This is a genomic window from Bifidobacterium boum (assembly GCF_000741535.1).
Classification (GTDB): Bacteria; Actinomycetota; Actinomycetes; order Actinomycetales; family Bifidobacteriaceae; genus Bifidobacterium; species Bifidobacterium boum.
This window is the reverse complement of the sequence record NZ_JGYQ01000002.1, coordinates 57,672-115,342: the sequence shown is the minus strand read 5'-3', so window position 1 is coordinate 115,342 and position 57,671 is coordinate 57,672. Positions and strand designations below refer to the sequence as shown.

52 protein-coding genes and 1 tRNA gene (2 of these 53 cut by a window edge) are annotated in these 57,671 nt (G+C 56.6%); 31 read left to right on the top strand and 22 right to left on the bottom strand.

Annotated elements, in window-relative coordinates:
- From gltB to BBOU_RS09275, 4 genes are all read left to right on the top strand, one after another.
- Positions 1-4,552 carry the 3' portion of a glutamate synthase large subunit gene (gltB, locus tag BBOU_RS00530; protein ID WP_026502949.1) on the top strand. The gene continues 20 nt to the left of window position 1, outside the view, so only the last 4,552 of its 4,572 coding nucleotides appear in the window; its start codon lies off the left edge, out of view; its stop codon occupies positions 4,550-4,552.
- 1 nt (position 4,553) lies between these two features.
- Positions 4,554-6,080, top strand: coding sequence for a glutamate synthase subunit beta (locus BBOU_RS00525; RefSeq protein WP_026502948.1), 1,527 nt, complete (start codon positions 4,554-4,556; stop codon positions 6,078-6,080).
- Between the two features lie 151 nt (positions 6,081-6,231).
- Entirely contained in the window at positions 6,232-6,696 is a 465-nt protein-coding gene (locus tag BBOU_RS00520; protein WP_026502947.1) for a membrane protein, read from the top strand.
- Between the two features lie 379 nt (positions 6,697-7,075).
- Positions 7,076-7,471: a M23 family metallopeptidase gene (locus tag BBOU_RS09275; protein ID WP_161788248.1), complete on the top strand. Its 396-nt coding sequence runs from the start codon at positions 7,076-7,078 to the stop codon at positions 7,469-7,471.
- Between the two features lie 15 nt (positions 7,472-7,486).
- Here BBOU_RS09275 and BBOU_RS00510 read toward each other — a convergent pair whose 3' ends face one another.
- Both BBOU_RS00510 and BBOU_RS00505 read right to left on the bottom strand, forming a co-directional pair.
- Complete coding sequence (locus BBOU_RS00510) at positions 7,487-8,944, bottom strand: type 1 periplasmic-binding domain-containing protein (protein ID WP_033490385.1); 1,458 nt, start codon at positions 8,942-8,944, stop codon at positions 7,487-7,489.
- A gap of 117 nt (positions 8,945-9,061) precedes the next feature.
- Positions 9,062-10,279 carry an NADP-dependent isocitrate dehydrogenase gene (locus tag BBOU_RS00505; protein WP_026502944.1) on the bottom strand — a complete coding sequence of 406 codons (1,218 nt, stop codon included), beginning with the start codon at positions 10,277-10,279 and terminating at the stop codon, positions 9,062-9,064.
- A gap of 156 nt (positions 10,280-10,435) precedes the next feature.
- Here BBOU_RS00505 and BBOU_RS00500 point away from each other — a divergent pair, with 156 nt between their 5' ends.
- From BBOU_RS00500 to BBOU_RS00375, 26 genes are all read left to right on the top strand, one after another.
- Positions 10,436-11,557, top strand: a complete 1,122-nt coding sequence (locus tag BBOU_RS00500) for a GuaB3 family IMP dehydrogenase-related protein (RefSeq protein WP_026502943.1) — start codon at positions 10,436-10,438, stop codon at positions 11,555-11,557.
- 165 nt (positions 11,558-11,722) lie between these two features.
- Positions 11,723-12,232 (top strand): hypothetical protein, encoded by a 510-nt coding sequence (locus tag BBOU_RS00495; protein ID WP_026502942.1) that lies wholly within the window; start codon positions 11,723-11,725, stop codon positions 12,230-12,232.
- A 54-nt stretch (positions 12,233-12,286) separates the two neighbouring features.
- Positions 12,287-14,323 carry an AMP-dependent synthetase/ligase gene (locus tag BBOU_RS00490; RefSeq protein WP_026502941.1) on the top strand — a complete coding sequence of 679 codons (2,037 nt, stop codon included), beginning with the start codon at positions 12,287-12,289 and terminating at the stop codon, positions 14,321-14,323.
- Between the two features lies 1 nt (position 14,324).
- Positions 14,325-14,807 (top strand): peptide deformylase, encoded by a 483-nt coding sequence (gene def / locus BBOU_RS00485; protein WP_026502940.1) that lies wholly within the window; start codon positions 14,325-14,327, stop codon positions 14,805-14,807.
- A 240-nt stretch (positions 14,808-15,047) separates the two neighbouring features.
- Positions 15,048-15,857: a 30S ribosomal protein S2 gene (gene rpsB, locus BBOU_RS00480; RefSeq protein WP_026502939.1), complete on the top strand. Its 810-nt coding sequence runs from the start codon at positions 15,048-15,050 to the stop codon at positions 15,855-15,857.
- A gap of 85 nt (positions 15,858-15,942) precedes the next feature.
- Positions 15,943-16,821: a translation elongation factor Ts gene (tsf, locus tag BBOU_RS00475; protein WP_026502938.1), complete on the top strand. Its 879-nt coding sequence runs from the start codon at positions 15,943-15,945 to the stop codon at positions 16,819-16,821.
- Between the two features lie 275 nt (positions 16,822-17,096).
- A complete protein-coding gene (pyrH, locus tag BBOU_RS00470) occupies positions 17,097-17,834 on the top strand; it encodes a UMP kinase (protein WP_026502937.1) in 738 nt (245 codons plus the stop codon).
- Between the two features lie 75 nt (positions 17,835-17,909).
- Entirely contained in the window at positions 17,910-18,464 is a 555-nt protein-coding gene (frr, locus tag BBOU_RS00465; RefSeq protein WP_026502936.1) for a ribosome recycling factor, read from the top strand.
- Between the two features lie 86 nt (positions 18,465-18,550).
- Positions 18,551-19,534, top strand: a complete 984-nt coding sequence (locus BBOU_RS00460; RefSeq protein WP_026502935.1) for a phosphatidate cytidylyltransferase — start codon at positions 18,551-18,553, stop codon at positions 19,532-19,534.
- Between the two features lie 81 nt (positions 19,535-19,615).
- Positions 19,616-20,791 (top strand): dual-specificity RNA methyltransferase RlmN, encoded by a 1,176-nt coding sequence (gene rlmN / locus BBOU_RS00455; protein WP_026502934.1) that lies wholly within the window; start codon positions 19,616-19,618, stop codon positions 20,789-20,791.
- Positions 20,792-20,915: 124 nt separating this feature from the next.
- Positions 20,916-21,686 carry an imidazole glycerol phosphate synthase subunit HisF gene (gene hisF / locus BBOU_RS00450; RefSeq protein ID WP_026502933.1) on the top strand — a complete coding sequence of 257 codons (771 nt, stop codon included), beginning with the start codon at positions 20,916-20,918 and terminating at the stop codon, positions 21,684-21,686.
- 175 nt (positions 21,687-21,861) lie between these two features.
- The gene (hisI, locus tag BBOU_RS00445; RefSeq protein ID WP_026502932.1) at positions 21,862-22,287 is read left to right on the top strand and encodes a phosphoribosyl-AMP cyclohydrolase; all 426 of its coding nucleotides are present in this window, start codon (positions 21,862-21,864) and stop codon (positions 22,285-22,287) included.
- A complete protein-coding gene (locus BBOU_RS00440) occupies positions 22,284-23,873 on the top strand; it encodes a chorismate-binding protein (protein WP_026502931.1) in 1,590 nt (529 codons plus the stop codon). Before hisI ends, BBOU_RS00440 begins: the two co-directional genes overlap by 4 nt.
- A gap of 108 nt (positions 23,874-23,981) precedes the next feature.
- A complete protein-coding gene (locus BBOU_RS00435) occupies positions 23,982-26,075 on the top strand; it encodes a bifunctional indole-3-glycerol phosphate synthase/tryptophan synthase subunit beta (RefSeq protein WP_026502930.1) in 2,094 nt (697 codons plus the stop codon).
- Positions 26,076-26,079: 4 nt separating this feature from the next.
- Positions 26,080-26,952 (top strand): tryptophan synthase subunit alpha, encoded by an 873-nt coding sequence (gene trpA / locus BBOU_RS00430; protein WP_026502929.1) that lies wholly within the window; start codon positions 26,080-26,082, stop codon positions 26,950-26,952.
- 205 nt (positions 26,953-27,157) lie between these two features.
- Positions 27,158-28,066, top strand: a complete 909-nt coding sequence (lgt, locus tag BBOU_RS00425; protein ID WP_026502928.1) for a prolipoprotein diacylglyceryl transferase — start codon at positions 27,158-27,160, stop codon at positions 28,064-28,066.
- 61 nt (positions 28,067-28,127) lie between these two features.
- Positions 28,128-28,793, top strand: a complete 666-nt coding sequence (rpe, locus tag BBOU_RS00420; RefSeq protein WP_026502927.1) for a ribulose-phosphate 3-epimerase — start codon at positions 28,128-28,130, stop codon at positions 28,791-28,793.
- Positions 28,794-28,833: 40 nt separating this feature from the next.
- Complete coding sequence (locus BBOU_RS00415; RefSeq protein WP_026502926.1) at positions 28,834-29,097, top strand: phosphoribosyl-ATP diphosphatase; 264 nt, start codon at positions 28,834-28,836, stop codon at positions 29,095-29,097.
- Positions 29,098-29,138: 41 nt separating this feature from the next.
- Positions 29,139-29,990: an ATP phosphoribosyltransferase gene (gene hisG / locus BBOU_RS00410; RefSeq protein WP_026502925.1), complete on the top strand. Its 852-nt coding sequence runs from the start codon at positions 29,139-29,141 to the stop codon at positions 29,988-29,990.
- 15 nt (positions 29,991-30,005) lie between these two features.
- The gene (locus BBOU_RS00405) at positions 30,006-30,620 is read left to right on the top strand and encodes a CDP-alcohol phosphatidyltransferase family protein (protein ID WP_033490388.1); all 615 of its coding nucleotides are present in this window, start codon (positions 30,006-30,008) and stop codon (positions 30,618-30,620) included.
- Between the two features lie 38 nt (positions 30,621-30,658).
- The gene (locus tag BBOU_RS00400) at positions 30,659-31,618 is read left to right on the top strand and encodes a DUF881 domain-containing protein (RefSeq protein WP_026502923.1); all 960 of its coding nucleotides are present in this window, start codon (positions 30,659-30,661) and stop codon (positions 31,616-31,618) included.
- Positions 31,618-31,950 (top strand): DUF1290 domain-containing protein, encoded by a 333-nt coding sequence (locus BBOU_RS00395; protein WP_015450554.1) that lies wholly within the window; start codon positions 31,618-31,620, stop codon positions 31,948-31,950. Before BBOU_RS00400 ends, BBOU_RS00395 begins: the two co-directional genes overlap by 1 nt.
- A 3-nt stretch (positions 31,951-31,953) precedes the next feature.
- Complete coding sequence (locus BBOU_RS00390; RefSeq protein WP_026502922.1) at positions 31,954-32,775, top strand: DUF881 domain-containing protein; 822 nt, start codon at positions 31,954-31,956, stop codon at positions 32,773-32,775.
- Positions 32,776-32,780: 5 nt separating this feature from the next.
- On the top strand, positions 32,781-33,215 hold the full coding sequence (locus BBOU_RS00385) for an FHA domain-containing protein (RefSeq protein ID WP_026502921.1): 435 nt from the start codon (positions 32,781-32,783) through the stop codon (positions 33,213-33,215).
- A gap of 110 nt (positions 33,216-33,325) precedes the next feature.
- Positions 33,326-33,991, top strand: coding sequence for a MerR family transcriptional regulator (locus tag BBOU_RS00380; protein WP_081815515.1), 666 nt, complete (start codon positions 33,326-33,328; stop codon positions 33,989-33,991).
- 169 nt (positions 33,992-34,160) lie between these two features.
- A complete protein-coding gene (locus BBOU_RS00375) occupies positions 34,161-34,577 on the top strand; it encodes a hypothetical protein (protein WP_051616739.1) in 417 nt (138 codons plus the stop codon).
- 282 nt (positions 34,578-34,859) lie between these two features.
- Here the strand turns inward: BBOU_RS00375 and BBOU_RS00370 are convergent, their stop codons facing one another.
- The 9 genes from BBOU_RS00370 to BBOU_RS00325 form a co-directional block, all read right to left on the bottom strand.
- A complete protein-coding gene (locus BBOU_RS00370) occupies positions 34,860-35,585 on the bottom strand; it encodes an HAD hydrolase-like protein (protein ID WP_026502919.1) in 726 nt (241 codons plus the stop codon).
- 162 nt (positions 35,586-35,747) lie between these two features.
- Entirely contained in the window at positions 35,748-36,095 is a 348-nt protein-coding gene (locus BBOU_RS00365) for an RNA polymerase-binding protein RbpA (RefSeq protein WP_026502918.1), read from the bottom strand.
- A gap of 92 nt (positions 36,096-36,187) precedes the next feature.
- Positions 36,188-38,779: a DEAD/DEAH box helicase gene (locus BBOU_RS00360; RefSeq protein WP_033490390.1), complete on the bottom strand. Its 2,592-nt coding sequence runs from the start codon at positions 38,777-38,779 to the stop codon at positions 36,188-36,190.
- A gap of 36 nt (positions 38,780-38,815) precedes the next feature.
- Positions 38,816-38,986 carry a hypothetical protein gene (locus BBOU_RS09155; protein WP_155809243.1) on the bottom strand — a complete coding sequence of 57 codons (171 nt, stop codon included), beginning with the start codon at positions 38,984-38,986 and terminating at the stop codon, positions 38,816-38,818.
- 189 nt (positions 38,987-39,175) lie between these two features.
- Complete coding sequence (locus BBOU_RS00350) at positions 39,176-41,098, bottom strand: helix-turn-helix transcriptional regulator (RefSeq protein ID WP_026502915.1); 1,923 nt, start codon at positions 41,096-41,098, stop codon at positions 39,176-39,178.
- 125 nt (positions 41,099-41,223) lie between these two features.
- A complete protein-coding gene (locus BBOU_RS00345) occupies positions 41,224-42,660 on the bottom strand; it encodes a UTP--glucose-1-phosphate uridylyltransferase (protein ID WP_026502914.1) in 1,437 nt (478 codons plus the stop codon).
- Positions 42,661-43,065: 405 nt separating this feature from the next.
- Positions 43,066-43,139 (bottom strand) — tRNA-Pro (locus BBOU_RS00335).
- 98 nt (positions 43,140-43,237) lie between these two features.
- A complete protein-coding gene (der, locus tag BBOU_RS00330; protein WP_026502912.1) occupies positions 43,238-45,361 on the bottom strand; it encodes a bifunctional cytidylate kinase/GTPase Der in 2,124 nt (707 codons plus the stop codon).
- Positions 45,358-46,131: a pseudouridine synthase gene (locus tag BBOU_RS00325; protein ID WP_026502911.1), complete on the bottom strand. Its 774-nt coding sequence runs from the start codon at positions 46,129-46,131 to the stop codon at positions 45,358-45,360. Before BBOU_RS00325 ends, der begins: the two co-directional genes overlap by 4 nt.
- A gap of 218 nt (positions 46,132-46,349) precedes the next feature.
- Between BBOU_RS00325 and BBOU_RS00320 the strand changes: the two genes are divergently transcribed.
- Positions 46,350-47,336: an MIP/aquaporin family protein gene (locus tag BBOU_RS00320; protein WP_051616734.1), complete on the top strand. Its 987-nt coding sequence runs from the start codon at positions 46,350-46,352 to the stop codon at positions 47,334-47,336.
- Between the two features lie 438 nt (positions 47,337-47,774).
- Here the strand turns inward: BBOU_RS00320 and purH are convergent, their stop codons facing one another.
- The 11 genes in view from purH to BBOU_RS00265 are tightly spaced (at most 58 nt apart) and all read right to left on the bottom strand, a layout consistent with a single transcriptional unit that may run on beyond the window.
- Entirely contained in the window at positions 47,775-49,403 is a 1,629-nt protein-coding gene (gene purH, locus BBOU_RS00315) for a bifunctional phosphoribosylaminoimidazolecarboxamide formyltransferase/IMP cyclohydrolase (protein WP_026502909.1), read from the bottom strand.
- On the bottom strand, positions 49,381-50,745 hold the full coding sequence (locus tag BBOU_RS00310; protein ID WP_026502908.1) for a cell division protein PerM: 1,365 nt from the start codon (positions 50,743-50,745) through the stop codon (positions 49,381-49,383). The genes purH and BBOU_RS00310 overlap by 23 nt, the downstream gene beginning before the upstream one ends.
- Complete coding sequence (gene sucD, locus BBOU_RS00305; RefSeq protein ID WP_026502907.1) at positions 50,742-51,665, bottom strand: succinate--CoA ligase subunit alpha; 924 nt, start codon at positions 51,663-51,665, stop codon at positions 50,742-50,744. Before sucD ends, BBOU_RS00310 begins: the two co-directional genes overlap by 4 nt.
- Complete coding sequence (sucC, locus tag BBOU_RS00300; protein ID WP_026502906.1) at positions 51,662-52,870, bottom strand: ADP-forming succinate--CoA ligase subunit beta; 1,209 nt, start codon at positions 52,868-52,870, stop codon at positions 51,662-51,664. Before sucC ends, sucD begins: the two co-directional genes overlap by 4 nt.
- 22 nt (positions 52,871-52,892) lie before the next feature.
- Positions 52,893-53,471: an adenine phosphoribosyltransferase gene (locus BBOU_RS00295; RefSeq protein ID WP_026502905.1), complete on the bottom strand. Its 579-nt coding sequence runs from the start codon at positions 53,469-53,471 to the stop codon at positions 52,893-52,895.
- 58 nt (positions 53,472-53,529) lie between these two features.
- A complete protein-coding gene (locus BBOU_RS00290; protein WP_051616732.1) occupies positions 53,530-53,988 on the bottom strand; it encodes a preprotein translocase subunit YajC in 459 nt (152 codons plus the stop codon).
- 42 nt (positions 53,989-54,030) lie between these two features.
- Complete coding sequence (ruvB, locus tag BBOU_RS00285) at positions 54,031-55,128, bottom strand: Holliday junction branch migration DNA helicase RuvB (protein WP_169736210.1); 1,098 nt, start codon at positions 55,126-55,128, stop codon at positions 54,031-54,033.
- Positions 55,129-55,135: 7 nt separating this feature from the next.
- Positions 55,136-55,756, bottom strand: coding sequence for a Holliday junction branch migration protein RuvA (ruvA, locus tag BBOU_RS00280; RefSeq protein ID WP_026502903.1), 621 nt, complete (start codon positions 55,754-55,756; stop codon positions 55,136-55,138).
- A 49-nt stretch (positions 55,757-55,805) separates the two neighbouring features.
- Positions 55,806-56,387, bottom strand: a complete 582-nt coding sequence (gene ruvC, locus BBOU_RS00275; protein ID WP_026502902.1) for a crossover junction endodeoxyribonuclease RuvC — start codon at positions 56,385-56,387, stop codon at positions 55,806-55,808.
- Between the two features lie 4 nt (positions 56,388-56,391).
- Positions 56,392-57,150 carry a YebC/PmpR family DNA-binding transcriptional regulator gene (locus tag BBOU_RS00270; RefSeq protein ID WP_026502901.1) on the bottom strand — a complete coding sequence of 253 codons (759 nt, stop codon included), beginning with the start codon at positions 57,148-57,150 and terminating at the stop codon, positions 56,392-56,394.
- A 51-nt stretch (positions 57,151-57,201) separates the two neighbouring features.
- Positions 57,202-57,671, bottom strand: partial view of a glycosyltransferase family 4 protein gene (locus BBOU_RS00265; RefSeq protein ID WP_033490433.1) — the final stretch only. The gene runs 736 nt beyond the window's last position; 470 of the gene's 1,206 nt are visible here — the last part of the coding sequence; its start codon lies beyond the right edge, outside the window; its stop codon occupies positions 57,202-57,204.

Sequence of the window (57,671 nt, the reverse complement as noted above, 5' to 3'; positions counted from 1 at the left end):
AGATTTGACGGTTCATCGCCCGGAAGGCATGTATGACCCTTCCCAAGAACATGATGCCTGCGGTGTCGGCATGGTCACCACGTTGAACAAGCGTCCCGAGCGCAAAATCGTCGATGACGCCATCGAAGTGTTGGTGAACCTCAATCATCGCGGTGCGGTCGGTGCCGAGGAGAACACCGGTGACGGTGCCGGCATCCTCATGGCCATGCCTGACGAGTTCATGCGCGCGACCACCGGCGTGGAGCTGCCCGAAGCCGGGCATTATGCCGCGGGTATCGCGTTCCTGGATCGTGATATCGCGACATCCGGCCAGCAGGAGCAAGCCATCGCCAAAATCGTCAACGAAGAAGGCCTCGAAGTGCTTGCGTGGCGCGTCGTCCCGACGAACCCGGATGGTCTGGGATTGCAGGCTTTGGCATCGATGCCTTCGTTCAAGACGCTGGTGGTAGCCGACCCGGAGAACAAGCTTTCAGGAATCGACCTCGACCGCAAGACCTTCCGCATCCGCAAGCGCGTCGAGCATGAGGTCGGCATCTATTTCGCATCCCTGTCCGCCCGCACCATCACCTACAAGGGTATGCTCACCACCATGCAGTTGACGGGATTCTTCCCCGACCTGCTGGACGAGCGGATGAAGACGACCATCGCCATCGTGCATTCCCGCTTCTCCACGAACACGTTCCCGAGCTGGCCTCTTGCCCAGCCGTTCCGTCTGATCGCGCACAACGGTGAGATCAACACCATCCAAGGCAACCGCAACTGGCTGTCAGCCCGCGAAGGTCGTCTCAGCTCGGAGCTGCTCGGCGAGTTCAAGCCGCTGTTGCCGATCGCCACACCGGGATACTCGGATTCAGGCACTTTCGACGAATGCTTGGAACTGCTGCATCTCGCCGGGCGCAGCCTTCCGCACGCCCTGCTCATGATGCTGCCCCCCGCTTGGGAGAACGATGACACGCTCGACCCGGAAGTCAAAGCGTTCTACGAGTACAACAACACGCTGATCGAGCCTTGGGACGGGCCTGCGGACATCGTATTCACGGACGGCACGCTTGTTGGCGCCCAGCTTGACCGCAACGGGTTCCGCCCCGGCCGCTGGCAGCTCACAGACAACGGCTATCTGGTGCTCGCATCCGAAGCGGGCGTTCTGCCGGAAATCAGCCAGGATCATATCGTGGCCAAGGGCCGTCTCGAGCCTGGAAAGATGTTCCTTGTCGACACCAAGGCCGGACGCATCGTCCCGGATGACGAAATCAAGCATGACCTCGCCTCGCAGCATCCGTACCGCAAGTGGATCGAAGGCAACTCCGTCGAGATGAGCCAGTTGCCGGTTCGCGAACATGTCAGCCATTTCGGCCAGTCAGTCCAGCGCAGGCAGCGCGCCTTCGGGTATACCGAAGAGGATCTCAAACTGCTGCTCGCCCCGATGGCGAACACCGGCAAGGAACCGCTCGGATCCATGGGTTCGGATACTCCGCCTGCAGTCCTGTCCAAGCGCAGCCGCATGCTGTTCGACTACTTCACGCAGAAATTCGCCCAAGTCACCAATCCTCCGCTGGATTGGGAGCGTGAGCGCATTGTCACCAGCCTTGAATCGGCGATCGGCCCGGAAGCCAATCTTCTGCAAGACACCGAACTGCATGCTAAGAAGATCCTCATCCCGCTGCCGGTCATTGATTCCGATCAGATGGCCCAGCTGAAGCGTCTGGACAAAGCCAAGATCCTCGGCGGGTTCTACAAGCCCTTCGTCGTCCGCGGCCTGTACCAAGTCGCAGGCGGCGGCAAGGCACTGAAGGAACGACTCGAGGAAATCTTCCAAGAAGTCGATGACGCCATTGCTGACGGCAAGAACTTCATTGTGTTGTCCGACCGCGAATCCGACCATACTTGGGGTCCGATCCCGTCTCTGCTGCTGACGAGCGCCGTGCAGCATCACCTGTTGCGCCGTCATACCCGCACTCAGGTCTCCCTGGCTGTCGAAGCCGGCGATGTTCGTGAAATCCACCATGTCGCTCTGCTCATCGCCTATGGTGCCGCATGCGTCAACCCGTATCTTGCATTCGAATCCGTCGAGGAACTCGCCCGCACCGGATACCTCAAGGTCGATGCGCCGACAGCGGTCAAGAATCTGACCAATGCACTGTCCACCGGCGTATTGAAGATCATGAGCAAGATGGGTGTATCCACGATTATGAGCTATCGTGGCGCTCAGCTGTTCGAAGCTGTCGGCCTCAATCAGGAAGTCATTGACGAATACTTCACCGGTACGACATCCCGAGTCGGGGGAGCCGGCCTCGATGAAATCGCCGAAGAAGTGGCGATCAGGCACCGTGTGGCCTACCCGAACCAGTGGACGAGCCGACCGCACCGCAATCTGCGCACCGGCGGCGACTACAAGTGGCGTCGCACAGGCGAAGACCATCTCAACGACCCTGAAGCGATCTTCCTGCTGCAGCAGGCCACCCAACGTGGCGACTACAACCTGTTCAAGAAGTATTCCGCGCATATCAACGACACGTCGAACCGTCTCATGACGTTGCGTGGTCTGATGAAGTTCAAGCAGACCCGCAAGCCGATTGATATCTCCGAAGTCGAGCCCGCCAGTGAAATCGTCAAGCGGTTCTCAACCGGCGCCATGAGCTACGGCTCGATTTCGCAGGAAGCGCATGAGACTCTGGCTATCGCCATGAACACCATTGGCGCCAGGTCGAACTCCGGTGAAGGTGGCGAATCCGATGACCGTATCAACGATCCGTTGCGCTACAGCCGAATCAAGCAGATCGCTTCCGCTCGTTTCGGTGTGACCAGCGATTATCTGGTACACGCCACGGATCTGCAGATCAAACTCGCCCAGGGCGCTAAGCCGGGCGAGGGCGGACACCTGCCGGGCGCCAAGGTTCCGCCGTGGATTGCCAAGGTCCGCCACGCGACGCCTGGTGTTGAGCTTATCTCCCCGCCGCCGCATCACGATATCTACTCCATCGAAGATCTCAAGCAGTTGATCAACGATGCGAAGATGGCCAATCCGAAGGCGCGTGTCCATGTCAAGCTCGTTTCCGAGTTCGGCGTAGGCACCATTGCAGCCGGCGTAGCCAAATGCCATGCTGATGTCGTACTGATTTCCGGCAGCGATGGCGGCACTGGCGCAGCCCCGCTGAACGCCATCAAGCATGCGGGCACACCGTGGGAAATCGGTCTCGCTGAAACACAGCAGACTCTGATTCTCAACGGCTTGCGTTCTCGTATCGTGGTGCAGTGCGATGGCGAGTTGAAGACAGGACGCGACGTGGTCATCGCTGCGCTGCTTGGAGCTGAGGAATTCGGCTTCGCGACAGCTGCGCTGATTACCGAAGGTTGCGTCATGATGCGCGCATGCCAGAAGAACACCTGCCCACAGGGCATCGCCACGCAGGATCCCGAGCTGCGTGCCCGGTTCCGCGGCAAGCCGGAATACGTCATCAACTTCTTCATGTACATCGCGCAAGAGGTTCGCGAGCTTCTCGCGCAACTCGGCTTCCGTACGTTGGAAGAGGCGGTCGGCCACGTCGAATGCCTCGACCAGAATGATGCCGTCGCGCGCTGGAAGGCCGATGGCATCGACTTGAGCAACGTGCTCATGCAGCCCGGTCCGATTCCGGGGACGATTCTGCATCAGACCATCGAGCAGAACCATGAACTCGAAAAGGCGTTGGACAACAAGCTCATCGAGCTCGCTCAACCTGCGCTGGAACATAAGGAGCCGGTTCGTATCGAGATGCCGATTCGTAACGTCAATCGTACGCTCGGCACCATGGTCGGTTATGAAATCACCCGACGCTACGGTGCTCCAGGGCTGCCTGACGACACCATCGACATGACTTTCCACGGTTCAGGCGGCCAATCCATCGGCGCGTTCATCCCGCGCGGAGAAACCATCCGCGTATATGGCGAGGTCAACGATTATGCCGGCAAGGGATTGTCCGGCGGCCGCATGGTTGTCCGTCCTGAGCAAGACATCACCTTCGATCCGCATACTAATGTGATTGCAGGCAATGTCACCGGTTTCGGCGCGACTTCAGGCGAAATGTTCGTTGCGGGACGTGCAGGCGAACGATTCGCCGTGCGTAACGGCGGCGCAACGTTCGTCGTCGAAGGCGTCGGTGACCACGGCTGCGAATATATGACCGGCGGTGTGGTCGTGATTCTCGGCGCCATGGGACGCAACTTCGGCGCAGGTTTCTCCGGCGGAGACACGTATGTGCTTGACCTTGATATGCGACAGGTCAATCCTGACGCGTGCAAGAGCGGCGCCCTGCTGTTCGAACCTTTGGAAGGTGCCGACGAGCAGCTTGTCCACGACCTCATTAAGCGTCACGTCGAAGAAACCGGTTCCGTCTTCGCTCAGGGACTGCTGGACGATTGGGAGCATACCCGCACCCGAATCACCCATGTGACCCCCAAGCATTACGTCGCAATGACGAAGGCCATGGAACAGGCCAAGGAAAACAACGTCGACTTCAACGCGCCTGGCGCATGGGAGCACGTGTACGAGCAGGTCATGGAAGGAGCACACTGACATGGGAGATCCAAGAGGATTCCTGAAGGTCCGCACCCGTCGCGAACTTGCCGAGCGTCCGGTCGAGGAACGCATCAAGGATTGGCTTGACGTTCATGCCGAAAGCGGCTTGCAGCCTTGGACCACACAGCAGGCGGCACGTTGCATGGATTGCGGCACCCCGTTCTGCATGAGCGGATGCCCGCTGGGCAATATCATCCCTGAATTCAATGATCTGGTCCGTCAGGAGAAGTGGGAGGACGCCTACAACAGGCTGTCCATGACCAATAACTTCCCTGAGGTCACTGGTCGTATCTGCCCGGCATTGTGTGAGCAGGCGTGCGTGCTCGGCATCCACCAGCCGCCGACCATGATCAAGAATGATGAGGCCACCATTATCGACCAGGCTTGGGAACTTGACTATGTCAAGCCGCTGCCGCCTGAACGACTTACCGACATGACGGTCGCGGTCGTGGGATCCGGTCCGTCCGGTCTGGCGTGCGCACAGCAGCTGACCCGAGCCGGCCATACGGTCGTCGTCTATGAGCGTGACGACGCGATCGGCGGTTTGATGCGCTATGGCATCCCGAACTTCAAGCTTGACAAGCATCTGATTGATCGGCGTGTCAAGCAGATGGAGGCTGAAGGCACCAGGTTCCGCACCAACACGGAAATCGGCAAGGATATCAGCTGGGATGAGCTGCGTGACCGGTATGATGCCGTCGTCGTTGCCATCGGCTCCACCGTCCCGCGTGATATGAAGATTCCGGGGCGTGAACTCGACGGCATCCATTTCGCGATGGAATTCCTGCCTGATGCGACACGCAGGGTCTACGGCGTCGAACCAGTGCACGATATCACTGCCAAGGACAAGCATGTTGTCGTCATCGGCGGTGGCGACACCGGTTCGGATTGTTTGGGCACCGCTATCCGTCAGGGAGCCAAGGACGTCACTGTCCTCCAGATCATGCCGAAGGAACCGTCCAGCAGACCGGACAATGCGCCGTGGCCGACATTCGCACGTACATATCAGAAGACGTCTTCCATGGAAGAGGGCGGTACATACGTGTACAACGTCGATTCCGTGGAATTCGAGGGCGAAGGCGCTGAGCGTGTCACCATCGAGGATTCGGCGACCGCTTCGGGCTTCATCGCCGACGAGCATGGCCATGTCACCGGACTGAAAATCGTCGATGTCGCACCGGGGGAGAACGGGCCATTCACCCGCCAGCCTGGTACCGAACGGGTCATTCCAGCGGATCTGGTTCTCATTTCGGTTGGTTTCCTCCATCCGGATACGTCCACAATCATGGAGCAGATGCCTGTCGAGCTTGATCAGCGCGGCAATGTCGCCCGTGATGACGATTTCGCAACCTCACAGGATGGCGTGTTCGTCTGTGGCGATGCCGGTCGAGGCCAGAGCCTTGTCGTTTGGGCGATTTCAGAAGGCCGTAGCTGTGCCGCGGCCGTTGACCGGTACCTCACCGGATCCACTGAGTTGCCGGCTCCGATTGTGCCGACACAACGTCCGATGATGTTGCCTCGCTGAACCAACTGGGTGTGGCTGCATTTCGCCAGAGAGGGACAAGCCCCTTGCTCTGGCGAAATGCAGCCACACCCATATCCGTGTGCATGAGCGTCTCATCCTTGGGAATGCGAGTACACTGGGAACAGTTGTGATTCCATACGAAGGGAGCGATATGCCGAACCGCGCAGAACGCCGGGCAACAGCCAAGCGCAACAAGCAGAACAAGGGTGTCCCGCAACAGTATGATGAGACCAAAGGCCGCAACCGTGGCGGCATGATTGACGAGTATGCGTTGCAGGAACGGTCGCGTCGACTTGAAGAGCATGAACTGGACGGCGAATGGAAGCCGAGCTCAAGCGTTCAACAAGCGACATCAGAGGCGGAAGATATCAATCTGAGCAACCCGAATATCAGCGGTTCACCGCATTCGGTGCGCCAAGTATTCCGTATCATCACGTGGACACTGATTGTTCTGTGCGCCGTCGCGTTCTTGGTGATCATGTGGATTCCATCCGTCCCGATGTGGCTGATTATCACGATTGCCGCGGTATTCGGCGTCTCAGTGATCAGCCTGTTCTTTGTGGCAGGCAACTCAAAGGACAACCCGAATCTTGACACGAACGGGTGTGCGATCTGAACCTTTCGCATTTTGAATTGGGGCAGGGATTATGATCCCTGCCCCAATTCGTCTTCTGACCACATTGCCGGCGCCGGCTCGACACCATGCCTGTGCTGGCAACATACTCGAACCAGTAGTATATGGACAGGTTTCAGGGGGTCAGATGTCTAAACCGACGCGGCGATTCGCAACGATGCTCATCATAGGTTCACTGGTTTCATCATTCGCAGGTTTGTCATCGGCATATCAGCCGGCACCATATTCAGGTCATCCGGCTGTGAGAGTTGTTCCGTGCACCAAGACGGCGCACACCCGGCCATCACGCTCACATGCACCGGCCGTCAACGCCACTGCGGTACCCTCATCACAAGCTTGCGCTGCATTGATGGTGTGGCCGGTGACGCATCCTATGGTCATCAAACATTTTGAACAGCCTTCGCGTCTATGGTCTTCACGCCACCGGGGCGTAGACCTTGCGGCGCAACCGGGTGACGTCATTATGGCGCCGGCGAGCGGAACAGTACGATTCAGCGGCGATGTGGCGGAAAAATCCGTCGTCAGTATCGAGCATGACACCGGATTCATTTCGACATTCGAGCCGGCCATCACCCAGCTGCCTGTCGGCACGCCGGTGCAACGCCGGGAAATCATCGGCACAATACAAGGTATTTCAGACCATTGCGGGACTTCCTGCCTGCACTGGGGAGTGAAAACGCAAGCCGGGGAGGAGCGTTACGTCGATCCCGAATCATTGGTCGTCCAGCGGTCCATAGATCTCAAACCGGAATCTTGACGTCGGTTCTTTCGGTTACAACCCGGCATCGGCGAGCGTCACATAACCTGGATCAATGAGCTCGACTTTGAGATTCGATGCGCTGACGGCAACCAAATCCTCGGTGATGACCGGCAACGTTTTGCCGTTCACCGTGGTCTTGGAAACGGATTTCATCGAGGTCAGACTGTTACCTGACGCGAGGCGTTTCGTGGCTTGGGCGATGTCTTCTGCAATCGCCTTTCGGTCTTCCATAGCGGTCATCCACAGTTTGCCGTCAACGATGTCGGGAAGCATCGCCGTATAGGCGCCATACCCGGTGACAATCGGCCACGATGCTGCGTCATCATGGTGAGATGAGTCACCATCATACGGCGCATGGTTGGGCGCAGGAACGGCTGACTTCACCAGATCTTTATGCCCGGCAAGATTGCCCACAATACCCATGATGGTGATGGAAGGGTTGATATCCGCCGCCGATCCTTGATATCCCAAGGAAGCCAACTCGTCGATAACCACGGATGCCACATAATCGTTCATCGCGATAATGCCATCGATATGGGTGGGGGAGGACTTGTCGCAGTCCAATCGTCGTTCAAGCTCCTGCCTGATATCGGCATCATTATTGACGGTGAACGACACTGAGCTCCAACTGGATTGCGTCGTGTTCGCGTTCAACGAGCCGGATGCGCTGATTGCGGCACCTGACGCGAAATACTTGCCGAGCACGCTCCACATTCCTTTGAACGCTTCCTGGGCGAATTGCATTGATATATTGCTCTCTTCGGATGATGGACTCACCGGCAGCATGATTTCAAGGATTTTGGGATTGGATGCGCTGGCCGCTCCGAGCTGGAGTTTGCTGACAAGCTGTTTGGCCTGGAGACGCCCGATCATATTCGCTGTGGACATTCGCACCACAACATCAGGAGTCACTCCACTGATGTCATTGGACAGGACAATGACATGCATGCCGGATTTTTTCGCCAGTTCCAGCGCACTGGATAAACGCTCGGATGCGGCATCGTTCCCGGTGTCCGAGGAAGTGTCGGGTTTGGTGACATAATCACCGTACTGCGCTACAGTCTTGTCCGTGGATGCGCACGGTGCGACAATCAATGTGGTCTCGCCGACGGAAGCGGATGAAGAGTCGTCACCGGAAGCCACGTTCACGACATAGTCTTGAATGTCTTGGCTTTGTTTATCCAGATTGTTGTCTTTATGCGTGCTGATACTGCCGGACGGGAATCCGAGATGTTCCAATTGCTGGGTGATTTCCGGAACGAGTTTCGCCCATTTGTTCAACGGCGTGTACTGGGAGAGTGTGATGCCATCGGATGGCGTGAATATGGCGACCGAGCCGAGAGAAGGGCTCACTGATGCTGCCGGCTTGGTGGCGGTTTCGTTGCCACATGCGGCAGTGCATGCCAGCAAACCAATGCATGCCGTTGTGACGATGACGTTCCTCAGTATCGTGAAACTGCGTAATCCCATATTCATCCTTTGGTTCGGCTCGCTGACGATTGTAGTATACGGGTAGCAGAAAGCCCGGGGCGAATCCGTCCCCGGGCTATATCTCCACGAACCCGAAGGCCCGATATCGCTGATATGCTACTTGGCGAGCGCCTTGGCGAGCGCCTCGTCGAGCGCGTCCATGAATCCTTGCGTGTCAAGCCACGGCTGGTCGGGGCCGACCAGCATGGCGAGGTCCTTGGTCATGCGACCGGATTCCACGGTCTTGATGATCACGTGTTCAAGTGTTTCGGCAAAGTGGGCGACTTGGGGAGTGTTGTCCAGCTTCGCACGATGCTTGAGACCACCGGTCCATGCGAAGATTGAAGCAATCGGGTTGGTGGAGGTCTTCTCGCCTCGTTGCCAGCGGCGGTAATGTCGGGTGACTGTGCCGTGTGCCGCTTCCGCTTCGACAGTCTGGCCGTCGGGCGTCATGAGGACCGAGGTCATCAGGCCGAGCGAACCGAATCCTTGTGCCACGCTGTCGGATTGCACGTCGCCATCATAGTTCTTGCACGCCCAGATGTATCCGCCGTGCCATTTCAACGAGCTAGCGACCATATCGTCGATGAGACGGTGCTCGTATGTCAAGCCTGCCGCCTCGAACTGATCCTTGAATTCGGTTTCGAAAACCTCGGCGAAGATGTCTTTGAATTCACCATCATACGCTTTGAGGATGGTGTTTTTGGTTGATAAGTAGACCGGGAGGTGGCGTTGCAAACCATAGCGGAAGCAGGCGCGGGCGAAGCCGCGAATGGACTCGGCAACGTTGTACTGGACTTGGGCGACGCCGGCACCCGGATAATCGAAGACCACATGCTCGGTCGGTTCGCTGCCGTCATCGGGAGTGAAGGTGACGGTCAGGCGCCCTGGACGATCGACTTTGAAATCGGTTGCCTTGTACTGGTCGCCGAATGCGTGGCGTGCAACGACGATAGGCTTGGTCCATCCGGGAACCAGACGGGGGATATTGGAGATGACGATCGGCTCACGGAAAATAGTCCCGCCAAGAATATTACGGATAGTGCCGTTCGGGGATTTCCACATCTTCTTCAGTCCGAATTCCTTGACTCGGGCTTCATCGGGGGTAATGGTCGCGCATTTGACGCCGACGTGCTCGCGCTTGATGGCATTGGCCGCATCGATGGTCACCTGGTCATCGGTGGCGTCGCGGTTTTCAATGCCGAGGTCGTAATATTCCAAGTCGATATCGAGATACGGCAGAATCAGACGGTCCTTGATGTCTTTCCAGATCACGCGGGTCATCTCATCGCCGTCGAGTTCGACGACTTTACCTTCGACCTTAATCTTGGCCATGAATTCCCTCCTCACGGGGTTGTGAAGGTGCGATATGGTATCTATTCATAGTCCATCCCGGTAACATACGTGACTTTTCGTCCACGATGTTGGATGGCATATCATATTGCGGCAACCTTGAATGGTTCGTCACGTGCTCGCATTAGCCTTGAAGGCATGTCTCAGGAAATTGAAATCGGCTTGGGTAAAAAAGCCCGGCTCGCATACTCGCTTGACGATATCGCCATCGTCCCGTCTCGCCGTACTCGCGATCCCCAGGATGTCAGCACAGCGTGGCAGATCGATGCGTATGAATTCGATGTGCCGGTGATTGCCGCGCCGATGGATTCGGTGACCAGTCCGAAAACAGCCATTGAAATGGGCCGTCTGGGCGCCTTGGGCGTACTGGATTTGGAGGGGTTGTGGACGCGTTACGATGATCCGGAACCCTTGTTGGATGAGATCGCGTCGCTTCCTGAGGAAGAATCGACCCGTCGTATGCAGGAAATCTATGCTGAGCCTATCAAGCCCGAGCTCATCACGAAACGCTTGCACGAAATCCGTGAAGCCGGTGTCACTGTCGCCGGCGCACTGAGCCCACAGCGTACGCAAGAATTCTATTCGACGGTTATCGACGCCGGCGTGGACCTGTTTGTCATCCGTGGTACGGCAGTGTCGGCGGAGCATGTTTCGACGGACCATGAACCACTGAATCTCAAGCAGTTCATTTACGATCTTGATGTGCCGGTCATTGTCGGCGGAGCGACGAATTACACGGCGGCGCTGCATCTTATGCGCACGGGGGCGGCGGGCGTTCTGGTCGGGTTCGGCGGCGGTGCCGTGTCCGGCACGCTCAACACCATCGGTTTGCAAGCCCCGATGGCGACCGCCATTGCGGATGTAGCCGAGGCGCGACGCGATTACATGGATGAGTCGGGCGGCCGGTATGTCCAGCTTATCGCCGATGGCGGTATGGGCTCATCCGGCAACTTCATCAAAGCTTTTGCCATGGGCGCTGATGCTGTGATGCTCGGCTCCCCGTTGGCACGCGCGGTTGAAGCTCCCGGGCATGGCATGCATTGGGGCGCAGAGGCACGTCATCAGTCGTTGCCGCGTGGCAAGCGCACCAATGTCGGTACTGTCGCGCCGCTTCAGGAGATTCTGTACGGTCCGAGCCATCAAGCCGACGGCACGACCAATTTCATTGGAGCGTTGCGCCGGGCGATGGCTTCCACCGGGTATGTAGACGTGAAGAACTTCCAGCGCTGCTCAGTGGTCGTCACGTCCACTGTCAAGTAATCAGACCGTATTTGTGGATAAGTACGGCATCATGGCCATACTTATCCACATATAACGTTTGCCTTGCCGTGCTCCTTGACACGGCAAGGCTTTTTTGTTGTTCTTGATGCTATGACCGGTGCAGAAGCCGGACGATACGCGAAGCCGCCTACCGGAAGGGGAATCATGAACGACGAAAACACACTGTGGACATACCAATTGAACCCGTTTCATCTTCCGGGCATGCAGGGTCGCATCGCCTTGGGAACCTGCGGGCTGGTGGTCCCGGTCACCATCAACTGTTATTACCGGGAAGCTCCGGAAACATACGCTCCTGAATTTTGTAAACGGCATTCCTTCATCGTCTGTCGTCTGGCATGCATGCTCGTCGACGCTATTCGCGGTCGAGGCGTCACCGAGATGATGCGACGCCACTTGTCGCAAGAATGCATTGAACGGATTGAATTCATGTGGGAATTGATGCGATCCTACGAGTGCACGAGTCAGAGCGGAATCGTGGATGATCACATCAAGCGTTTCCCCACGGTTCCGCGATGGATGGAAGTCTCGTTGGTCTCCAACGACAGGATCGAGTACAACGTCAATGTTGACGTAGGCAAATCCGTCTTTCATTCGACCCTCGTGTTCCGCAAACGGGCAAGTAAGTGGGTTGCCGTACACGCCGACGTCGGCTGACCGTTCGCGGTGAATTCCACGGCGGGGACGAGGAATAGGGCTATAGTTGTATGCATGTTGCATGAATTTGCTGTTGACCCGGTCTACCAGACCACTGATGATGACACCGTCTATTCACTGTTGTCTAAACGCGCGCAACGCGATCCGCAAGGAGATATCGCGCAATGGCAGAGCGAGCCGGACCGCGTGTGGCATACCGTGACCGCGCAAGAGATGAATGACCGCGTCCGCGCTGTGGCGCGAGGCCTGCTGGGTATGGGAGTCAAGCATGGCAGTATGGTGGTGATCTATTCCGCCACATGCTATGACTGGGCGATTGTCGATTTCGCGTGTTCCGCGATTGGTGCCGTCACCGTGCCGATTTACGAGACGGATTCCGCCAAGCAAGCCGCCAGTATCGTCAAGGACGTCAAGCCGGCTATCGCGTTTGCGGGAGACGAGTCTCATGCGCATACGCTGGACACTATTCGCAAAGATCAGCCGGACCTCACCTACATCTTCAACTTCCAGACCGACGGTCTCAATGCGGTCGTGGATTTCGGCCAATCCGTGACCGACGATGAGCTTGAGCAGGCAATCGGTGCGGTGAAAGCGGACGACGTATCGACCATCGTGTTCACGTCCGGCTCGACAGGCAAGCCGAAGGGCGCCATGCTGACCAGCCGTAATTTCACACACATCGTGTATGCGGGTTATGACGTGCTCAACGAAATGTTGTACCAGCCGAGCCGCCTGCTGTTGTTCCTGCCTTTGGCCCATTGCTTCGCCAGGTACATCCAATACACGGCGATCGGAGCGCAAGGCGTGGTGGGATACATCCCCACGGCGAAGCATCTGCTCGCCGATTTGCGCAGCTTCAAACCGACCTATCTGCTCGGTGTGCCGCGTGTGTTCGAAAAGGTGTACAACGCGGCATCGCAAAAAGCCGGTGCAGGTTTCAAGGGACGGCTTTTTGCCAAAGCGTTCCGCCATTTTGCCCAGTGGTCGAAAGAGGAGAACGGCGAACGGGCCCATCACACTCTGTCCGAGCGCATCAGCCACTCGTTCTACATGGCGACAGTAGGTAAATCCGTACGTTCTGCGCTCGGCCCGAACCTTCGGTATCTTGCCTGCGGGGGTGCGCCCATCAATGCCGATCTCGCCCACTTCTTCAACGGCATGGACGATATCACCTTCATCCAAGGATACGGCATGACGGAAACCGCGGCGCCTTGCGTCGTCAATTTCGAGGACGCCAATGAGGTCGGTTCCGTAGGACGCCCCGGACCGGGTATCGCCATCCGTACCTTGGAGGACGGGGAAGTGGAAATCAAGGGGCCGAACGTCTTCAAAGGCTACTATCAGCAACCGCAATTGACCGCTGAAGTGCTTGAACCTGACGGATGGCTGCACAGCGGCGACCTCGGGTATATCGATGATCGTGGATTCCTGTTCATCACCGGACGAAAGAAAGACATCATCATCACTGCGGGCGGCAAGAATATCAGTCCGGCGCCGATTGAAGACACGATCAACACCTGTCCGATAGTCTCGCATGCCGTGGTGATCGGCGATGGAAGACCGTTCGTTGCGGCGCTGATCGCCCTGGACGAGGAGATGACCCGTGATTGGCTGCAACATCAGGGGCTGGACGCTCACATGCCGATGGAACAGATAGCGACCAATGATGCGGTCCGCGCCTATATCCAGCAGTACATCGATCAGGCGAACAGCTCGGTGTCACGCGCTGAGTCGGTGCGTAAGTTCGCGATTCTCCCTGATGATTTCAATCAGGCGGACGGTACGCTGACCCCGAGTATGAAGGTCGTACGCAACAAGGTGCTTCAACATTATGACGATGTCATCGAACACGTCATTTACACGCCGAAGGGCCCGTCGGCTCCGATCCCCGCGACTGTTAAACTGTTTGACAAGACGGCTGAAACAGTCTCTCAAGTTTCGGAGACCGTTTCACCCAAGGTGCGGCAAGCGCTCGACCAGGCAAAATTGAACGTGGCTGAGCTGCGCAGCAAGCGTCTGTCGGATGAAGAGGATCCGGCTGATCCGTCAGACAATGAACGGCAGGAAACAACCCAAGTAGAGGAGCAGTAATTTGGCAATCCGTGAGATTCGTGTCATTCCAGACCCCGTGTTACGCACACCATGCGAGACCATCGACACCATCACACCGGCAATCCGCCGGATGGTGCAGGACCTGCTCGATACCGTGGACGATCCCGGTCGTGCCGGACTGTCCGCAAACCAGATTGGTATCAGTCTTCGAGCGTTCTCCTATAACATCGAAGGCAAGCTCGGATATGTACTGAACCCGGTTCTTGAAGAGACCAGCGGCGAACAGTATGGCGACGAGGGGTGCCTGTCCGTGCCAGGATTGTGGTATAAGACGCGCCGCGCCGACTATGCACGCGTCCGCGGCATCGATGTTGAGGGCAAGACGGTGGTGCTCGAAGGACGAGGCATCATGGGCCGCATGCTTCAACATGAGACGGATCATCTCGATGGACATATCTATCTTGACCGGCTCGAAAAAGAAGAGCGCAGAGCGGCGATGAGAACGTTGCGTGGAGAACGCTGAGTTCGCGTCGCTCTCCCGGCACAGCCCATAGCACGGATCGGAAATCTTCGGTCCGTGCTATTATTTTGCCTGTGCGTCAATTCGAGTTATCCAATGTCGCGCAGCGGATAACTCATCGTATTCCCTAGCAGGCGCATAATTCGCGTCATGTCCGCGACGTCCCGTGTCGGTCGGTTTGGCAACAAGCTGCACGCGGTGACACATGACCAGGCAATAACCGACAAGAAAGGTAGTATTACCATGGCTCAGATCACTATGAGCGACATGCTGAAGGCTGGACTGCATTTCGGCCATCAGACCCGCCGTTGGAACCCGAAGATGAAGCAGTACATCCTCATGGAGCGCAACGGCATTCACATCATCAACCTGTTCAAGTCGCTTGACCTTATCGACAAGGCTTACGATTTCATCAAGGAAACCGTCGCCCACAACGGCACGATCCTGTTCGTCGGCACCAAGAAGCAGGCCCAGGAAGCAGTCAAGGCTCAGGCTACCCGCGTCGGCATGCCGTACGTGTCCGAGCGTTGGCTGGGCGGTATGCTCACCAACTTCCAGACCGTTTCCAAGCGCGTTGCCCGTCTCAAGGAACTCGAAGAGATGGACTTCACTGACGTGCGTGGCTCCGGTCTGACCAAGAAGGAACTGCTGCTGCTCGAGCGTGAAAAGGACAAGTTGGAGAAGCAGCTTGGTGGTATCCGCAACATGAACCGCACGCCTTCGGCGCTGTTCGTCGTGGACATCAACAAGGAAGCCCTGGCCGTTTCCGAAGCGCACAAGCTCGGTATTCCGGTTGTCGCCATCGTGGACACCAACACCGATCCCGATCAGGTGGATTACCCGATTCCGGCGAACGATGACGCCATTCGTGGCATCGAGCTGCTCACCAGCCTGATGGCCGACGCTGTGGCCGATGGTTTGCTTGAGCGTTCCGGCAAGGCAGCCAAGGCTGATGACAATTCCGAGCAGCCGATGGCAGCTTGGGAGAAGGATCTTCTGACTCAGGAAGCTCCGAAAGCCGAAGAAGCCAAGAGCGAAGAGCCCGAGGCCTGATTCACGGCATTTGTTATCCTTAGCGGCGGGAGATACACCATCTCCCGCCGCTGGGTATTACTTCAAAATCAAGAGGAGACAACACATGGCAGCTATCACTGCAGCTCTGATCAAGCAGGTGCGTGAAGAAACCGGCGCCGGCATGATGGACGTGAAGAAGGCTCTCACTGAGGCCGAAGGCGATGTCGCTCGCGCCAAGGAAATCATCCGCGCCAAGGGCATCGCGGCAGCGGGCAAGCGCGAAGGCCGTAAGGCTCAGGAAGGCACCATCGCTTCCAAGGTCGTGAAGACCGCTAACGGCGAAGTCGGATACGCCGTGGAAATCAATTCCGAGACCGATTTCGTGGCCAAGACCCCGAAGTTCGTCGAATTCGCTGATTCGGTGCTTGACGCCGCAATCGCCGCCGACGCCAACAATGTTGACGACGTGCTTGCAGCCAAGACCGCCGATGGCGATGTCAAGTTCGATATCGAGCAGGCGGCTGCGCTGTTCGGCGAGCACGTGAAGGTCGGCCAGTTCGCCAAGATCGCCGGTCCGCACGTTGAAATCTATGCGCACCGCAAGTCCGCTGAAATGCCGCCGTCCATCGTGGCCATGATCGCTACGGATGAAGCCGGCGAAAAAGTCGCTCATGAGGCTGCGTTGCAGATTTCCGCCATGAGCCCGCGTTGGCTGACCCGTGAGGATGTTGATCAGGCTGTGCTTGATTCCGAGCGTCGCATCGCCAATGAGAAGACTTCCGAAGAACTCGCTGCGAAGGGCAAGCCTCAGGCAGTTATCGAGAAGATCGCCCCGAAGATTGTGGAAGGCCGTCTCAACGCCTTCTACAAGGAAGCCGTTCTGCTCGATCAGGATTACGTCAAGGATCCGTCCAAGACCGTTGGCAAGCTGTTCGATGAGGCCGGCGCCAAGGCTCTCGCCTTCGCCCGCATCGAAGTCGGCAAGGGTGATGAGGAAGAGTGACGCTATCCGCGATCAGAGGATAGGCTGATTTTTCCCAATTCACGCCATTGAGCGTATTCCGTGTTCGCCGCTGTGCTGTTCAAAGCGCAGCGGCGAACATGTATTCAGGTCTTGCCGGTCATCCTTCCAACCGGTATCGGGGTCCGGCGTACCGATGACGTATGAACAGCATCGCAACGACGCGAACCGTACCAGTGGTGTGGCCGCTCGCTGTCGTTCACCGACGCTAATGTGGTACAACGGCAAAGATTGATTCGGCATAGAAAGGCCCAGATATGACTGGCACAAACAAGCCACGCAGGGTATTGCTCAAGCTTTCAGGCGAGGCGTTTGGCGGGGGAGCCGTCGGTATCGACACTCAGGTGGTCCGCCGTATTGCGCAGGAAATCGTGCCCGCGGTCCAGCAGGGTGTTCAAGTCGCTATCGTGACGGGTGGCGGCAATTTCTTCCGAGGCGCCGAACTTCAGCAAGCGGGTATCGATCGTAGCCGAGGCGATTATATGGGCATGCTCGGTACGGTCATGAACTGCTTGGCTCTGCAGGATTTCCTTGAGCAGGAAGGCCAAGCCACTCGCGTCCAGACGGCGATTGCCATGGGACAAGTGGCGGAGCCGTATATTCCTCTGAAAGCCATCCGTCACCTCGAAAAGGGCAGGGTCGTCATTTTCGGAGCAGGCGCCGGCATGCCGTATTTCTCGACCGATACCGTTTCGATTCAACGCTCGTTGGAAATCCATTGCGACGAAGTCCTCATGGGGAAGAACGGTGTGGATGGCGTGTATACCGCCGACCCTCGCAAGGTTGATTCCGCCCAGCGTTTCGCCACGTTGAGCTACGACCGTGCCCTCGTCGATAATCTTGCGGTTATGGATGCCGCGGCACTGTCCATGGCGCGTGACAACCGCAAACCCATCCGTGTATTCGGTCTGGAAGAGCCGGGCAATGTCACCCGCGCCCTGCTCGGCGAAGAAATCGGCACCTTGGTATCGGCTGCGGACTCAACGCTCGCATAACGTCTGTAGCGTCATTCGACGCTACAATGGAACCAAGCAAGTCGTTCAACGACGAATCCCGCCAAAGGAGAAACCATGGCTACAGTCATCGAACAGGCCAAAGAACAGATGAGCAAGTCTGTCGAAGCCACCAAAGAGAACTTCACCGGCATTCGTACCGGTCGTGCCAATCCAGCGCTGCTGAACGGCTTGACTGTCGAATATTATGGCGTTCCCACGCCGATTAAAGCAGTCGCCACCATCGGCGTGCCTGAACCCCGTACGCTTGCGGTGACTCCATATGATGCATCACAGGCGAATGCCGTGGAAAAAGCAATCCGCGATTCCGACCTCGGGGTCAGCCCGCGTCGCGAAGGCAGCGTCATTTACGCCACCATGCCTGAACTGACAGAGGAGCGCCGCAAGGAATACGTGAAGATCGCCAAGGCAAAGGCTGAAGACGGCAAAGTCGCGGTGCGTAACATCCGTCGTAAAGCCAAGGAAAGCATCGACAAGTCCGTCAAGGATGGCGATATGGGCGAGGATGACGGTGATCGTCAACTCAAGGAGCTTGACAAGCTCACCAAGCAATTCACTGACGAGCTGGATTCCTTGCTGGAAACCAAGCAGAAGGAGATCATGGAGGTCTGAAACCTCCTGACGGAACGCGGGCCTCGTCCATACCGTGCACCGGGTGGCGGGGCCCGCTTCGGTGATGTTGGCAAAGAAGGATGACGATGGACAACAGCAGCGCGCATGACGGCAGTGCCGAGGAAACCCTCGAAGAAATCAACAAGAAAACGGGGCGTAACATGCCTCAGGCGATCGCCACCGCAGTGATCCTCATCGCGATTATCGTCGCATGCCTGGCCATCAGCATGGATGTGTTCATGGTGTTGCTGATTGTGTTCATGATTCTCGCGCTTTGGGAGCTTCGCGTCGATTTTGCTATCGCGGGCATGCATATCCCGGTCATCATGCTCTGGATATGCTCCACCGTCACCTTGCTCGCAACCTACTACTCGCCATGGCATGTTTCCGCCATGGCCGTGTGCGTAATGCTGTCCATGGTACTTGTCGCCTTGAGCGCCACGGCGAACTTCAGTTTCGGCGACAGATTGAGCATGGAGATCGAGCACAAGCTCGCCCAGACCAACGCTGGTGCGCGTCTGGAATCGTCGTTCAACCATGGCACGGCCAATGCCCGGCACAGCAGGCTCACCAGCGTCGCCGTATCATTGTTCACCGTCTTGTATATTCCTCTTCTCGCGTCATTCATCGCTCTGTCGTTGACGTTCCACGGCCATGCGGTGGCCCACGCCATCATGATTGTGTTTCTTCCCGCTTTGAGCGATACCGGCGGGCTGTTTGCCGGCGCATGGTTCGGCAAGCATAAGCTGTCCCCACGAATCTCCCCGAAGAAGTCCGTGGAAGGATTGATCGGATCGATACTGTTCGCCATGGCAGGCGCATTCGTGATTTTCGCCTGCACGTATCCAACGCTGTGGGCAAGCCGCTGGTGGGTCCCGATCATCGCCGGCGTCCTGATTGGCGTGGTCGGAACATTCGGCGACTTGTGCGCCTCCATGCTGAAACGTGACATCGGAATCAAAGATATGGGACATTTGCTGCGAGGCCACGGGGGAGTGATGGATCGTGTCGACTCCATCTTGCTGACAGCACCATTCATGATGGCCTTGCTGTACGTGACGGGGTTGTGACAGAATCAACCCCGACTTGGCACATCGCTGAGGCAGGCACACGACCGCCATCCGTACGACACAACCTGACAGGAGATATTCATGACCATACAAGGCACTGAACCAGAAACCGGCATCACACCGGGAGGCACTGCCGGCGCATTCAAAGATGTCCTGGCAAAAGATCATGCCCGGCGTGGCAAGCCTCCGGTCCATCTTGTCGACATGGATACGGCAGAACGAGAAGCCGCCGCGAAATCAATCGGTATGCCGCGTTTCCGCGTCAAACAGCTGGCGAATCACTATTTCGCCCACTACGATACCGACGTTGCCTCGTTCTCCGATTTCCCGTCGAAGCAGAGCCAGATTGCCCAAGATACGTTCTTCCCTGAACTTATCCATGAAGTCACACACCAAGTTGCCGATGCAGGGACAACCATCAAAACCCTTTGGCGCCTGTTCGATGGCGCGATGATTGAATCCGTCCTGATGCGCTATCCCACAAGAACCACCTTGTGTATTTCCAGCCAGGTCGGTTGCGGCATGGGATGCCCGTTCTGTGCGACCGGACAATTGGGATTGACGAGGAACATGTCCACCGGTGAGATTCTCGAGCAGGTCAGGATTGCAGCCCGTACCTGCCGCGATGGTGGTATCGCCGGAGGCCCCTGCCGTCTGAGCAACGTCGTGTTCATGGGTATGGGCGAGCCGATGGGCAATTACCGCTCGGTTATCAGCGCGGTACGGCAGATCAGCGCCATGCCTCCGGAAGGATTCGGCATTTCTGCCCGCAACATCACAGTATCAACGGTCGGCGTGGTACCAGGTATTCGCAAACTCGCAGCCGAAGGATTGCCGGTCAGACTCGCCGTATCCTTGCACGCCCCCAGCGACCAGCTGCGTGACGAATTGGTGCCGATGAACCGCCGATTCAACACCACCCAAGTACTTGATGCCGCACACGATTATTATCGTGCGACCAAGCGCAGGGTCAGTATCGAATACGCTCTGATGCGCGGCATCAACGATCAAGCCGAACATGCCACGCTTCTGGCGAAGCGGCTGAACCATTATGGCGATGACTGGGCGCACGTCAACCCCATTCCGCTCAACCCGATTGAGGGATCGAAATGGACGGCATCCAAGCCGGAAGACGAACGCCGATTCCTCGATATTCTGCATCATGCTGGTATTACTGCGACACTACGTGATACCCGTGGGCAGGACATCGACGGCGCATGCGGGCAGTTATCCGCAAAGTACCGGCCGACGGCTTGAACCATACTCGCCTTGTCGAAATCCTACGGCACGCTCACTTCGTGAGACAACGTCATAATCGTTCGAGGGCTGAGACTATCGTAGAACATAACAAGTTCTTCACCACAAACCGAGGAGTAGCAAGATGGCATTAGCGGTCCGCGTTATTCCGTGCCTTGATGTCGATGCAGGACGCGTGGTGAAGGGCGTGCATTTCGAGAATCTGCGAGATGCAGGGGATCCCGTCGAACTGGCGGCCGAATATTACCGTCAAGGCGCTGACGAGCTGACGTTCCTTGATGTTACGGCGTCCAGCGGCCATCGCCGCACCATGGTTGACGTGGTCAGCAGAACAGCCGAAAAACTGTTTATCCCACTCACTGTCGGCGGTGGTGTCCGCTCGGTTGAAGATGTCGACCAATTGCTCCGCTGCGGCGCCGACAAGGTGAGCGTCAATACGGCGGCCATCAACAATCCGTCGCTTATTAGCGATATCGCCGAGCGTTTCGGCAGCCAGGTTCTGGTGCTTTCCGTTGACGCCCGACGCGAACAGGGTGAGCAGCATACCCAATCCGGTTTCGAAGTGACAACCATGGGTGGTCGTCATTCCACTGGCATTGACGCGCTCTGGTGGGCCCGCCGGGCCCAAGAACTAGGTGCAGGAGAGGTACTGCTTAACTCAATGGATGCCGATGGAACCGAGAACGGTTTCGATTTGGATATGATTCACGCCATGCGTTCCCAAGTCACCATTCCGATTATCGCAAGCGGCGGCGCAGGTAAAGTCGAGGATTTCCCTCCGGCCATCGCTGCCGGTGCTGATGCCGTGCTCGCGGCCTCGGTGTTCCATTATGGCAAGATGACCATCGGTGATGTCAAGGCCGAGCTCCGTAAGGCCGGCTACACGGTCCGGTAACTTTGCCATCAGCCGTCATCGCAGCATTCCGAGTCTTGCAAGCCCATCACCAATGATGGGGAATGGATGTTTCTTGTTGTGTTCCATTCTTATGCAGTGCCTTAGCCACAGCAGATTGTGGCAAACTTGTGTTGAAGTTCCAGGCATCATACAGTAACAAATCAGGGAGTAGCCCATGCCATCCACAAGCAGTGATTCACAACCAGTCTTCGACAATGCGCAGCGGCTTGATCCACGCATCGCCGAACGGCTCAAGCGCGACAGCAAAGGTCTTGTCGCAGCGGTGATCCAGCAATACGACACTCATGAAGTGTTGATGGTCGGATATATGAACGATGAAGCACTACGCCGCACGCTGACAACGGGTCGCGTGACATTCTGGTCACGTTCACGTCAGGAATATTGGCGTAAAGGAGATACGTCAGGGCATGTGCAATACGTCAAGGCACTGAATCTGGATTGCGATGGGGATGCCATCCTGGTCCAGGTCGATCAGGTCGGTGCCGCATGCCACACCGGTAAACGATCATGCTTCGACGAAGGTGGCCCACTGCCTGTGGTCGTCGGGTCTCGCACTGAAGATCAGGAGGCACAGCAATGAGTTCTTGCAGTGTACAAGACCTGAAATGGGGGGCTACGTGGCCGAACCGCCAGCAGTTCCACGATATCGCCGATCAGGGGTACCGAGTCATTCCGATTGTTCGCCGGCTTCTTGCCGATTCGTTGACCCCGGTAGGTTTTTATGAGCGACTTGCCGGCGGCGAAAGCGGCACATTCATTCTTGAGTCCGCCGAATATGGCGGTTCATGGGGACGCTACAGTTTCATCGGTGTCCATTCCATGGCCCAGCTGCGGTCCAATCATGGTCAGGCTGATTGGCTGGGAACCGTGCCGCAAGGTATTCCCACCAGCGGTGATGTCGCTGAGGTCGCCCACGCAACACTCCGGGCATTGAAAGCGCCGGATGTCGAAGGATTGCCGAATCTCACCAGCGGATTGGTCGGAACCGTGGGATGGGACGCCATCAGACATTGGGAACCCACATTGAGCGCCACAGCTCCCGATGAGACAGGCCAACCGGAAACCGTGCTCGCCTTGGCGACCGACATCGCAGTAGTCGACCATGTCGACGGTTCGGTGTGGCTCATCGCGAACGCCATCAATATGGATGATTCCCCTGCACGCGCCGATCTCGCCTATGATCGTGCCATCGAACGTCTCGATCTCATGCAACGTAAGGCAGCCACGCCTGCCCCGGATGAATCCAGGGTAAACGTTCTCGATCCGAGCATTCCTCAACCGCAATTACGGTTCCGAACGCCGAAAGCCGAGTATGAGCAGGCCGTTGAGCGAGCCAAGCAGCATATCATCGACGGCGACGTATTCCAAGTGGTGATTTCGCAGCGATTGGATATCGATTCGCCTGCGGATCCCGTTGACGTCTACCGTGTGCTGCGTACACTCAATCCAAGCCCATACATGTATTTCTTCGCCCTGACCGACGCCCAAGGACGTGATTTCAACGTTATCGGCTCCAGCCCTGAGACGCTGATCAAAGTGGATGGCGGTCATGCAATGACCTTCCCGATCGCCGGTTCACGGCCTCGAGGTACCACGCCGGAGGAAGACGCCCGGTTGGAGCAGGAACTGCTTGCCGACCCGAAGGAACGCAGCGAACATATCATGCTTGTGGATTTGTCGCGCAACGATCTGAGCCGCGTATGCGAACCGGACAGCGTGGAAGTCGTGTCCCTGATGGATATCAAGCGCTTCAGCCACATCATGCACATCTGTTCGACTGTGACCGGCACCGTCAGCAAAGACAAGACGGTTTTCGACGTCTTCACCTCGGCTTTCCCCGCAGGAACCCTTTCCGGAGCGCCGAAACCGCGGGCAATCGATATCATCGACGAGCTGGAGCCTGCCGACCGTGGCATTTACGGCGGCACCGCCGGTTATTTCGATTTCAGCGGGAATATGGATATGGCGATCACCATCCGCACGGCATTCATTCGGGACCATCATGCGAGTGTACAAGCTGGTGCGGGTATTGTGCTGGACTCTGTCCCCGAACGTGAGTGGCAGGAAACCCGGAACAAAGCCGAGGCCAGTGTCGAGGCGATTCAAATCGCGGCGCAGCTCCGTTCCATACAACCGGACCAGCATCACCATGATGCACGCCCGTGATTGTCAATCCAGCAGCGACGCAACAAGAACACGCATAGCCCAGCATCCGAGCGACAAGCGTCCGCATCCTCATGCTGCGATTAGGCTTTGACGTATTCAGGAGGAACCATGTCAGTACTTGACGAACTCGTGGCAGGAGCCACACAAGACATGCGGCAACGTGCCGAAACCGTAACGCTTGATGATCTCAAACGTCTTGCCGGGACGGTGCCGCCGCCGTTGGATGCCAAGCAGTGGCTCAAACGCGACGACGCCATCCCGGTCATCGCGGAAATCAAACGCGCTTCCCCCTCGAAGGGGCACCTGACGGATATTCCCGATCCAGCCGCTCTGGCCACGGCATACGAGCAGGGCGGCGCCAGCGCGATATCGGTACTGACCGAGGGACGTCGTTTTCTTGGATCACTTGCCGATCTCGATCAGGTGCGTGCAGCGGTGCAGATTCCCGTGTTGCGCAAGGATTTCATCACGGATTCGTACCAGATTTGGGAAGCTCGCGCCCATGGCGCTGACCTTATCCTGCTGATTGTCGCGGCACTTGATGATGCCAGACTCGAGAGTCTGCTGACGTTGACACATCAGTTGGGCATGACCGCGTTGGTTGAAACCCATACGCGTGAGGAAATCGAACGTGCCCGCGACGCCGGTGCGCAGGTCATCGGCATCAATGCGCGTAATCTGAAGAACCTCCGGGTGGATGTCAGCAAGTATCGTGAACTTGCCGCAGATCTGCCCAATGATGTAATCAAAGTCGCAGAATCGGGAGTGTTTGGCAGTGTCGAACTCGAAGATTATGCGAGGGCTGGCGCCGACGCGGTGCTGGTCGGTGAAGGTGTCGCAACCGCGGACGACCATGTCGCCGCAGTGCGTCGATTGGTAAAGACAGGAGAACGTGTGAAAGCTTCAGAATCTACACCATTATCACAGCACCAAGGGCCGTATTTCGGCAAATACGGTGGCCGTTTTGTTCCGGAAGCACTGGTCGGAGCTTTGGATGAGCTCGAACGCGTGTACAACGACGCCAAAGCCGATCCGGCGTTCCAAGCGGAGCTGAAACGGCTGAACGAACAGTATGTGGGTCGTCCTTCGAAGTTGACCGAAGCCCCTCGTTTTGCGGAACGTCTCAACGAGAAGACCGGTTTGAACGCTCGCGTATTCCTCAAGCGGGAGGATCTCAACCACACGGGCGCCCATAAAATCAACAATGCGCTGGGACAAGCACTCCTGGTCAAGCGCATGGGTAAGACCCGGGTCATCGCTGAAACCGGAGCAGGTCAGCATGGTGTTGCCACCGCAACCGTCTGCGCTTTGCTCGGTCTCAAATGCCGCATCTATATGGGACAAATCGATGCCCGCAGGCAGGCGCTGAATGTCGCCCGCATGAGATTGCTGGGAGCGGAGGTCGTCGAAGTCACCCAAGGATCCATGATTCTCAAGGACGCGATAAACGAGGCCCTACGGGACTGGGTCACCAACGTGGAAACCACCCATTATCTGCTGGGCACGGTTTGCGGTCCGCACCCGTTCCCGACCATCGTCCGTGATTTCCAGAAAATCATCGGCGAAGAGGCGAAAGAACAGTTGCACGATGTGTATGGCATCGACCATCCGGATGCGATTTGCGCGTGCGTCGGCGGCGGCTCCAACGCCATCGGCATCATGAACGCGTTTTTGGACGATCCGCGCGTCAACCTGTACGGCTTCGAAGCCGGCGGGCATGGCATCGAGTCCGGTGAGCACGCCGTACGATTGACGCCGGGTGCCGCTGATCTCGGCTTGTTCCAAGGTGCGGAATCCTATTTGCTGGAGGACTCGGAAGGCCAGACAAAGAACACGTACTCGATTTCCGCCGGTCTCGACTACGCTTCAGTCGGCCCTGAGCACGCATGGCTGAAGGATATCGGCCGCGTCAACTATTCGTATGCGACCGATGACGAGGCGATGAGCGCGTTCAAGGACCTGTGCGAAACCGAGGGCATCATTCCGGCAATCGAAAGCTCTCACGCCGTGGCCGGCGCTTACAAGGCGGCCGCTGACCTCAAGGCGAAAGGCTATACCGATCCGGTGATCCTGGTCAATGTCTCTGGACGAGGGGACAAAGACGTCGCCACTGCAGGAAAATGGTTCGGGTATCTTACCGACGAACAAAGCAAGGCGCTGGAAGCCAACGGCGCTCACGGTACCAGTGTGGATGGAGAGTGACCCCATGACGAATCCTACGACAACACCTTCGGGACAGCCTTTGGGCATCAGCCATAAGCCGAGTAAAACCAAGGCGATGTTCTCGCAGTTCAAACAGCGCAACGAACCGGCGTTCATCGGGTATCTGCCGTATGGCTTCCCTGATCCGGAGTATTCCCTCAAAGCATTCGATACGATGGTGCGACACGGTGTTGACGCCGTGGAAATCGGCTTGCCGTATTCCGATCCCGTGATGGACGGACCGGTTATCCAAGCGGCGTCCAAGATCGCCATCGACAATGGTGAACGCATCGCCAACGTGTTCAAAGCGGTGGAAACCGTGGCGAATGCCGGTGGTGTTCCGCTCATCATGAGCTACTGGAATCTTATTTTCCATTATGGCGTTGAACGGTTCGCCACCGATGTTGAGAATGCCGGTGGTGCCGGAATCATCACGCCTGATTTGATTCCCGACGAGGCGGGAGAATGGATTGAGGCGTCGGATCGTCACGGTCTCGACCGTATTTTCCTGGTTTCTCCTGACACGTCCGATGAACGCCTGCGCATTGTCGCCGACAATGCACGCGGATTCGTCTATGCAGCATCCCGCATGGGTGTCACCGGTGAACGGGAGACCTTGTCAGCATCGCCTGAACGGCTTGTCGCACGAACCAGGAATGCAGGGGCGGACAACGTGTGTGTGGGCATCGGTGTTTCCACAGCGGAGCAGGGCGCCCGTGTCGGTTCGTATGCCGACGGTGTGATTGTCGGTTCCGCGCTGGTGCACACTTTGCTCGACGACGCGTCCGGCTCGCCGAAACCTCAGCAGGAAGGACTCACCGCTTTGGCCGGTAAGGTCGAAGAACTCGCTGAGGGCATCCACTCGGCACGGAAGTAGCGTCGCTCGACGCTACGGCGCACAAGCCAAGACTTCGAATGTGCCTCCAGGCATCTGCGGTATCGCAGTGCCTGGGGGCACATTGCTGTTCTGGAGACTCGAGTGTTTTGCAGTAATATATAACAGATATACAGTAGATGTGCTGTCGTCTGCCGACGATTGCTATCGGCGGGATATCGCAGTCATCCATTACCATCAGGGAGATATGACACTCGCATACATTCCGTCGCCCACGATGTCACAATTCACCGTGGGTCCCGTGACCATTCATTATTACGCGCTATGCATTCTCGCCGGCATCATCGGCGCCGTATGGATCACCACGCAGCGGTGGAACAAGGCGGGAGGGACCTTCGACCAGATTCTCGATATCACACTGTGCGCCGTACCTTCCGGCATCATCGGCGCACGCTTATATCACATCATCACCACGCCTGAACGATTCTTCGGACCACATGGCGATTGGGTTGAAATGTTCAGAATCTGGAATGGGGGATTGGGCATTTGGGGCGGCGTCGCCTTCGGCGCTCTCGCCGCATGGGCGTGGTGCCGTCACAAGCATTATCCGATGGCGTTGCTCGCCGATTGTGTCGCCCCCGGACTTCTGGTAGCCCAAGCGGTCGGGAGGCTGGGCAACTGGTTCAACCAAGAACTGTATGGAGCCCCTACAACCTTGCCTTGGGGGCTGAAACTCAATACGGCGGGCACTGCGATCGGCAGCCACGAGCAATGCTATGACGGTGCCACGTGCCCCACCGGGACACTGTTCCATCCGACATTCCTGTATGAGATGATATGGAACCTGATTGGAGCCGCACTCCTGATATGGATCGGGCGCAAGACGTACAACACGTTGAAATGCGGGTCGCTGTTCGCTCTGTATGTCATGTGGTACACCGCCGGGCGTACATGGATTGAGTCCTTGCGCATCGATTTCGCCCATGAGTTCCTCGGTGTGAGAATCAATGTCTGGGTCTCGATGGCGGTGTTCATTCTCTCGGTCATCGCGTTCGTCATCATCCAAAGGACCGGCAAGAGCAGCGCTCTCTTGGCTGAACGGCTCCGTACCCAGAGCGAACTCGAAAACAGCAAACTTGCCGATGAGAACAACTGACAGCCTGCTCATCTACCGGCCGGCTGCGCTCATCGTCAGACGTATTTCGTAGAATGAAACCATGAGTATTCAAATCGCACCGAGTATCCTGTCCGCCGATTTCTGCAATCTCGAGCGTGACCTCAAGGCTATCAGCAACGCTGATCTCGTCCATGTCGACGTTATGGATCATCATTTCGTGCCCAACCTCACTCTCGGCGAGCCGATTGTCAAGCGGATTTGCGAAGTCACCGAGCTTCCTGTCGATGTCCATCTCATGATCGAGGATCCGGATCGTTGGGCACCCGAGTATGCGAAGCTCGGGGCGTCATCCGTCAGCTTCCATATGGGTGCCACCCATGCACCGGTCCGTCTGGCACGGCAGTTGCGCGATATGGGGTGCAAAGCGTGCTTCGCTGTCCGCCCCGCGGAACCGGTCGAACCTATTTTCGACATTCTCGAAGAGTTCGACATGGTGCTCATCATGACGGTGGAGCCAGGATTCGGTGGCCAGAAGTTCTTGTCCAACCAAATGGGCAAGGTTCGCCGTCTGCGTGACGAAATCACACGTCGTGGTCTGTCCACTCGGATCCAGGTTGACGGCGGTGTCAGCCCCAAGACCGCGCACATCGTCGCTGAAGCCGGTGCGGATGTGCTGGTCGCTGGATCCGCGGTGTATGGCGCCGAGAATCCGGCAGAAGCCATCGAAGCCATCCGCGACCAGGCAAGCAAAGCGTTCCGCGCCTGAACACGCGGCGTCCAACCACACAGCATAGGGAGAACATCCATTGAAGACTTTCGAATCATTGTTCAAGGAACTCAGCGAAAAAGCCCAGACCCGGCCTGCCGGCTCACTGACCGTGGGGGAGTTGGACAAGGGAACCCATTTTATCGGCAAGAAAATCGTCGAAGAAGCGGGAGAAACCTGGATCGCCGCTGAATACGAGGGTGCGGAACGCACTGCAGAAGAGATGAGCCAACTGATTTATCATCTCCAGGTCATGATGATTGATCGCGGGATCACGCTGGAAGACATCTATAAGAACCTGTGAGAAAGACCCTGCCGGGAAGGTCCCGACAGGTAGGAGGAACAATGCTTAGGATTGCGGTGCCCAACAAGGGCATGTTGTCGGAACCTGCATGGAATATGCTCGCTGAAGCCGGATATCGACTCCGGAGCAATTCAAGACAACTCGTGGTGGAAGACCCCGATAACGATGTCGAATTATTCTATCTGCGTCCATTGGATATCGCTGTGTACGTCGGACGCGGCACCATTGACGTCGGTATCACAGGACGGGATCTGCTGTTGAACTCCGGCACCGAAGCGGTGGAGCACATGCCATTGGGCTTCGGCGCTTCGACGTTCCGATTCGCCGCCCCCGCGGAATCGCCAATCAACCGACTCGAAGATATCGACGGCAAGCGCGTGGCGAGCTCCTATGACAAGCTCGTCGATGATTACCTCAAGGCACGCAATGTTCACGCCGACATCATTCACTTGGATGGCGCGGTCGAATCATCAGTCCAGCTTGGTGTCGCCGATCTGATCGCCGACGTCGTTTCCACTGGTACAACGCTGCGTAATGCCGGTCTGCGTGTATTTGCCGATCCGATTTTGCATTCCGAAGCCATTCTGATTCGATCTCCCCGCGTGGCACCGGATGATGACCGTCTGACCATCCTCGGACGCCGCATCAAGGGTGTGTTGACAGCACAGCGGTACGTGCTGATGGATTACGACATTCCTGTCTCGAAGGTGGCCGCAGCAGTCGAAGTGACCCCAGGATTCGAAAGCCCGACAATTTCCCCTCTGCATGACAAGCAGTGGGCCGCGGTGCGCGTCATGGTGCCTCGCGACAAAGTCAACCAACTGATGGACCGGCTCTATGAAGTCGGTGCACGAGGCATCATCGTCACCGCGCTCCAGGCTTCCAGAATCTGATACCTTCGGCGGCTTATGACCGAGATACATACCAAATCCGCGAAGGAACCATACAGTCCGGAAGCGCGTGATGTCATCATTACCGTTCCCAATGCCATCAGCGTATTGAGAATCATCTCGATTCCCATCATCGCCATACTGGTGTCAAGACACCACATGGTGTGGGCGTTGGTGGCTATTGCCCTGTCAGCGTTCTCTGACAGCTTGGACGGCGTGATCGCCCGCAGGTTCAACCAGGTCAGCAAGCTGGGGCAGATTCTTGACCCGATTGCCGACCGGTTGCTCATCTTCTGCTCCATTCTCGCATTGGGTATGGCGCATATCATTCCGTGGTGGGTGCTGATTGTGGTCGGGCTCCGTGACTTGTTGATGGGTATCCTCATCCTTGTGCTTGCACAACATGGATACGGTCCCTTGCCTGTGCATTTTGTCGGCAAAACCGGGACTGCGCTGGTCATGACAGCCATTGTCCTGCTTATTTTCGCCGATATATGGAAAAGCCCGGTCACGATGACATTGCATCTTGTCGCTTTGGCGATATGCATCTGGGGTATTACCCTGTATTGGCTGGCGGGCCTGATTTACATGCATCAAGGAGCTACACTGATACGCGCCGATAGCGGGAAGTGAGTGGTATGGCGGACAGCGGACAATACGACGAGCATCGTATGCCGGCAGCAGTTCCCGTAAACCGGGAAACCGCTCCGGTACGAAGCCGGGCAGTGTTCTCGCTATCCGCCAAAGCGTTGGGATCGCATCATGCCGCGGCCTCTGCCGATATGCCCATTACGCCGAGACGTCGCAGACCACAACTCGATGACGATTCCTTACGGCTCATCGATGATTTGACCAATCGTCCCATGGACCCGATGTTCAGCGACTCACGTCTGGACACCAGACCGAAATCAGCCTTCCAAATATGGAGTACGCGTATTATCGTATTCATCATTTGCATCGCGGTCGGGTTCTCATGCAGCATCATCGTGCAGACGTTGCACACCGATCCCCGCAAAGCCGTACGCAGCAGCCTCGCGAAAGAATTGACCCAGCAGACCAAACAGATGAATTCCTTGAGCGGGGAGGTCTCCACACTCAGGGCGCGAGTCGAGGCGCAATCCAAAAAGCTTGCGAACCCATCCCAACACGATACCCTCACCAAAGACGAAATGGTCAACGGAACCATTCCGGTTACCGGCCCCGGCATCACTGTCAGCATCGCGAACCCGCTTGCGGCGAACACCGATACCGGTTCGGGATCATTACCTCGCGAAAGCACCACGAACATCCGGGTCGTCACCGACGGCGACTTGCAGGTGTTCATCCAAATCCTATGGCAAGCCGGCGCGGAGGCGATCTCAGTCAATGGTTACCGGATCGGGGTGCAGACTTCAGTGCGTACGGCCGGTCAAACCATACTCATCGGGGTGAATCAAGTCCAAAGCCCCTACAAAATTCAGGCAATCGGAAACAGCGCTGATTTGGCGGATGCCGTGGGGGAGCGCAGCCAGCCATCTCTCTATAAGACATTGAAGTCCGCCGGCATTTTCCCGCAAGTCAGCACATCAAAGTCGATTACACTTGAAGCTGCGAGCTCAAGCGACATCTCTTATGCGGAAAGGGCAGACTAATGGCTGCTGTACTAGGTCTCATCATCGGCGTGGTCATAGGAATCTTTGTCAAGCCGGATATTCCAGTTGTCCTGCAACCATATCTGCCGATCATGGTTGTCGCAGCACTGGATGCGTTGTTGGGCGCCGCGCGAGCGTATTTCGAGAGGACATTCTCCGATAAGGTGTTCGTGATTTCATTCATTTCAAACGTGTTGACCGCGACCCTGTTAGTCCTGTTGGGCAATCAGCTCGGTGTCGGCTCACAGTTGCAGACTGCGGTTATCGTCGTGCTCGGCATCCGTATCTTCTCGAATGTTTCCGCGATACGCCGATTCGTTTTCAAGGCTTGACGCATGGACCACAGAAGAGAACCCCAAGATTTGCTCAGCCGGTTACACCATCAGCGTGTAACCGACAGCGCCAACGACCATACGGAAACAGGATCATTCCCCGTCATCAGACGAAAGCCCCGGCGTTCGCTACAAGCGAACGCGGCGAGGACAAGGTTCGTCACCAGCCTGTTCATCGTACTGCTGTGTGCCCTGCTCGGCTTTAGCTACGCCATCCAACTCAACAACACCACAGCAACGTATGAAACCATGAGCGAAGAGGAACTCACCAGGCTGATCACCGAAACCAGTGCGCAGGTACAAAACCTGGAACAGCGTAAAAGCCAGTTGACCGAGCAACTCACCGCCCTCCAGAAAGCCGCCAACAAGCAGGCGGAAGCCCAACGCATTGCCAAACAGAACGAGGAGACCAGCGGCCTGCTTTCCGGACGACTCGCCGCACAAGGGAAAGGCGTTATCATCACCATCAGCAAAGGCAGTAAAGAACGGGTCGATGCAGCCACCATGTTCGAACTCATCGAAGAACTACGCAATGCCGGTGCAGAAGTCATGGCAGTCAATACGGTGCGTGTAGTCACCTCCACATACTTCGCCGACACGAAAAACGGTCTCGTCTGTGACGGCCAGACACTCACTGCCCCTTACATCATCAAAGCAATCGGGGACCCTCAGAACCTGCAAAACGCTGTCAATATCGCAGGTGGAGTCGGGTCAAGACTGAATGTGAAATACGGTGCAAAAGTCAAGGTCAAGGCAGTCGACAAGGTAGAAATCCACGAGATTCGTGATGTTCCGCAATATCGATACGCAAAGACTGTAGAATAGCAACTATGACAGATCCGATTCCAAGCGCTGGCGAAACAACCATCATTGGCATGCCCGCCATAACCATTCCCATCACTACAACAGGCGATCGCCCTCTGACGCAAGAGGACCTCGACACCATCACCAAGTTGTCCCCAGGCACAGCACTGCTTATCTCCACACGAGGCGCCGTGTCAGGTTCACGTTATTTGCTTGACGAGGACGAGGTTACGGTCGGTCGTGACCCGCACGCTGACATCCTGCTGGACGATTCCACCGTATCCCGCCACCATGCGGTATTCCGCCGCACCAATGGCGCATTCGAAGTCATTGACGCAGGCAGCCTCAACGGCACTTATGTCAATCGTCAGCGCGTCGATAAAGCCTCGCTGAAGAATGGAGACGAAATCATGATCGGAAAATTCCGGCTGGTCTTTTTCGGCAACACCCCAAGGGCTTAACCACGGCAACGGGCGCGAATCGTCTCATTGGACGAGCGATACCGTGCGCTGATTGATGGGGTTGAATCACTTCGGTCCAACCCCATCGAAGTACATGCGAAAGGCGAGGCATGACGAGCCAAGAGACACCACGTGCATCGGATGCCGGCATTCGCCCGAGGAACACCGCGATACACATTATCCAGGGGGAGTTGTTCTCGTTCCCTGATGACGACCAACCGACAAGAGGATATCGTGGCACGGTGGCGTCAAAAGTTGCGGGCATCACTTACCGTCAGCTGGATTATTGGGCGCGCAAACAAATCGTCGTTCCATCAATCAAAGCGTCGCACGGTTCAGGATCCCGAAGACTCTATTCGTTCAAGGATGTCCTCATTTTGGCGGTGTCGAAACGGTTGCTTGACGCCGGCGTGAACCTGCAGAATGTCACAATCGCCATAGGGTATCTGATGCAACGCAGCATCGCGCAGCTCGAGCACACCACTATTGTCAGTGACGGTGAACGTGTGCGCGAATGCCGGGACGGAGACACCATCGGCGATGTCATGCAATCAGGAGCGGCGGTATTCGGCATATCCGTGGCCGCCCTGTGGCATGGAATCGAAGCATCATTGGAAATGGAACCCTCTGTGGACGTATACCCGGACGGCAAAGCCGTGGCATCCACGGGACGTTTATCCCCGCCAATCCCGTTTGAAGAATTGGCCGCACAACGCATGCGAGAACGCATCGCCATCCATCACGCGCAGCGAGAACATTTCACCGATACGCTGTAACCATGTTCTGCGATGCACTGCATGCCAGGAAGAAGCCGATGCGGGGGAGTACCGTGGAAGATTCCCGATTCCCACTCGACACGAGACATTGCGCGTGCCGCTCGGGTGAGGCGGCTCGATACCGACACTGTATGAGCAAATCTGAATACTACGACGGAAGGAAGCACCAATGACCCTCATCCCACTGATTCTTTGGTTGATTGCAGCAGCATGCTGCATCGCCATCGTCATCCTCGCGCGTCACTACGCCGGAACGAAGGAAGAGCCGAAACCTGTTGCGAAAAGCGCTATAGCATTGCATTTCGTATCACTCGTGCTGGCTATGGCACCATACGTAGCATTCATCATATATCGTCATGACATCAGCGCTGCCATGCGCACATGGTACACGAAGGTCGGATGGGTGTCAGGAGCTGTTCTTGTCGCGCTTATCGCATGGGACTTGTGGGCCATGTATCGCATCGCATCCAAGGCCGCAGAAGACCAGGCGCGTCGTGCCAAACAACACGCCGAGCAGCATGCCGATGCGCAGCCATCATCGCAGACAGCCGGCGGCGAAAATCCCGGCCGGTCGCAGTCGCTGTGAGCGGATTCTCGTATCACCGTGCACGCTATGCCGGCCGTGACATGTAGCGTTGGCCGGCATAGCCACTGTGGTAGGGGCGGCGCCGAATTGCCAATCTGACATAACATACATTATCGGATTTTACCGCAAGCACCAGTCGCGGATCTTTGACGGTGCCTCGACGCTGCTTCGAAGTTGCCATACATACGCGATGTCCGCACGTTCCCGGCTGGCCTGTTCATCTGCCACGTCAACGAAAACGCACGGACATCGAGGTACACAACTCGTCATAGCCGCGAACAATCACCGCGCAGGCGTGAAGAAATCATCCACGGCGTCACACAGCTGATCCACGGCGTCAATGATTCGATACGCACCATGTTCAGCAAGTTCTCCAGGCTCGGCATAGCCCCATCCGCATCCAAGACATGCTAGGCCGCACGCCTTGGCGCCTTCAACGTCGGTCCAGCGATCGCCGACCATCAGCGCACGGTCTCCACGGGCGGTATCAAATCCCATCTTTTCGAATCCGTACCGAATGACTTGATCCTTATCAAGACGCGAATTATCTTCACTGGCCCCGTAGATATCATCGACCAGATCGTCCAATCCAAAATGCTGGCAAATGGGCTTGGCCTGATATTCCGGCTTGCATGTGGCGATCGCCAACACATATCCTTGCGCACGAAGCCGCCGTAGCTGTTCCGGGATGCCCGGATACACCGTGTTATAGAGCCGCCCGGGAACCTTGTTGCCCGGCTCATTCGGATCATCAAACACAGCTTTGTTGGTGTAATACTCGCGATAGATTGCAACCGCCCGTTCCAACTGATCATCTGGAATATGATTGCGTTGCATAGACTCGATAATCGCTGGCCCGATAAACCGGTGGAGTTCGGCATCATCCGGAACAGGACGTCCAAGCTCTTGGAACGCCTTAATCACACAAGCGATGATACCTGGGTCAGATTTGGTCAACGTCCCATCCAAATCAAGCAGGACGACGTTTCTTGGTTGCGATACGGTCATGCGGTCCTCTCTGTGAATGTTCCGGTAGCTGTGATACGCATGGAGCAGAACGCGCATTGCGTTCCTCTCCCCCAATTCATTATGCCCTGTCATCATGACCGAACATGAAAAATGCCGTGTACGGGACAATCCGTGCACGGCATCGCTTACTGCATCATTCGCTCACTCATAATCGGGAATCCAACCGTCACGATGCATTTGCAAACGCTTTTCAAGCAGTTCTTTCAACTCGTCTTCCGTGCGGCGTTCCATCAGCATATCCCAGTGGGTTCGTGTCGGCTTATTGATTTCGTCCGCATCATCGTCTGAGTCGCCTTCACGATGCGCAATTTGTCCGCAACGGCATTCCCACTCTTTCGGGGGTTCAGCACCTTCAGCAAAGGGAATAATCGTACGATGGCCATTCGGACATACATACGCGACATCGGATCGTGCGGCGAAATCCACATTATCGTCGGATTCGAGCGACTTCGCTCCGATGCTCATGCCACGCAAGCTGCGTTCTGCCATGTTGTCTTATTCCTCCTTGGGTAACCAATACCTACCAACCGTACCCAACAGTTCGGACTTGTACGGTATTCCCATATTCAGCGGCCGTCGAATCAGTCGACACCACTGTACGCGACGACACCACGATTGATCATGATATGAGCATCATGGGCCTTCTGCGCGAGCGGCCCATCGAATTCGGGAACATTCGGCAACGCGGCCGCAACCTGTTGAAGCATATCCGCCAGGCGCTTCATGTTGCGCACAAAATCCCCACCGGTCAAATCGGTGTCATGCAACACTTGTGCCAACGGCTCGTCTTCCGCCCATCGATACACAATATCGACGATGCCGAAATCAATATCGGGCAGACGCTCAAGCCCGCAATCTTCGCGCATGGTGTTGATGCGCGCACTCATCGCTCGTAACTGTGAGCAGACATGGGCAACAGGTCCGGTTGAACCTCCTGGATACCGGCGTGGTTCGCCACTCTCACCGCGTCGCGCTTCATACACCAAGCCGGACAATGCTGCGGCGAGCTGCTGCGGAGTCAGTGTGTCCAACAGTCCGGATCTGATCGCCTCGGCGAGCACAAGATCCTGTTCACTGTACAACCGTCTGAGCAAACGTCCGCCGGATGTGAGCACAAGAGATGCAGCATCACCATCGTCATACCGTTCCAAGTAACCAAACTCGGTGAGAATATCGCAGATATGGTCAAACTGACGGGCGACTGATCCGGTACGCGAATCGTAGCGTTCCTGCACACGATCCAGCTCACGCTTCTCCCTCATCCATCGATGCCCCCACCGCAGATGCTCCTGAAGGTCAGGGCATGACCGGCATGGATGATGCTGCTCGTCCCACTTCAGCTGGGCGATTTGCTGGTCAAGCGACTGGAATGCCTCTCGCCGTGCAGTTTGCGATGGAAACATCCGATGTTTCAACACACGTCTGCCATTCTTCTGCAAATCACTCAGCCGCATACGCAGCGTCATGAATTGGGTGAAATCACCTCGATCACATACGAAGGCGCGTTCATAACCGTCAAGCGCGTGATGGAGTGAATCGATCTGCGCTTCGAGCTGCCATGCGGACTCGTTCGCCTCCCATTGGGCAAACGAGCGGTCCAATGTCACTCGTGCAGTCTGATAACTACTCGTATACAGCAGATTGACAGCCATATTAAACGTGGGTTTGAAGCTGGAATGCAACGGGTATACGCGTTTGCTGGACAGAGCGGCAGCCGTCGCCGGAACAAATCCGCGATGATCGACGATGACAGCGTGGCCGATGGTATCAATGCCCCGCCTGCCCGCACGGCCGGTGAGCTGGGTGAACTCCCCCGGCGTAAGTGTAACGTGCCCGGTCCCGTCATACTTCTCGAGCTTTTCGACGATGACGCTACGCGCCGGCATATTGATGCCGAGAGCCAATGTTTCCGTGGCGAACACAACCTTGATCAGACCTTCTTCGAACAGACGTTCAACGATTTGTCTGAACAAGGCGATCATGCCCGCATGGTGTGAAGCGAAACCTTCCTCGAGTGCGAAGCGGAATTGAGAGAAATGCAGAGCCTTCAAATCATCTTTGCTGAGCTGTCCCTCAACCATGTCATCGACAATTTCATGGATGCGCATCGCCTCTTCATCACTGGTCAGTTCAAGTCCGGCATTAATGCATTGTTCGACAGCCTGATCGCAGCCGTTGCGGGAGAAAATGAAGTAGATACCAGGCAGCATCCCCATGAAATTCAATTCGTCGATGACATCAGGTCGACGCGGAGTATACCGCTCATCCCCGCCTGCGGCGGTCTTTCCACGTCCCCAATGTCTGCCATGCGCTTTGTGAGCCGGCCGCTTGCGGAGGGCCTGATGCTCAAGCTGGTCGATACGCCGTATCAGATACGGGTTGAGGGTTGTAGTGACCTCATCCTTGGCGTTCCGGCGATACAAATCAACGATTTCCGGTTCGGTATGCGCGTTCGCCTGAATCATCACATGTTGTTCAAGCGGCACCGGACGATGTTCGGAAACCACCAGTTTCGTCTTACCGCGAACCGAAGCGATCCACTGCGAAAAATCCTCGACATTCGACACGGTCGCCGACAAGCCGATGATGCGCACCGATTTGGGAAGATGGATGATGACTTCCTCCCACACCGGACCACGAAAACGATCGGCCAGATAATGCACTTCGTCAAGAATGACGTAACGAAGTTCAATCAACGATGTGGAATGCTCATACAGCATATTGCGCAACACTTCCGTGGTCATCACCACGATGTCCGCTTCCGGGTTGATTGACGTGTCACCGGTCAACAGGCCCACATGATCCGCGCCATAGATGGCGGAGAGATCATGGTACTTCTGATTGCTGAGCGCTTTGATCGGCGTGGTATAGAATGCCTTGACCTGATATTCATGTGCAAGGAACATCGCGAAATCCGCCACTACGGTCTTTCCCGCACCGGTAGGAGCCGCGACAAGAACATTATTGCCTTGTTCAAGCGCCTCGCACGCATCGCGCTGGAAACCATCAAGGCTGAAAGGCAATGTCGCTGCAAACTTCGCCAGCGCCGTATCGTTCAATCGCTGACGAGCACGAAAACGCTGATATCTTGCCGCAGGGGAATCCCCTGACGGCGCATGAGACTCCCGTGCCATCCAGTCCTTCGCATGGGCATGGTGCCTATGTCGCGTCATGGTCCCCCCACTCCCCCAATTTTTCCGAGTATCACATTATTCATTGAACGTACGCCACTGCCGCCAAACCGCCTCATGCTGTTCCCGCTTGCGGTCCTGTCTCGCGATTACCTTGGCGTACGCATCACTATAACGCTTGGCGGTCTGGTGAAGAGGTTGCGTGAACGACACCGGCTCCCGCTGGGATTCCTGGACAGGTTCCTGCATGGCCTCCATCCGCTCATTGGCGGCATCACCGAGAGCAGCGATACAATGCAAAGCCGCCAAACCCCGACGAATAGCATAGACAGCGCCGACACATATCGTTGCAATCATCGCGATAACAAGCACCACCCAAACAATCCACCAGTGCATGGGGCCTCCTATCGACTCGATGATAAACAGATATTTATCGTATCAGTTGGTATCGTCTTCCCGCTGGTCGAGACTCAACTCACGTTCGGCGCGCGCTTTAATCATCGAACGAAGCGTTTCCGGAGCAACCGCCGTAATATGACGGGCATGCGCGATACAGAACGCCACAAACCATGAATCAGAAGATACGATAAGACGAACCTTCTGTCCGTTACCGCACGGTTCGACGGTCGCACCCGGCAATCGCTTGGTAAAAGGCAGGTCAGGCTGATCAGTGATGAATACCGTCTGCGTACCGTTGTCAAAACTCCATTTACGCAATTCGCTCACCGGCACATCCGGGATATCGAGTTTATGAACCGGTTCAACAAGATCGGCCTTCTCGATGCGTGCAAGACGAAGCACCTGCCAGACCCTTGGCAAACCATTCGCCTTGTTGATCGTGGTGTCACGCTGAACAAACTCTTGCTTGTCCTTGGGCGCTGCAGCTGCGACGTCCGTCCACACTGCCGCATAATAGACACCCTCATCAACAAAAATCTTCGCCGGAGCCACCAGCTTGCGACGAATCCTGCCAGCGCCATCGGTATATTCCATATCCAACAGCGAGTCAGTGGCAATCGCGCGCTTGACGACCGAGAACGCCCGCGGCTCAAGCTCATATCCGGTCAGACTCAACCATGGTGTCTGCCCCGGCTTGACATGCTGACGAAGACGCGTATACAAGGATTGCGCCTGGTCACGCTGCTGGTCAGGCAACAGCGAAGAGTGCGCAAGATAGCTGACCGAGGCGGTCAGCATACTCAAATACTGCTGCGAAATACCAGCGAGACGCTCAAGACCGAGGGAATTGGTTGCCGACACGATGCCCTCGCTATCAAGCAACGGCCAATCAATATCGAAGAACTGACTGCCAGCCATCTCTCCATCATCGGATACCGTAGTCAGCGTGTTGATATCTTTGTGGATGATATTGACATACTTATTCAACTCATCCTCGGACTTAGGTTTGCCGATGAACCGTTCCGCAAGCTCCGCCAGAGAAAATTCCTCGCCAAGGTGAGCGGACAGGAACAGCATCAGACGTAAACGACGATCGACTTCACTGCCCGTCTGGAAAGACGGCCCGGCCTTTTTCTGCCTCGCCTTAATGCTTTCCGGGTCGCCAGGCTCATGCACTTGACGGCTGATGGCGGGCGCATTGACTTCAGAACTTTCCGAATTCTGTGTAGAATCCGCCAACTCGAAACGCGCGGCGGCGGTCAGCCGGCGGTTGAACGCATCAACCGCCTCCTGCGGGCTGACAATGTATGCGCCCGGATGTTCCAACACATACATAGCCAGATCATCAGAATCAGTGTATGCGACATTGATACGCTCACCATCGACATCAACTGTTGCGGCGAAACGCCTGGAGTCGATCACTTTCATCAAGGATTCCGGCAGAGTCTGCGTGCCAAGTCCAGGAGCGATCGAATCCAATCCGAGACCTGGTACCGGTGTCTGTGGTACGCGAGGAGCGGTACGCGAGGTATGTTGCACCTGCTGGTGGGCGGCGTTCGACGAAATCGACATCGAGCGGGCCAGATAGTTGGCCGCGGCGAGTACCGGCAAATCCTCAGGCTCGAAATGAAGACGGACGCGTGGCTCATCGCCAAGCTGGAGGCGATATGAAGCGAAATCCTGTCCCTCGGACTTCGACGAATACTCCGGCTGACGGGATTCAATCGCGATGCCCATAGCGGCAAGCTTCGCACGATCGCGCTGGAACTGTTTCGCGAAGGCGGCTTTCGCCGCCTGATCGGCTAGTTCACCGTAAGAATCGGCGTACGCCTTGACTCGCTGCGCAATTTGACGCGAAGTAAGCCATTGGGGGAAAGCTGAAGACAACACGGCCAAGACATCAAGTTCATGCTTGCCCCATTTGTCGGAAAAACGCCGTCTCCCGTTGCTACCTTCTGCCATTAGTCCTCACGTATCGTTACTGTGTGCAAGTATCGGTGCCTTACGGCACCTTCTTCTATATTAGAGGGTTTTTATGTTCTTGGTCGTTGTTTCTCGAAAAAAGATATTTTTCTTCCCCAGACCATTCAGAACATCCATTCGTCCGGCTCGATCCCTTGTGGTCCGACAAACTCACCGTTAGGCACATAGCTGGGTCGGCCTTGATCCTGCAGCACGGCATTGCCATAGAATGCAACATTCTGACCGAATGTCCAGTCGCCCACGATGCGCACGGAATTCGCCGCAGCCAGCGACGGCACATTATAGGGGAAACGCTCATTGAAGTCATCGATATTCTTATAGAATCGTGGATCCAACTCGACATTGGGGAATATGTAGTTGCCATCCTCCATCTCAAAAGCGTCCGTAAGATGGAAACGATCCGACCGCATGATGAACAAATCATTGGTGGTTTTCACCGGAAGGAACCGCATACGGTCCACCTGCACGCAGATAGCCTCGTCGAACAGCGAAATCGCCGCACCCATGGCGGTCTCAAGCTGGACAACCTTCTTGCTGGAAGCATCAGTGGGGTCGACGGTCTTGTTATTCACGATCACCGGAAGCGGCAGTACACCATGATGGCGTTCAAGCAAATCACGCAACGCGTCAATCCGAATCCAAATACTATTCGTGTTGAAATACGGATGACGGCGGATATTCTGCGCATCCTGGCGGTCATCGGGATGGACCTGACTCATCTCACGCAGCATCAGGCGCCCCGTCTTGCGATCACGCACCACGTGGCCGCCCTTGCGGTCGGCTTCCGTACGCACAGCGACCTCAGCCATGAACGGTGCGCCAGTATTCTCAAAATACTGAGCCAAGGTACGCGAAGGCCTCGCGCCGAGATTATCCGAATTGGAGATGAACAAGTAACGCATGCCCTTGTTCCACAACATGTCAAGCAGACCTGACTCCCACAGGGTGGAATACAAATCGCCATGTCCCGGAGGGCACCAAGCCAGATCGGGACATGCAGGCCATACCACCGGCTCCCCCGTCTCGATATCGATCTTCGGTTCCTGGTGCTGGAGGATTTCCACCGGGATGTCGTCCTGACGGAACCTCATATTCGATTCCAGTACCTTCAGCGTGTCTGCAGACGTACGGAACGAATTCATCAAGGTCAGCGGCAGGGGGACTCCCAGACGTTCACGCGCGGTAACCACCTGTCCCAGAATAATATCGATGAAACGCATCTGCCGCGCCTTATGCCTACGCACCGGGAGCAATGATTTCGCGCAAGACAGCCCCATCGATGTCCCCAACCCCCCGTTCAGCTTGATGAACGCGGTCTTCGCAAAAGCATGAACAGCCTGATCATGGTCGATGGTCTCGTAGACATCATGGAAACTTGGTACATCGTGCAACGGCTCGACATCCGCTTCACGAATCCATGTGGCTTCACTGCCATTGGCCCATACATCATACAAATGCCCGAACTGAGCCACCGCCATGTCGCTCATACCGTGGTCGCGCATCACCTGTGCGCAGCGCTCGAAATGATCCGTTACCGTCATGCTGCAAACCCTTTCTCCCATGACTTCAGATAAGTCTACCCCCGCTGCGGGCAGTTCATGATCATCTACGCAGAAACATGAGTGGAGGATTGGTGATGATGGGAAGAGTCGCCGAGCTTGGTTGCGGCCATGCAGCGCACACGGCAGCGTACCGGGCAGCAGAGCACGCCGAAACGGACCGCCACACCCACGCCGCGCCGCACCTACCGGGCGCCCGCGCCGAAACAGACCTACCGGGCGCCGCAGACGCAGGCGCCGGCCGCCCCGCAGACCCAGACGCCGCAGGGCAATTCGGACGTGGATATGTAGGCGGTGTCGCTGTCCGAAGTGCTGTTCATGTTGCACGTTTGTTGCACGCCGGAAAAACAGAAGCCGCGGAATCGTTGTGATTCCGCGGCTTTCCAGTCGGGCCGGCGGGATTTGAACCCGCGACCCCTTGACCCCCAGTCAAGTGCGCTACCAAACTGCGCTACGGCCCGATCGGCGCTATACGCGCCGAGGAGTTAGCTTACCACAGGTTGGAAGAGATTCCCAACACGGCGTGGCGTTCCGTTGGTGTATGGCACGTCAGCAGCACCTATTTCCGGCGTTTCTCACGAATTTTCACGGAAATCTGGATTGGTGACCCCTCAAAACCGAATTCCTCACGCAGCTGGCGCTCAAGATATCGGCGATAACCATGCTCGAGGAACCCTGTCGCGAAGATGACGAATCGAGGAGGTCGTGTCGACGCTTGGGTTGCGAACAGGATACGCGGCTGCTTACCGCCACGCAGCGGGTGAGGGTGAGCCGCCTGGATTCGCCCGAGGAACGCGTTGAGCTTACCTGTCGGGATACGCTTATCCCACGAGTCGAGCGCTGTCCGCATGGCGCGGGTCAACCGGTTGGTGTGCCAACCGGTTTTTGCGGACAGGTTGACACGCTCAGCCCAAGTCACACGGTCAAACTCGGTATTCCACAGACGTTCGAGACGCTGTCTGGAGAAATCGTCCATAAGATCCCATTTGTTGAATACCAAGACAACCGCACGTCCGGCATCAACCGCTTGGCTCATGACTTTGAGATCCTGGTCGGCAATCGGCTGCGAGGCGTCGAACAACACCAGCGCGAGTTCGGAACGTTCAATCGCGGCCTGCGTGCGCAGCGACGAATAGTATTCAGCACCGGACAACTTATGCTGGCGACGCTTAATACCGGCTGTATCGATAAACAGCCAGTCCTGCCCGTCCATGCTGATGATTTCATCCACCGGGTCACGGGTCGTACCGGCCAAATCATTGACCACGGAGCGTTCGGCGTGAGCCAGTTGATTCAGCAACGAGGATTTCCCGACATTCGGTCGCCCGACCAAGGCGATGCGACGCAAGTGCGATGGGGTGAGGAAACCGGAAGTCTGATCGGCGGATTTCAGCGAATCAATCGCAGCGTCAAGCAAATCGCCGACACCGCGACCATGCATCGCTGAAATGCCATGAGGCTCGCCAAGACCCAACTTCCAGAATTCCGCGGTCAGATACTCGCTCTGCGCGTCGTCGACCTTGTTCACGGCCAGCGTGACCGGCTTACCTGCGGAACGAAGCATACTCACGATACGTTCATCCGTGTCGGTCATGCCAATCTGCCCGTCAACAACGAAAATCACCGCATCCGCAAGCTGGACCGCGATCTGCGCTTGGGAGGCAATCGCGGATGCGATGCCTTCGACGTCCGCTTCCCAGCCGCCGGTATCAACAAGCTTGAAATCCGTTCCCGCCCACTCGGCATCATAGCTGACGCGATCTCTCGTCACGCCGGGCGTATCCTCGACAACCGCCGCACGACGACCGAGAATACGATTCACCAGCGTCGACTTGCCAACGTTCGGGCGTCCAACCACGGCGATAACACCGACACGCTTGCCCAGTGCATCATCCTCATACTCGTCATAATCGCCGGCGATGAGCTCGCGATCCTCCTCATCGAGCTCATACCCTTCGAGATTCAAGGCATACTCACGATACTGCTGTTCCTCAATCGCGTCATCCACCAGTTTGATCAGCTGTTCCAATGTCTGCTCAAACGTGAGGTCAGAGTTGTCCAACGTGACGACACCGTCGGCAGCAGTCAGGAAACTCGTCACCTTGGAATCAGCACGGTCACGTTTGGCGACATCATCCGCTCCGACACCCTGACCAGCCTGACCGCTCCTACGAGACTGCCGGACCTCTTCGCGTGCCGTAAGCAGGACACGAACCTCTGCATCAGGTTCGACAACCGTCGTGATATCCCGCCCCTCGGCAACGATTCCACGCCCCTGCGAGAACGAGTCAGCTGACGCTTCCCTGGCGATATACGCACGCTGCGCGGCAATCAGAATATGGCGCACCGGAATGATTCCGGAAACTTTCGAAACATGCGAAGATACTTGCGCGGAACGAATCTCCTCACTGATATCCTGCCCATCAGCCAACACCTTCGGATCCTCAGGGTCGACTGTGACATCAGCATGCCCCTCAGTGAAGAACTCGCCGACAGCCTCAGTGATTAACCGCTCATCAAGCTCATCCGCATCAAGGTCGATACCCTGATGAAGACACCACCATGCGCAAGCACGGTACATTGCGCCGGTATCCAGATATGCAAAACCGAAATGCTGCGCCAAAGCCTTCGATGTCGACGATTTGCCGACACCGGCAGGACCATCGATAGCCACACGAATCACAGTCCGACCTCCTTGGCCAGTGAACGCACCTCGGTCTGTGACAGCACCCGATACGATCCGGACTTGAGGTCGCCAAGCTTGATCGGGCCGATCTGAGTGCGGACAAGACGTTTCACCGGATAGCCGACCGCGTCAAAAATACGACGAACGATACGGTTCTTTCCGGAATGCAGCACAACCTTCACCAGTGTGCTCTCATGATTCGCATCGATTATGGCGCAATGATCGAGACGAATCCACCCGTCATCAAGTTGTACGCCCTGCGATACGAGGCGCCGACACACATTGCCGCTGATACGACCCTGCAATGTCGCAATATACGTTTTCTCCACCTCATACTTGGGATGCATGACATGCTGGCTGAGCTCGCCATCGTTCGTCATGAGGATCAGGCCTTCAGAGTCATAATCCAGACGTCCCATATGGAAAATCCGCTCATACTTGTCGCCGACAATGTCACGCAACGTGTACCGGCCCTTGGGGTCATCCATCGTGCTCAACACCTTGCGCGGTTTGTTCAACGCCAGCGTCACATGATTCGGATTGAGCCGTACACGAGAACCGTCAACCCTGATTTGTTGGCTCGTCGGATCAACCCGCGTGCCGAGTTGAGTGACCAGCTCGCCGTCGACCTCGACCCTACCGTCGAGAATGATTTGCTCGCATTTGCGTCGCGATCCGAATCCCGCCTGGGCAAGAACCTTCTGCAGGCGAATACCTTCTTGATTGTCTTCATGCGCTTTGAGCGCTCGAGAATATGCGTTTGGCATCGTTCTCCCAACGTGGCCGGACAGCTTGAAACTGTCATGGATACATATATCAGTAGTTTCGCGAAATTCAGCTTGGCATACAAGCCGCAAAACAACAATATTGTACCTCAATCCCAAGGACACCATGCCGTGCTGGTAGAATGACGCATGTCTGACGGAACACCGGCACGTCCAACACGCGTCGCGCCCCGCCGTCCCATCTAGAGAAAGAACCATCAATGACTGATACGGGATCACAAGCCACCCACAACGCGCCTGCTCAAACGACCATGCCACTCGCGATTCGCGTCGGCGCAGAACTCGCAGGCAGCTGCATCGTCTTCTTCGCGATTTATGCTTTCAGCACATTCGGGTCAGCGCTATTCGGCATCAATATGGCATTCATTGCGCTCGCCACCGGCGTAGCGTACGCCGCCGTCACCTTCATCTTCGCCAAAGTATCCGGGGGTCAATTCAATCCCGCTATCACGTTGGCATCCATGTTGATCGGCAGGACGAAGCCTCTCGACGGTGTGCTGTATATCGTCGCACAGGTGCTCGGCGGCGTTATCGCCGGAGCGATCCTCGTGGGTATTCTTCCCACCACCGAAACGTTGACCAAGAAAATTTGGCTGACCGACGCGGTAAACGGATTCGGCGATGGCTCAGTATCCGCCTCGATGCTCAGCAGCGTCAGCGCCTCCTTCGATATCACGTTGGCGGTGATTGTTGAAATCATCGCAAGCATTCTGGTGGTTGCCGCCGCGATGGCGACATCACACGACGATGCGGACGCCACCGCTCACGCCACCGCCATGGGTCTGGCATACGGATTGGGTGCCGCTATGACCTACCCGGTGACCGGTGCCGGCATGAATCCGGCACGTTCCACGGGTATCGCATTGTTCGCCCGCAACGCGGGATTGGCTCAGAATCCTATGCAACAGCTGTGGGTGTTCTGGATTTGTCCGATTCTTGCTGCTGCGATCGTCGCCATGGTGATGATCGGCGTGCAGCTTATCAGGGATCAAGCCGCCGCCCGCCTTACTGCCGTACAAGACCAAGAAACGCCACAGGATATTGCGGATGAAGCGGATGGTCAGGCCTCCGAAGGCGATACCTCCGACGAGCATGATGAGCAGGATGCTTCAGCCGACAGCGCCGACGATTCAGACCATGAAGTGGATGCTCAAAGCGAGAACGGAAAGTCCGAGCCCGAAGCATAAGCACATCAGGGAGTCAAATACCGCGGAACGCACCTTCCAAGGGCTGCGATCACGCAGTATGACGCGAATCAATCCCAGCACGACGGCCGTCACGACAAGAACAATCGTGGCGGCCGTCGTATATCCAAGACCAGCGAGAATACCAGTCAGACACACCAACAACGCAACCGTCCATTCACAACCAGGTTTGCCTTCACGGGCTTCCGAAACATAGGGATGTTCATGTGCCACGATTACTGTCCTTCCTTATACCGGGATGACATGCCGACTGCCTGCCACGGAACGCACCGGCATGTCCGCGACTCGATTGCGCTGCATCACAATATACACGTTGGGGCGGGATGCCAAGACATACGTACTATAAGCCTCCCGCCCCAACAGACGAACACCGGGCATGACGTTGAACAGCGGCTGGCTCTCCCCCGTCATGATGGCGGATCAGTGGAAGAAGTGGCGCGTCCCGGTGATGTACATGGTCACGCCGGCCTTACGGGCAGCTTCGAACACTTCCTCGTCGCGAATCGAACCGCCGGGCTGGACAATGGCCTTGACACCGGCATTGATCAGGTATTCGGCACCGTCAGCGAAGGGGAAGAATGCGTCAGAAGCGGCAACCGAGCCTTGTGCACGATTGGCGCCATCAGCCAGCGTATTCGCACGTTCTACCGCAAGATGGCAGGAATCCACACGATTGACCTGACCCATACCGATACCGACCGTAGCTTGGTCATGCGCCAACAGGATCGCATTGGATTTCACGCAACGGATGGCTCGCCATGCGAATTCAAGATCGCGGAGCGTCTCGGCATCAGCGGCCTCACCGGAAACAAGCTTCCAAGCGTCGGGCGTGTCACCGGGGGCATCGATGAGATCCATGGTCTGCACCAGCAGGCCGCCATCGATCTGCCGATACTGCTGCTTGGTACGCGGCGGTTCCGCAACCTTGAGAATACGAAGATTCTTCTTCTTGGTCTTCAGCAGTTCCAACGCCTCAGGCTCATATTCCGGAGCGACGATGACTTCGGTGAAGATCGGCCGGACATTCTGCGCCATCTCGAGGGTAACCGTCGTGTTGGCCGCGATCACGCCGCCATAGGCACTCATCGGGTCGCACGCGTGTGCCTTCTTATGGGCTTCAGCAACAGTCGCGCCAATGGCAAGTCCGCACGGATTGTTGTGCTTGACAACAGCGACAGCGATTTGCGGGGCGAAATCCCATACGGCACGCCACGCGGCATCGGCATCCACATAGTTGTTGTAGCTCATCGGTTTGCCGCCCAACTGCTCGGCATGCGCAAAACCGGTCTGGTTCAACGGGTCAAGATACAACGCGGCGCTTTGATGGGGGTTCTCACCGTAGCGCAGGATATGAGCGCGATCCCAGGTACGCGTGTACGCGGCGGGGAACAGCGAATCCTCATGCGGCAATTCTTGCGCACCAGCTTCATCCTGTTCGATACTCTTCGGTTTCGGCCAGTGCTTCGAAGTCCACTCGTTAATTGTCGCATCATAGGCTGCGGTGTGAGCGAAAGCCTTAGCGGCCAGCCAACGACGTTCCTCAAGATCGAATCCGGTGCCGTTCTCGACACGCTTGGCGACCAGAGCATAATCATTCGGATCGGTAATGATGGCGACGGTCGCGCTGTTCTTCGCGGCGGCACGAACCATGGACGGCCCGCCGATATCGATTTTCTCGATGGTGTCAGCCTCATTGGCGCCGGAACGAACCGTGTCAGCGAACGGGTAGAGATTGACGACCACCAAATCAAACGGCTTAATACCAAGCGCTTTCAGCTGATTCACATGGTCCGGGTTGGTCATGTCGGCGAGAATGCCCGCATGAATATGCGGATCGAGCGTCTTGACTCGCCCGTCAAGGCTTTCCGGGAATCCTGTGACATCGCTGACTTCGATGACTTGTACTCCAAGCTCGGCAAGCCGCTTCGCGGTCGAACCGGTGGAAACCACTTCTGTTCCCGCCGCGATGAAGGCTTTCGCCAGCACGTCGATGCCGTCTTTGTGGAATACTGACACAAGGGCGCGTTTAATCGGCCGATTTGTTGTCATCCTGCTCCTCCTTGGTGATGGGTGCCGAATTCACGACACGGGGCGTGGGTTGCACGTCCATGGTTTTCCCGTCATCCTGTGCGGATGGTTCACGGGATTCCTTGGCCGGACGCAAACGCATCCAACCCAAGCGTAATCCATATATTGCCGTGTCAAACACGATGACTGCCGCCCATACTGCAAACAGACCGGTCATCGTCGGTTGTGCGACCGCGCGGGTCGACGAGACCACATCGACACCGACATGGGCCAAACGATGCCTTCCCAGCGATCCGTTGGATACGGCAAACATGCACGATGAGGCGAGAGACACCAACACACCGGCGATACTGCACGCGCCGAGCGGGTACGCGAAGTCCACCGCTTTGCGCATCAGGGTCTGACGATCGTCTTGTGCGTGAGGCGCCCGGATCGCAAAGCCGGTAGGCGATAGCATAAACGCCGTAGCGCATACAACTGCAATGATAAGCGGCAGTGATATCAATACGGTTCGCAGCCCATCGTTGGTAAGCGCTTGGGGGAAGATGGCGAATACCGGTATGCCGGGCAATCCGTCACTGTGGTCCGTCCACAGCGTGAAATGTGCGACATCGCCGATATGGAAGCCGGCACCGAACATCCAAGACAACGACCACAGGCATAGATTGGGCAACCATGCGAGTGTGCAAATCGATGTGAGAATACGCGAACCGGTGCCCATGGCATCCAGTTCGAACACACGTTGGACGGCGTCATAGCCGTATACAATCCAGACAACAAGATCAATACCGGCGGCAACCATGTAGACGGCCAGCAGCGTGCCTGCCAAGGTGAGTCCCAGAGTCCAAGTACGGCGTAAGCCTGGTGTCATGCGTTCATGAAAGAACTGCGAAACCGTGTGCCAGGCCTGGCTTGCCGGGATGGTGCCGATAAGATACGCCGCAGTGAACACCATACCCGTTTTCAATAGGACATGGATGGTATCGTCGAGCAGGCTCACTGAAACACCATACGTGAACGCCGCATTCATCACCAGCCAAACGAGCAGTCCGCCGAAATAGGCTGGTACGGGAAGGCTCCGCTTGCGTGCAATAGCCGACAGAAGCCATATGAGCAATAGCGTAAGTCCGAGAGGAATGATGCTTAATGTGACCGCTCCGGCACGGAACCCGACGCCTTGGGCGAGCAACACCATGGCCTGGGTAAGGGGAACGGCATAGCCTGTCAGATTCGTGGCGCCCTCTTCCATGGACACCACGAGTAGCAGTAATGTGATGACCAGCCACAGTGCCAGCACATACAACGCCATGGAGGCCGCCGCGAAGGCGACCCCCTTGAAAAACGAGACTACACGCTTGTTCATGCGGCTACGGATTGCAATGCCTTACGCATCAGTTCCGCGGTCTGGCGCGGAGTCTTGCCTACCGGAATGCCTACCGCTTCCAGTGCGACTTTCTTATCCTGTGCGGTGCCTTTGCCGCCTGACACAATCGCGCCGGCGTGTCCCATCTGTTTGCCTTCGGGCGCAGTGAATCCGGCGATATAGGCGACGACCGGCTTGGTCATATGTGTGCTGGCCCATTGCGCGGCATCCTGTTCGGCGCTTCCGCCAATCTCGCCGATCATGACAACACCCTTGGTCGCTTCGTCAGCTTCGAATGCTTCAAGCGATTCCTGAAGGGTGGTGCCGACAATCGGGTCACCGCCGACACCGACACAGGCGGTGAACCCGATATCAGACAACTCTCCCATGAGCTGATAGGTCAAGGTTCCGGATTTGGAAACCAGGCCGAGCGGGCCGCGCTTGACGATACCATCGGGAATGATGCCCATATTGACGCCCTTGGACTGTTCGGACGAGGGCAAGGTGATGAGCCCCGGGCAGTTCGGGCCGATGATGCGCACACCCTTGCGCAGGGCCAACTCAACGAAATACGCCGAATCAGCCACCGGGATGCCTTCAGTGATGACCACGATGGTGCTGATTCCCGCTTGGATCGCTTCGACAACCGCATCCTTGGCGAAACGAGGTGGGACGAAGATGACACTGGCGTGGGCACCGGTCGCCTTGGATGCTTCGCTGCATGTCGCATAGACCGGGATGACTGCATCCTTCCCGTTCTTCGCGTTGGGATACGTGACTGAGGTTCCTGCCTTGCGAGGATTCACACCGCCGACGATATTCGTTCCTGCCTTCAGCATGCGAGCGGTGTGTGTCATGCCTTGGTGTCCGGTCATGCCTTGAACGATAACCGGTGCGCCATCTTCTACAAACAACGTCATTTGTTGGTCTCCTTGTCTGCAGCTTGTGCGAGGGCAGCGATATGGGCAGCCTGCTGTGCGGCTTCCTCCATCGTGTCAAACACGTGGAGATGCGGATCGTTGGCGTCAGAAAGCATTCTCAACCCTTCTTGGGCCGCGTTGCCGTCAAAACGCACGACAATCGGCTTGACGGTCTCAATCGCCTGCAACGCTCCCAGAATGCCGGCGGCGACTTGCTCACATGACGTGATACCACCGTACACGTTGACGAACACCGATTTCACTTGGGGATCAGACAGAACGATCTCCAAACTGTTACGCATGACTTCAGACGAAGCACCGCCGCCAATGTCAAGGAAGTTGGCAGGCTTGATGCCCATCCCCTGTTCCTCGCCGGCACCGGACACCGCGTCGAGCGAGCTCATAACCAAACCGGCGCCGTTGCCGATGACGCCAACCTGCCCCTGCAGATGCACGTAGTGCAAGCCGAGCTCTTTGGCCCGCTGCTCGTAGGGGTCAAGCTGGGACGCACCCGCGAAACGCTTCCACCCATCGTGGCGGAACGCGGCATTATCGTCAAGTGAAATCTTCGCGTCAAGGGCGCACAACGATTTGCTGGACTCGTCGTCGGGATCGCCGATCTTGGCGAGAGGATTAATTTCCACAAGTGTTGCGTCATTGGCTTTGAAACACTGCCACATGTTCAGAAGAATCCGTGCGGCCTGATCGACATCCGCATGGTAGAATCCGATGTTCTTCGCCATTTCGGTGGCGGCATCGAGATCAAAAGTATCCAGCGCATTGATATGCAGACGCTTCACCGATTCGGGATGCGCCTTGGCGATCTCCTCGACTTCGGTGCCGCCGTTGGCGGTCGCGAGGACGTCGAAATCACGCGAAGTACGGTCAACGGAAATGGAGACGTAGTACTCGTGGATGACGTTTTTGGCTTCCGCTACAAGAACGCCACGCACCTTATGGCCATGGATGACCATGGGGAAGATGGCGTTCGCTGCAGCGACCGCTTCTTCGCGAGTGTGAGCGATCTTCACACCGCCTGCCTGCCCACGATGTCCAATTTTGACCTGCGCCTTGATGACACACGGATATCCAATAGTGTCTGCAGCCTGGGCGACTTCATCGACATCTCGGGCGAAAATCCCGTTCGGAGTCGCGATGCCTTGCTCGTCAAGCAGTTGACGCGCTTGATATTCATAAAGATCCATGGCTTCCTTCTTCCTGAATTCGTTACGCCGGCATCGAGACCAAGGTACTGGTCGGATAATCGCCCAGCTCTTCAATCCCACTCAGGCCTTCGAGCTGCATGACGAAACTGAAACCAGCCACCGTGCCTCCACACTTGCGAATCAAGTCGGCAGCGGCCTTGGCGGTCCCGCCGGTGGCGATCAAATCGTCGACGATCAGTACGCGCTCTCCCCTGCTCACGGCATCGGCTTCGACTTCAACACGTGCCGTACCGTATTCCAAGGTGTAATCTTCACCGATGACTTCCGGAGGGAGCTTGCCCGCTTTTCGTACCGCGATGAAGCCTTTGCCCAGACGGGCGGCAAGTGCTGGGCCAAACAGGAATCCTCGTGCTTCCAACCCAGCCACGGAATCGAATTCGTCGGCAGGGATAGGCAGAGCCTTCTCAAGGCCTTCAAGCATGATCTGCAGTCCTTCGGCGTTCTCCAGAACAGGCATGAAATCACGGAAATTAATGCCTTCTTTGGGGAATCCTTTGATGGAACGGAACAGTGAAGTCAAGAATTCCGCCCGCTCGTGGCCAACGAGTTCAAGCTGCCTGATATGGATATCGGATGCCATAGAAATAACCTGATCTTTCTGATTGCCAGTGTCGTCGCATCAAACGGCTTCGCGGATACTACTTGGTTTCGGGTTCCGCTGTTGCGGTTTGCGTGTGTTCCGAGTTCACGGCAGCAGGTTGGGCTGTTGACGACGTGTCCTCACCAGAAGCCTGTGCGGCGTCCGCATCATTGTCGACGGGGAGACCGGCCGGTGACTCGTTGTCCGACTGCTGCTCGTCATCATCATCGATAAATGCCGGACGAATATATTTGCCACGAACGGATTGCATTTTGACGCGCATACGGCTGCCTTCGGAATCGACGACAACCTCTTCATACTTCTCATCCACGGAAACAATGGTGGCGATGATGCCGCCGGCCAGTACAACAAGGGTTCCCGGCACCAAGGATTGGCGAAGCTCTTCCTGCTGCTGTTGCTGCTGCTTCTTCATACGCCGCGAGCTCATCCACATCATGACGATGAACAGGACAAGGACAAGGATCATAATGAGATTCGGATCGAGATTCTGATTCATGAGGCTCCTGACATGTGCTGCGGGCTATCCAAAATATGTATTTTAGAATAGCTTGTTGACATCGTTTTCTTGCGGTTCGAGGCCGAGATGGGTCCATGCTTTTGCTGTTGCCACACGCCCTTTCGGCGTACGGATAAGGAACCCTTCACGGACGAGGTACGGTTCGCAAACCGTCTCCACGGTCTCGGACTCCTCACCGACCATGGCGGACAGGTTGTTCAACCCGACCGGCCCACCTGCGAAGTTCGTGCAAATTGCTTTCAGTACTGCGATATCCAGACGATCGAGTCCTTCGGAATCAATCTGGTACAACGCGAGGGCATCGCGTACCGCATTGACATCAACCTCGTGCAAATCATGGACGATTGCCCAGTCCCGGACTCGTCGGAGCAAACGATTAGCGATACGCGGTGTGCCTCGAGACCGTAACGACAGCTGATGTGCGGCCCCCGGACCAAGGGTGACGCCAAGAACGGAAGCTGAACGCTCGATCAGCTTCTCAAGCTCCTCATGCGGATAGAAATCAAGATGTGCAGTAAACCCGAATCGCGCACGTAACGGCGATGGCAGCATACCCTCCCGCGTTGTAGCGCCGATGACAGTAAAGCGTGGCAGCGTCAGCGGAATCGATGAAGCGCCGGGGCCCTTGCCGACCATAACATCGACACGGAAATCCTCCATCGCGATATACAGCAATTCTTCCGCTGGGCGAGGCAAACGGTGGATCTCATCAATGAACAAGACCTCCCCCGCATCCAACGAACTGAGAATGGACGCCAAATCGCCAGCATGCTGAATCGCCGGACCGGATGTCACACGAATCGGCACCCCCAACTCATTGGCTACGATCATCGCGAGCGTGGTCTTCCCTAATCCGGGAGGGCCGGCGAGCAAAAAGTGATCCGGCGGCACATCCCGTTTCCGTGCAGCTTCAAGGAATAATTGCAGCTGCGCCTTCAGCCGCGGCTGACCGATGAATCCGTCAAGGACATGCGGCCGGAGTTCTTCGTCACTGACCGGCTCATTATCCAGCGGCTGGGAAGAGACCATGCGCAGTGATTCCTCCCGGGCGCCATCATTGCTGACCATCATGTCGCCGACGTTGCCGATGGCACGACTGCCGGACTCGTTCGTCTTCATTGCCATATCACCTTCCCCGATCCAGCTCAGTCAATGCGAGTTTCAACACGCCCGGTACGTCCTGGGACGCGAGCGGCGTCTTGATATCATGATCCCGGCATGCGCGCTCGACGGCGTCCTTGGCATCCTGTTGACGCCACCCCAAAGACATCAGACCTTCAATCACCTGTTGCGAACCGGTGTCAACGGCAGTCGCCGAGGACGCCGCCGCCGATCCTTCAATCTGCGTGAGATCAAGCGACCCTTTCAACTCGAGAATGATTTTCTGAGCACCCTTTTTCCCTAGACCAGGCGCCTTGGACAATGCCGTGGCATCGCCATCCGCCACGGCGCGCGCCAGACGGTCAGGCGGCAACGTGGACAGCAAAGACAACGCGACTTTAGGACCTATGCCACTGACTTTCTGCAGCTGCAAGAACATTTTCTTCTCAGCGGAGGAAAGGAACCCGTACAATGTCATCGCATCCTGAGTCACAACCATCGAGGTGTACAGCACAACATGCTGGCCGGCATGCAATGACGACACGTCGGTTTGGGGCATGCGCACGCCAAAACCGATGCCGTGGACGTCGAGAATGGCCCCCGCCTGATCGACGGACTCGACTTGCCCGTTCAACATGGCGATCATGATGCCTCCTTCATCGCACTCTTACATATTCGAACACATGTTCGATAGTTTACATGCCGCGGTCGACGCCGCGACGACGTTTAGCTTGCTGTGCAGCCAATGCCCACTGCCGTTGGGCGGCAGTCAAATGCTGCTCGCGCTCACCGCCCTGCAACGCACCGGCCGGACGAAGCGCATGGCACATCGCCTGTGCCAACGCATCAGCAGCGTCAGGCGGTTTCGGCATTTCAGACAAATTCAAAATCCGCATCACCATACGCTCTACCTGAAGTTTGTCAGCTTTGCCATTACCTGTGATGGCAAGTTTGACTTCGGTCGGCGTGTGCAACGCGACGGGTATCCTACGCTGTGCCGCAGCCAGCATGGCCATGCCCGCCGCCTGGGCGGTACCAAGTACGGTATTGCGATTGTCCTGCGCAAATACCCGCTCGATGGACACCGTGTCGGGGGCGAACAGCTCGAGCTTATCGACAAGACCGTTATAAATCGACAGAAGCCGCAAGTCCTGGGACATGTCCGGACTGGTGCGGATGACATCGACGTGGATAAAAGAAAGCCGGCGTGATGCGCCGGCTTCCACCACGCCGACCCCGCACCGAGTCAATCCGGGGTCAACGCCAAGAATGATCAACAGATCACTCCTCTTCCTCCAACTGGGCCATGACCTCATCGGACGCAGTCCAATTGCTGTAAATGTTCTGGACGTCATCAAGATCATCCAAGTTGTCGATCAGCTTGGACACCTTGCGCGCATCATCAAGGCTGAGTTCGACCTCGTTCTTCGGAATCATGACCAGATCAGCGGAGTCATAATCGATGCCGGCATCCTGCAGTCCCTTACGAACGGTGACCAAATCGCTCGGATCGGTGATAACGCTGAACACGTCGCCGTCATCAGATACGTCTTCGGCACCAGCTTCAGCCGCGATTTCGAAGAGCTTGTCATAATCCATGCCTTCAGCCGGAACCACGATCTGGCCCTTACGCTCAAAGTTGAAGCTCACAGCGCCCGAAGTGGCAAGGGAGCCGTTGCCCTTGGTCAGCGTGGAACGAACTTCAGCCGCCGCACGATTACGGTTATCGGTAAGGCATTCGATAATCAGACCGACGCCGGCGGGCGCATACCCCTCATACACGATATCCTCGTAATTGGCTGCGCCATCTTCTTCACCAGAGCCACGCTTGACGGCGCGCTTGATGTTATCGGCAGGCATGGAAGCCTTCTTGGCCTTGACGATCGCATCATACAGCGTCGGATTGCCATCAGGATCGCCACCGCCCAAACGGGCTGCAATCTCGATGTTCTTGATCAGCTTGGCGAACAGCTTGCCGCGCTTGGCGTCAATGGCGGCCTTCTTATGCTTGGTGGTCGCCCACTTGGAATGCCCTGACATAATGCTCCTAGCAGATACGGGTATGATAAACACACCGATTGTAAAGCGCTTTCAAGACAAGACCTGCGCATACACGTTGAGCACCTGGTCGACCACGGTCGACCAATCATACCGGAATGACCGTTGTTGCCCTGCAGCTCCGAGCGCTGATCGACGTTCGGCATCAGCGAGCAGCGAACAAACCACCGAAGCGCAATCCGCGGCATCACCATTTGAAAACAACGCCGCCGCACGCCCCTGGTCCGACACATCAACGAACGCGGGCAAATCTGACGCGACCACAGGGCATCGCGCGGCCATCGCTTCAGCCAATACGATGCCGAAACTCTCGCCGCCGCGTTGCGGAGCCACATACACACTCAGCGAACGGTAGAAACGCTCCTTGTCTTCATCACTGATTCTGCCGAGAAACTCCATATGCGCTTCAAGCACACCGCTCGGGTCGAGATCCGCGATCATGTCGCGCCCTTGTCGTTCCCCATCCCCGACGCACAGGAACCGGGCTTGCGGATATCGGTCAA

Coding starts and splice junctions, on each gene's coding strand:
- BBOU_RS00525 (WP_026502948.1), top strand. CDS start 4,554: ATGGGAGATCCAAGAGGATTCCTGAAGGTCCGCACCCGTCGCGAACTT.
- BBOU_RS00520 (WP_026502947.1), top strand. CDS start 6,232: ATGCCGAACCGCGCAGAACGCCGGGCAACAGCCAAGCGCAACAAGCAG.
- BBOU_RS00510 (WP_033490385.1), bottom strand. CDS start 8,944: ATGGGATTACGCAGTTTCACGATACTGAGGAACGTCATCGTCACAACG.
- BBOU_RS00505 (WP_026502944.1), bottom strand. CDS start 10,279: ATGGCCAAGATTAAGGTCGAAGGTAAAGTCGTCGAACTCGACGGCGAT.
- BBOU_RS00500 (WP_026502943.1), top strand. CDS start 10,436: ATGTCTCAGGAAATTGAAATCGGCTTGGGTAAAAAAGCCCGGCTCGCA.
- BBOU_RS00495 (WP_026502942.1), top strand. CDS start 11,723: ATGAACGACGAAAACACACTGTGGACATACCAATTGAACCCGTTTCAT.
- BBOU_RS00490 (WP_026502941.1), top strand. CDS start 12,287: ATGTTGCATGAATTTGCTGTTGACCCGGTCTACCAGACCACTGATGAT.
- rpsB (WP_026502939.1), top strand. CDS start 15,048: ATGGCTCAGATCACTATGAGCGACATGCTGAAGGCTGGACTGCATTTC.
- tsf (WP_026502938.1), top strand. CDS start 15,943: ATGGCAGCTATCACTGCAGCTCTGATCAAGCAGGTGCGTGAAGAAACC.
- pyrH (WP_026502937.1), top strand. CDS start 17,097: ATGACTGGCACAAACAAGCCACGCAGGGTATTGCTCAAGCTTTCAGGC.
- frr (WP_026502936.1), top strand. CDS start 17,910: ATGGCTACAGTCATCGAACAGGCCAAAGAACAGATGAGCAAGTCTGTC.
- BBOU_RS00460 (WP_026502935.1), top strand. CDS start 18,551: ATGGACAACAGCAGCGCGCATGACGGCAGTGCCGAGGAAACCCTCGAA.
- rlmN (WP_026502934.1), top strand. CDS start 19,616: ATGACCATACAAGGCACTGAACCAGAAACCGGCATCACACCGGGAGGC.
- hisF (WP_026502933.1), top strand. CDS start 20,916: ATGGCATTAGCGGTCCGCGTTATTCCGTGCCTTGATGTCGATGCAGGA.
- hisI (WP_026502932.1), top strand. CDS start 21,862: ATGCCATCCACAAGCAGTGATTCACAACCAGTCTTCGACAATGCGCAG.
- BBOU_RS00440 (WP_026502931.1), top strand. CDS start 22,284: ATGAGTTCTTGCAGTGTACAAGACCTGAAATGGGGGGCTACGTGGCCG.
- BBOU_RS00435 (WP_026502930.1), top strand. CDS start 23,982: ATGTCAGTACTTGACGAACTCGTGGCAGGAGCCACACAAGACATGCGG.
- trpA (WP_026502929.1), top strand. CDS start 26,080: ATGACGAATCCTACGACAACACCTTCGGGACAGCCTTTGGGCATCAGC.
- lgt (WP_026502928.1), top strand. CDS start 27,158: ATGACACTCGCATACATTCCGTCGCCCACGATGTCACAATTCACCGTG.
- rpe (WP_026502927.1), top strand. CDS start 28,128: ATGAGTATTCAAATCGCACCGAGTATCCTGTCCGCCGATTTCTGCAAT.
- hisG (WP_026502925.1), top strand. CDS start 29,139: ATGCTTAGGATTGCGGTGCCCAACAAGGGCATGTTGTCGGAACCTGCA.
- BBOU_RS00405 (WP_033490388.1), top strand. CDS start 30,006: ATGACCGAGATACATACCAAATCCGCGAAGGAACCATACAGTCCGGAA.
- BBOU_RS00400 (WP_026502923.1), top strand. CDS start 30,659: ATGCCGGCAGCAGTTCCCGTAAACCGGGAAACCGCTCCGGTACGAAGC.
- BBOU_RS00395 (WP_015450554.1), top strand. CDS start 31,618: ATGGCTGCTGTACTAGGTCTCATCATCGGCGTGGTCATAGGAATCTTT.
- BBOU_RS00390 (WP_026502922.1), top strand. CDS start 31,954: ATGGACCACAGAAGAGAACCCCAAGATTTGCTCAGCCGGTTACACCAT.
- BBOU_RS00385 (WP_026502921.1), top strand. CDS start 32,781: ATGACAGATCCGATTCCAAGCGCTGGCGAAACAACCATCATTGGCATG.
- BBOU_RS00380 (WP_081815515.1), top strand. CDS start 33,326: ATGACGAGCCAAGAGACACCACGTGCATCGGATGCCGGCATTCGCCCG.
- BBOU_RS00375 (WP_051616739.1), top strand. CDS start 34,161: ATGACCCTCATCCCACTGATTCTTTGGTTGATTGCAGCAGCATGCTGC.
- BBOU_RS00370 (WP_026502919.1), bottom strand. CDS start 35,585: ATGACCGTATCGCAACCAAGAAACGTCGTCCTGCTTGATTTGGATGGG.
- BBOU_RS00365 (WP_026502918.1), bottom strand. CDS start 36,095: ATGGCAGAACGCAGCTTGCGTGGCATGAGCATCGGAGCGAAGTCGCTC.
- BBOU_RS00360 (WP_033490390.1), bottom strand. CDS start 38,779: ATGACGCGACATAGGCACCATGCCCATGCGAAGGACTGGATGGCACGG.
- BBOU_RS09155 (WP_155809243.1), bottom strand. CDS start 38,986: ATGCAGGAACCTGTCCAGGAATCCCAGCGGGAGCCGGTGTCGTTCACG.
- BBOU_RS00350 (WP_026502915.1), bottom strand. CDS start 41,098: ATGGCAGAAGGTAGCAACGGGAGACGGCGTTTTTCCGACAAATGGGGC.
- BBOU_RS00345 (WP_026502914.1), bottom strand. CDS start 42,660: ATGACGGTAACGGATCATTTCGAGCGCTGCGCACAGGTGATGCGCGAC.
- BBOU_RS00325 (WP_026502911.1), bottom strand. CDS start 46,131: ATGCCAAACGCATATTCTCGAGCGCTCAAAGCGCATGAAGACAATCAA.
- BBOU_RS00320 (WP_051616734.1), top strand. CDS start 46,350: ATGACTGATACGGGATCACAAGCCACCCACAACGCGCCTGCTCAAACG.
- purH (WP_026502909.1), bottom strand. CDS start 49,403: ATGACAACAAATCGGCCGATTAAACGCGCCCTTGTGTCAGTATTCCAC.
- BBOU_RS00310 (WP_026502908.1), bottom strand. CDS start 50,745: ATGAACAAGCGTGTAGTCTCGTTTTTCAAGGGGGTCGCCTTCGCGGCG.
- sucD (WP_026502907.1), bottom strand. CDS start 51,665: ATGACGTTGTTTGTAGAAGATGGCGCACCGGTTATCGTTCAAGGCATG.
- sucC (WP_026502906.1), bottom strand. CDS start 52,870: ATGGATCTTTATGAATATCAAGCGCGTCAACTGCTTGACGAGCAAGGC.
- BBOU_RS00295 (WP_026502905.1), bottom strand. CDS start 53,471: ATGGCATCCGATATCCATATCAGGCAGCTTGAACTCGTTGGCCACGAG.
- BBOU_RS00290 (WP_051616732.1), bottom strand. CDS start 53,988: ATGAATCAGAATCTCGATCCGAATCTCATTATGATCCTTGTCCTTGTC.
- ruvB (WP_169736210.1), bottom strand. CDS start 55,128: ATGAAGACGAACGAGTCCGGCAGTCGTGCCATCGGCAACGTCGGCGAC.
- ruvA (WP_026502903.1), bottom strand. CDS start 55,756: ATGATCGCCATGTTGAACGGGCAAGTCGAGTCCGTCGATCAGGCGGGG.
- BBOU_RS00270 (WP_026502901.1), bottom strand. CDS start 57,150: ATGTCAGGGCATTCCAAGTGGGCGACCACCAAGCATAAGAAGGCCGCC.